The following is a 57,671-nucleotide window of genomic DNA, read 5'->3' as shown; positions in this document are numbered from 1 at the left end:
ACAGCATTCATATAGATAACGACGGCGATGCTGTTGAAGATATTACATTTGCGTTTAACTTTAAAAGCATGCTTCCTAATGATAACCAAGGTGTGCAATTAACTGTTGGACCTGAAGGTAATCAACGCACCGTGTCTGTACCGCTTAAAAATGTAGGCGGTGTATCTGCCGGTGATGACAGCGCTGCAAATTTTAGCGAATCATACACAATGAGCATGATTAGCGGCGCGCAGCGTACTGGCGAAACAACGGTATTAAACAACACTGCATCAAACTCAAGCACATTTTCTAAACCGCTTGATTATGTCGGCAATAAAACATTTGGCTCAATGAGCGATTACCAAACTTATGCTGACCAATTTGTGTATCAGGTTTCAATTCCTAACTGTGAAAGCATGGCACAAGTTTTTGTAGGACAACGTAAAGACCCATTTGTAGTTAACCTAGGTAAAACATTTGATTTAGTTAACTATGTACCTGTAGAAGGCGATAGCGCCCCTGGTGCTGGTGACGGCGGTGGTTTTCCAGGTGGTATAACGCAATCAGCCGATAATGACGACCTTGCAGATAAAAACGTAACATCAATCGCTATCGAAATACCTAAAAGCTGTATTGTCGGTGAAGGTAACAAAGTAATTGGTGCATGGACAACAGCAAGCTTACCTCAAGCACGTGTATTAAACCCAAATGCTAAATTTGCTAATAATGCGGTAAACGGTGGTGCATTAACTCAGGTTTCACGACTAGGTAGCCCGCTTGTAAATGAGCTGGTAATTGGTATTAAAGACAAAGACACATTTTCTACTGCGCACCCTAAAGACGATGCACAATTTTTAGATTATGTATCTCACCCAGCACTACCAGAGTTATTAAATATTTTGTTTAAAGATGCTGTTAATACCACTCTTGGCGCAAACTTAGAAACTCTGGCACCCACTAACTTCCCGCGTACTGATTTAATCACTGCATTTTTAACGGGTTTTGCAGGCGTTAATCAACAAGCAACAGTAACACCTTCAGAAATGCTACGTTTAAATACAGACATTGCAGCAACAGCGCAAGCTGATCAATCTGCATTTGGTGTAGCGGGTAATGATTTAGCCGGCTTCCCAAATGGTCGTCGCCCGGGTGATGATGTGGTTGATATTGCACTTCGTGTTGTGATGGGTCGTTTATGTCATCCTATTCCTGTAAATGGTGAAGACACTGATTTAGGACTCTGTGTACCAGAGGATGCTAATACAGGCACAGTGCCATTTACTGACGGTGCACCTATTGATGCAACAATGATGGATTCATCATTCCCATACCTTGCAACACCGCTTGCTGGCTCTAAATAAGGAGTAAAATAATGCGTAATTTAAAAACTACCCATATTTGTGTTCTCCTCAGTGCATTAACATTGGGAGCATGTAGTAGCGATGATGATAAAAAACAGCCTACACCGGTTGTAAACACAGCGCCTACCGCAAGTGATGCAATGCTAACTACACAAACTGAGGTAAGCATTACCGATATGCTTAGCGCAACCGACAATGATGGCGATTCACTGACTTACTCGTTAACAAGTGAGCCAACTCTCGGAACTGTTACCGTTAATAGCGATGGTAACTTTACCTATACACCGAATAAAGAAGCGACAGGTTCAGATAGTTTTATGTTTGGTGTAAGTGATGGCGTTAATTCGCAAGTAACTGCAACAGTAAACATTACAATTGACGCACTACAAGTCGACTTTGCTCAATTTGCAACCGATGCATTTAATCAAGCCCCAAATGCAGAGCCATTAACAGTTAACGGTCGGGTGTTTACAAACACAGATACCGATGTTGATGGATTAATTTCAACAAACGGTAACTAACCAAGTAATTAAGCTGACAGGCCATGGATGGCTTTTTTCAAAGGATATTTATAATGTATTTATCAATTTTTAAGTCCGTCGCATTTATTACTTTATGCCTAACACCCCTTGCGTTAAGCGCTGCGCTTTTTACCCCAAAAGATGATGCAGTTATTGCTAAAAGTAATTCAACGCTTAGTGCTTCCCTCTCTGTTGACGAAATAAATACATTAGTCACTAACAGCCAATATGCCGGCCAAACAGAGCGCTTACAGGGGCTACTTAAAACCCGTTTAGCCCAGCTATATAAACAAACACCCTCATCTCAAATTGGTTACTTATATGCTCGCGTTTTACAAAAAGAGCACCTTTTTGACGAAGCTATTGATATTGCTAACAACGTTTTGATTGCCGAGCCAAAACATAGTAATAGCCATTTATTGCTAGCCAATATATTTATGACTCAAGGTAAGTTTGCACAAGCAAAAAAACACTGCGTCGCCTTAATTGGGCAAGTAAGCACTATTACTGCTAGCACCTGTGTACTCGATGTACAAAGCCAACATGAAAGCGTTTTAGACAGCTACCAAGCATTAGTAAAAATTATAAATAATAATCAAACTAGCCTAGCTACAAACCATGTTTTAAGTGAAATGAGCTACCGTTTAAACAACTACAAACAAGCTTTGTCTCACTTACAAAGTGTAGATTTAGTTCAAGCCCCTGTGAGCCTTATTGTTTTATGGGCCGATATTCAAATTGCTCTAAATCAACCGCAACAAGTATTAAATACATTAAGCGTACTGCTTCCTGATAAAAGTAATTTAGAGGATGCTATTTTGCTAAGACTTTCAATCGCAGAAAAAAAACTAAATAAACGCGATAAAAAATGGCAAAATACAATGGCGCAAAGAGTTACACTACGAGAGCTTCGTAAAGATTCTTTTCATGCAAGTGACTTAGCTAAATATTACCTTGATGTACAACCAAATCGCGAAAAAGCACTTTACTGGGCTCATATTAATTGGCAACAGGCTAAAATGAGCACCGATGAGCAATTACTTATTCAAGCAAAAGCGATGCAACGAGACACACTATGAAAACGCCTTATCTATTTATACTCACTTTAATGCTGTGTATTTTCTCAACTTACAGCTTTGCCCATCAACTAAGTACAAGTTATATAACCTTAAATAGCGAGAACAATAACGACACCAACAAAAACCAATACACGGGTACCTGGCAAATTAATATAGCCGACTTAGAGCACGCAGTGCCTCTGGATTTAGATAAAAACGGGCAAATTTCGTGGGCAGAAATAAAAGCAAAACGCAGCTCAATTAATAACTTCATTGAAGAAAATTTAAATATCACGCAAAACGCGCAAATATGCCCTTTAAAAAGTGAAGGAATCTATCAGCTAGATAATCATTTTAACCAACCTTATTTAGTCATTCCGCTGCTGTTTAGCTGTGATGACAATAAAGTAATCTCCCTTTCCTATTCCGCTTTTTTTAAAACCGATGCCAATCATAAGTCCATCGTAAATATAAACGGTGTATCTCGTGTATTTAATATCAACGAGGCACAACAAACGTTCAGCTTTGAGCAAACAAGTTATTTAAGTACGTTTAATCAATACGTGTATCAGGGTGTTTTACATATTTGGATTGGTATTGATCATATTTTATTTTTAATCGCCCTGTTACTTACCTGTGTTTTAAAGCGCAGCGATAAAGCATGGCAAGGTATTAGCTCTAAAAAACAAATTATTAAACACACAGCATGGATAGTAACCGCGTTTACACTTGCGCACTCTATTACGCTTACCGCAACAGCTATGAGCTTAGTCTCACCAAATAGCCGCTGGGTAGAGCTTGGAATTGCTATATCGGTTTTATTTGCAGCATTAAATAATGTGTGGCCGTTGGTACTTCGTTTAGGTTGGCTTACTTTTGCTTTTGGTTTACTGCACGGGATGGGATTTGCGAGCGTACTTGGCGAGCTTGGCTTGTCGAGCGACTATCAACTGCTTAGCATTTTAGCGTTTAATTTAGGCGTCGAAATCGGACAACTTAGTATCTTACTAGTAGCCTTACCAATACTCATTTATGTGCGACACTACACTTGGTATAAAAAGTGGTTAATGCCAATGGGCTCCGTTGCTATCGCAATCATTGCACTTCAGTGGTCAATCGAGCGCTTTTAAATAGACTAAAATAAAAAAGCTAGCCAAAATATTGGCTAGCTTACTTTTGGTTATTTATTTTGAGCGTTACTGCGCTTTATCAAATGGCATCAGTAATGTTTTCATCGCAGGGCGAAGCGCTATGAGTACCGTTTCTTCGGTGAGCTCAGGGTAGAGTAACTTTCTGAGTAATAACCCCGCCATCATCGAAAAAATAACGTTAATTCGGCTTTCAAGTTCAAGCTCATCAATGTCTTTGAGCGCACTTCGCTCGCTTGTTAAAAGCTGTCTCATGCGCCCTCTTGCTTGAATATCGGTTTCACGCAAGAGAGTTGCTACTTTAATATTTCGACCTGCTTCTGCCATCATGTCTAAATCAATAACACACGAGCCTGTGTCCATGTGCCTTTGCACACCAATATTTAAGCCATCTAAAAGAGCCGCTAAAACATCACCAGGGTGATCTTCAAACTTTTGAAAGATGGAGAACATTTCTTCCATGTCTTTTTCAATAATGCTTTCTATAATGGCTTCTTTACTTTCAAAGTAATTATAAATATGGCCTGCACTCATCCCTGCCGTTTTAGATATTTCAGCCATACCTGCACCGTGATAACCTTTTCGGCGAAAACACTCTGCAGCAGCTGTTAATATTTGCTCACGCCTAGCCAGTGCTATCGCGGGATCTGTTTGCCTTTTTGCTTTAGGCTTCATGTTCAACTCCACTACCAAGTCATAAACCCAGTAAAGCAAGAGCTATAAATAGTCTCGCCATGTAAATATGTAATGCGGCTTTAAAAGCCGAAAATATTATTTCTCTACCTGAGCTGTTTCACTGGTTACGTTCCATCCGCCACCAAGCGCTTTGTACAAGTTAATTTGGCTTGCAAGATACGCTTGCTGACCCGAAATTAACTGTTGCTGTGCGCCGTACCATGTACGCTGAGCATCAAGTACTTGCAAGTAGCTATCTGCGCCTTTTTCGTAACGCATTTTTGATAAATCAAACGTGATTTGTCGGCTACTTATAAGCATATCAAGGGCACTTAATTGCTCTTGGTAACCTTCTCTATCAGCAAGTGCATCGGCAACTTCGCGAAACGCATTTTGAATTTTTTGCTGATAAGTAGCCACTGCAATTTCTTGATCAGCTTTTGCTACATCAAGATTTGCTTGGTTACGTCCCATATTAAAAATAGGTAAGCTAATTGACGGCACAAAACTCCATGTACCTGAGCCTGAATCAAACAAGCCACTTAAATCACTTGAAGCAGACCCGGCATTGGCTGTTAAGCTAATACTTGGATAAAACGCCGCACGTGCAATACCAATATTGGCATTTGCAGCAAGCATTAAATGCTCAGCGGCTTTAATATCAGGGCGCTGCGATAACAGGTCAGACGGTAAACCGACCGGCACTTCTGGCATGCTGATCAAGTTAGTCAGGTCTTTACCAGGCAGTAAATCAGCTGAAACAGATTTACCCACTAATAAATCTAAGGCACTTTTATCACGCTTTAACAAACGTTTGTACGTTGCTATGTCTACTTTTGCTGTAGCAACTGTACTTCTAAGCTGCTCAAGGGTAATTGAAGAAGTCGCACCTAAATCAAAGCTTTTTTGCGTAAGCGATAATGATTCTTGCTGAGAGGTGAGCGTTTCTTTTGCAAGCTCTAGCAGTTGTAAGTCCGTCGCGTAACTAAGCCACGCATTTGCCAACTCTGAAATTAAAGACACCTGCGTACTGTATTGGCTAAGCTCTGTAGAGTATAAATTTTGGAGTGCTTGCGCTGATTGATTGCGTACTTTGCCCCAAATATCTAACTCGTAAGACGTAATGCCCACTGTTGCACTGTATTGCGAGCTAATAGCTGCATCGCCAGTACCCGACAAATCAGCCGGTAAACGCTGGCGCGTACCAGAAGCATTTAAATCAAGCGACGGATACAAAGCAGAGTCTTCAATTTGATACAAACCACGCACACGCTGCACATTAAGCACTGCAATTTGCATGTCTTTATTATGCTCAAGGCTTTGCGTAATTAAGGTTTGTAGTTTTTCATCATTAAAAAACTGCTGCCAATTTAATTGCTGCGCAGCGTTTTGCTCAGTACCTGATGCATAAGCATCAGATACTGGTAGAGCAAGGTCTTTTTGCTCTGGCGCTAATTGACAACCACTTAGCACCAATAAAGTAATTGCACTTAGGCTGAATGTTTTAATGCTCATTCTGCGCTCTCCTTTGTTGTCTCGTTAGTTTTACCAGGGAATACACGGCGAACTAACACAAAGAACAACGGTACAAATACAACAACTAATATTGATGATGCGAGTGTGCCACCAATAATCGAAATACCTAACGCATTTTGCGCACCAGAACCCGCACTTGAGGCTATTGCAAGTGGTAAAACACCACAAATAAAGGCCATCGAAGTCATAAGTATTGGACGTAATCGTAAGCGTACAGCTGCAATAGCCGCATCAACTAAGCCAAGCCCATCATCCATTTTATGAATCGCAAACTCTACAATTAATATCGCATTTTTAGATGCCAAACCAATGGTGGTCAGCAAGCCTACCTGCAAGTAAATATCGTTAGATAAGCCACCGCCTAGCGCTGCCATAATTGCACCAAATATACCCAGTGGCACAATCATCATTACCGCAAACGGTACCGACCAACTTTCATAAAGTGCAGCTAAACATAAAAATACAAACAACAGCGATAAGCCATATAGTAAAGGTGCTTGACCACTACTTGAGCGCTCTTGGAATGAAATACCGGTCCACTCAGACGAAATACCATTAGGCAGCTGTTTAACTAAACGCTCCATTTCGTCCATTGCTTGGCCTGTACTGTAGCCCGGCGCTGCACTACCTTGAATTTCCATTGCTGAAAAACCATTGTAACGCTCTAAACGTGGCGAACCATACGTCCAGTAGGCACTAGCAAACGCTGAAAACGGCACCATATCGCCATTATCATTGCGCACATACCACTTATTTAGATCCTCAGGCACCATGCGCGATTGTGCATCACCTTGCATATACACTTTTTTAACTCGACCACGGTCAATAAAGTCATTCACATAACTACTACCCCATGCTGTCGAAAGTGTACTGTTAATATCGTTTTGCGACACGCCAAGCGCTTCGGCTTTTGCCAAATCTATATCAAGTTGTAGTTCTGGCATATCTTCTTGTCCATTTGGACGTACGCCCGCTAAAATTGGACTTTGGCTTGCTAAACCTAATAACTGATTTCGTGCCGCCAAAAGTGCGTCATGGCCAAGGCCTACACGGTCTTGTAAAAAGATATTAAAACCATTAGCAGTACCCAGTTCAACAATTGCAGGTGGCGGGAATGCAAACACAAACGCTTCTTTTATCGTTGAAAAGTACCCCATCGCTTTACCTGCAACACCTTGAACAGATAACTCGTCACGTTGACGCTCATCCCAATGTTTAAGGTTAACAAAGGCAATTGCTGAGTTTTGGCCAGAGCCTGCAAAACTAAAACCAGTAACGGTAAAAATACCATTCACAGCTTCAGATTGATCGTTTAAAAAGTGATTTTCTACCTTTTTAACAACCTCAAGCGTTTGCTGTGTTGTAGAGCCTGCTGGCAGTGAAACTTGGTTAAACAAAATACCTTGGTCTTCGTCAGGTAAAAATGCCGTTGGCAAGCTTGAGAATACATAAACCATACCGCCCACAATCACACCATAAATAAGTAAGTAGCGTTTAGAGTGCGTAAGCATACGGCCTACAAAGCTTTGTGCACCTGAATTTGTTTTATCAAAACCACGGTTAAAGCCTGTAAAAAATCGGCCAAATAACGTCTCATTGTTATGTACATGGCTTGGTTTTAAAAGCGTTGCACACAATGCAGGCGTTAAAATAAGAGCAACTAAAACAGATAACCCCATCGCCGATACCAGTGTTATAGAAAACTGACGATAAATAATACCGGTAGAGCCACTAAAGAATGCCATTGGGATAAATACCGCAGAAAGCACCATGGCAATACCTACCAGCGCGCCTTTAATTTCATCCATAGATTTACGCGTAGCTTCAAGTGCCGAGAGTTTTTCCTCGGTCATTAAGCGCTCAACGTTTTCTACAACAACGATTGCGTCATCTACCAATAAGCCTATGGCAAGTACCATCGCAAACATCGTTAGCGTATTTATTGAATAACCAAAGGTGTACAAAATACCAAACGTACCTAGTAAAACCACTGGCACTGCTATTGTTGGTATAAGTGTTGCCCTAAAGTTTTGTAGGAACAAATACATAACTACAAAAACAAGTACAACAGCTTCAATTAAGGTATGAATAACTTTTTCGATAGATAACGATACAAACGGCGTTGTGTCGTAAGGTATAACAGCATCTAACCCTTCAGGGAAAAACGGTTTTAGCTCTTCAATTGCTTTTTTAACTCCAGCGGCAGTATCAAGTGCGTTAGCACCACTGGCTAATTTAATACCTAATCCTGATGCAGGTTGCCCATCGTAACGAGCAACAACGCGGTAGCTTTCACCGCCAAGCTCTACTCTAGCAACGTCCTCTAGACGTACAAAAGAGCCATCTGGATTGGTTTTAACTAATATTTGTTCAAATTGCTCTGGCGTTTGTAATCGACTTTGCGCCGTTACTGTTGCATTAAGTTGCTGACCATCAACGGCAGGCATACCGCCAAGTTGACCGGCAGATACTTGCGCATTTTGCGCACTAATTGATGCACTAATATCAGCAGGTGTCAGCTTATAATTTTGTAACTTTGAAGGGTCTAACCAAATACGCATCGCGTACTGAGAACCAAACAGCTGCACTTCACCTACGCCTTCAACACGCGAGACAATATCTTGCACGTTTGATGAAACATAATCGCCAATATCAATATTGGTCATGCTGCCATCTTTAGACACAAAAGCATAAACCATTAAAAAGTTACGCGCTGACTTTGCAACTACAACACCTTGCCTTTGAACTGCTTCTGGTAATAGTGGAGTCGCTGTCGCTAGTTTATTTTGCACTTGAACTTGTGCAATATCAGGGTCTGTTTCAGCGCTAAACGAAAGTGTAAGCGTAGCAGAACCACTCGACTCAGACGTAGATGACATATAAAGCAGGCCATCAAGTCCTTTCATTTTTTGCTCAATAACTTGCGTTACCGTATCTTCAAGTGTACGTGCAGATGCACCAGGGTACGTTGCAGTAATACTCACTGCAGGTGGTGCAATTGAAGGATACTGCGAAATAGGTAAACTCCTAATCGCCAAAATACCTGCAAGCATCACTACAATAGCGAGTACCCAAGCAAATATCGGTCTATCGATAAAAAATCGTGACATTAAAACTCTCCGTTATTGCGCTTGATCGGCTTTAGCAGACGATTGAATTTCAGATGGATTCACTGGTGCACCAGGGCGGATTTTTTGTAAACCTTCAACTATTAACTTATCGCCATCCATTAAGCCATCAGTAACAAGCCAATCAGAACCAATCGTTCTATCTACTTTTAATACGCGGCTTTCTACTGTGTTGTCTTTACTGACAACCATTGCTGTTGGTTCGCCTTTTGAGTTGCGGCTAACACCACGTTGCGGAGCTAAAATAGCACCCGTCTTAACACCTTCCACAATAGAAGCTCGGGCATACATGCCTGGTAGTAATAATTTTTCTGGGTTTGAAAATTTAGCACGTAGTATTACTGAGCCAGTACTTGGATCAACTGTCACTTCAGAAAACTGCAATGTGCCTTTATGAGGATAAATAGAGCCATCTTCCATAATAAGTTCAACGTCAGTTTGGCTAGTCGAATCAACACTTAGAGCACCTGATGATATTGCTTTTTTAAGTTTGGTAAGCTCATTACTTGATTGTGTTAAATCGATATAAATTGGATCTAACTGAGTCACTGTAGCAAGTGCAGTACTTTGGTTAGCACTAACTAATGCACCTACAGTTACGCTTGATTTACTAATTTGACCACTAATTGGTGACGACACATGGCTATAATCAAGGTTAATTTGCGCCGATTTCAACTGCGCTTTAGCCGTTAATAATTCTGCTTTTGCTTGTTTATATGCAGCATCTGCTTCATCAAAGTCTTGCTGACTTACCGCTTTTATTTTTAAAAGCTCGCTAAAACGAGATGCTTTAGCTTTACTACTTGAAATACTCGCCTGAGCACGTGCAACACTTGCTTCACTTGCTGCTAAGTCTGCTTCAAATGTCGCAGGATCTATTTGATACAGAGCCTGGCCTTGTTTAACCTCTTTACCTTCTACAAATAAACGAGATTGCACAATACCACTTACTTGTGGGCGAATTTCAGCAATTTGAAATGCACTGATACGACCAGGAAGTTCTTTTTTGAGAGTAAGCGCTTGGCTTTTTAATGTAAGTACACCCACTGGTACAGCTTTAGGAGCTGAAGCTTGTGACTGCTCAGCAGCCTGATCGCAACCAGTTAAAGCAACAGAACCGACGAGGGCTGACAATACAAATAAAGCGATGCGGGAACGCTGCATGTTAAATACCTTTTAGTTTAGAGTGAACGATCATTCTAAATTAAAACGCGCTGATAATGAATCTTAATTAGAAGAAATTTACACAAACTTACACTCCTCAGTACAATATACGTCTTAGGTTGCATTTAATGTTAATTAGATGAAAATAGAATCAAGACTGTATGAAAATAAAACAACTTAACATATTGAAATAATCTCTTATTTTAGAAACGAAGTTTTTAACAGACACAAAAAAGCCAAGCAAATACAGCTTGGCTATTTATATAAAAACTAAAGCGCACCTTATTTTAAAGGATATTAGCACTCTGCGGGTTAATAACCCTTGAAACTAACAACTGCTCTACCCTAATTCCTTCTACATCAACAACTTCAAACTTAAAGCCTGAAAAAGTTAAATGCTCCGCGCGTTTAGGTATTCGCTTCATATTGTAAATTAAAAAGCCAGCGACCGTTTCATAGTGCATCTGATCAGGAAATTCTTCTATATCAAGTACTTTTGCTAAATCGGTAATTGGGGTTAAGCCATCTACAAGCCATGAATTTTTATCGCGTTCTATGATTAATTCGTCGCCTTGATGAGTGATTAAATCACCCATAAACCCTTTCATTAAATCTTTTACCGTTACAATACCCACCGAAAGCGCATATTCGTTTACGACAACAGCAAATGGTTTTGCTGCACTTTTAAACGCATTTAAAGCTTCAGATAAGCTTAATGTTTCGGGTAAGTAAAAAACATCTTTATCAATGAGATCATCGTTTATATTGGCAGCTTCGCCCTTTAGTACTTGTCGTAAAATATCTTTAGATTCAACAGAGCCATGCAACTTATCTAAATTTCCTGACACCACTAAAAAGTGGTTATGAGGATGGTCAATAATTTTAGTCGCAATATCATGGCTAGATTCGTTTAAATCAAAATATACAATTTGGTCGCGTGGCGTCATTACGCTTGATAAAAATCGCGCTTCTAGGTCAAACACATTGCCAATGAGTTCATATTCTTGCTTTTGCAAACTACCGTATGCAGCACCTGCTTCCATCATGGCAACAATGTCCTCTGTTGTCACATTGTCTTCTCGCTCAGCGGGTACTTTAAATAAGCGCAACACAAAGTTAGTGACACCATTAAAAAACATTACCAGCGGGGTTAATGCAAAGGTAACCCAGCGCATTATTGTAACCACTCTAACAGCGACCGCTTCAGGCATGATCATCGCTAAACGCTTTGGCATTAAATCGGCGAATAATATAAATAAGGATGTAATAGTAAAAAACGAGAATAAAAAGCTAATTTTTTCTAAATGCGCACCTTGATAAAACAATACCAACACACTTTCAACATAAGGCGATAAGGCCTGCTCGCCCACAATACCACCCAATATCGCTATCGCGTTGAGTGCTATTTGGATCATGGCAAAAAAAGCCCCTGGATTTTCTTGTAGCTTTAGTACCGCTGCTGCCTTTATATTCCCTTCATCTGCCATTACTCGCAGTTTTATTTTACGCGACGCTGCAATTGCTATTTCTGACATAGCAAACAACGCACTGATCAAGATCAATAAGCTAATCCCGATTAAATCACCCATTTAACGCTCCAAAAAGTTAGTGCTTTTTTAAACAAAAAGCAGCTGGATTATAATCGGTTTTTAAAATGCGGCAATTTATATTTATAAAATATATTAAAGTAATTTAATTTCATGAGGTTACATTGATTAAACTGTTTTTTAAACTGTTTAATTGCCTTTAAAGGCGACTTTTAATTGAACAACTAAGGCCGGATCCATATTTATATTACAAGCAAAAAATAATGGAGATTGGGCTGTATTTAGATTTAGTAATGGCTCGAGTAGCTCAAGCCTAGGCTCAGTTTTTATTCGATAGCTAAATTGCTTTTTGCTAAGAACAACAAAATCAAGAATATCGTGACGAGTGCTTATGAGTTTATCTATTTTATCTAGGCTATCGATGAGTAATAAATGCTTGTTCTCACTAAAGCCCCTCTCAAGCAAATAGTGATGACTAAAATTATCACGCAGTACTGCTATTTTATATTTTTTAGCATCATTGAGAGTATTTAACTTTATACCTCTGGACTTTAGACCATAAATGGCAGAATCAAAGCTTTCCAGTTCACCTACCCAGTTAAACTTACTTTCTCTATTAGGTAATCGAACAATTGAAAATATACAGGTGTTTTTATCGCGTAGCGCTGCATTGTAAGATATGGCCCAACTATGCGCCAACATAGTGTATTTTATATCAGTACCTTCTAGCGCTTTATGAACTTTCTCGACAGAGCGGCCAACGAGTTTATTATCTTCATTGAGATACTGAAAATCCGGAAATACTTCCGTTACTATTGTGATTTCAGTTGCATCAACTTTAATACAGCTAATGAACAATAAAAAGATCAATAATTTCATTTAGCAAGGCCTCAACTAACTCATTATAAGTATTTAATAAATATAGCTGAGGCTTTATGAACTGCTAGTTTTTAGTCATGTAATGCACACTTATACGCTGATAGTGCTAGTATTTATAGCTCATACAGCTTACTTGTTCATCACACTAATTAAAAAGGCTGAAATTTTAGCGCCTTCTCTAAGTGTCGTTTCAGAGCTTGATTGGCCAACTAAAGAGCTGTCGGTAAATGGCGCTATTTCCATCATATCAGCACCCGTAATCGGAAACTCATCCGCAATGGCTGATAAAATATCAAGCGCATGCTGTGGTGTTAAACCATTATGTTCTGGCGTGCCTGTGGCAGATGCAAACTCTGCATCAAGCGCATCAATATCAAAGCTTACGTATACTTCATCAACGTTATCAGCTTTTAATTGTGCAATAGCGTCGGCAGCAACCGCTGCTGCGCCGCGCTCAATGATTTCATGTGCCCAATGTTGCTTAACGCCAAAGGTACTTTCCCAGTGCGCTTTAGGCTTGCCACTTGAGCGTATACCAAATTGTATTAAATGATGTGGTGCTGGTAAAAATTCTAAAATATGTGTACACCACGAGCCAAAACATAAATCTATGCCTAAGCGCTCAACGAGTAAATCTGTATGCGCGTCAAAGTGAATAATAGCGGTACGCTTACCTTGCTCACGTTTTGCTTTTAAGTACGCTTTGGTAAGTGGGTAACTAATTGAGTGATCGCCACCAATACCAAATATCCCTTTATCTTTAAATGTCGCGTAAAAGCTGTCGCATACATCCTCAGTGATTGATAACGGACTTACGTAATAGTCGTTATCTTCATTACCGTATAGGGCTTTTTGGCAATTAGAAATGGTTGCATCATTTAGGTATTTATCATGAAGTAAATGTGGGATTACACGTACATCGCCTAAATCAAACGAGTGACACTGCGGTTGCTGATCAATTAAAGCTGAGCGCACAAACAGTGGCCCCCAGTTTGCACCGCGTAAAATACCACCGCCACAGTCTGAGCTAATACCTAACATAACGGCTTTATGCGGAGAATTTGGTAATTCATTTAAAGACTCGCGCCACAAATTATCAACGTTTTCAGTTTGCCCGTATAGCTTATTACGCAGTGCGGCTTTGCGCTCCTTTGCAGTATTTACTGTGTATACGCCATCACCAGGTGCGCACAAACAGTGCTCAACTTTGTTTTTAAATGCTTCAAATTGTGTGCTCATAATAAACTCCTTCGATTTTTATTCTGTACGTAGCTAATTACTTTTGATTAGTTATGCAAAATCACCAAAAGTGCCTAAACTTCAAATAAATTCCACTTTGCTAAATAAGTCTGTACCTAATATAAATAAACACGTTATCTTTTACGTGCTTAATAAAAATTTAAGCCATTGAATTAATTTAATATTAATGAACATTTACCATAAACTATTTAATTGTAGTTACGCGCTTGGTTGATACTTATTATGTCTGCTTGAACATGTCAACAGCACAACAAGCCTACGTATATAAGCACTTGATTGAATATTCATAGTTGATGAATAAATCAAATTAATCCTTAAAATTATTAAGACTTAATTGGAGGAGTTAAGATAAAACGGACAATCGTCCTGTACTTGATAAACGTTTCTAGCAATGATGCTAGATTGACACAATTTATTATAAAAAGGCTTAGCTATGGAAAAGGTATTTCACTTAGGACTATGTATTGACGATCTTAAAGGTGCAAAACTTGCGATTGTACCGGGCGATCCAGATCGTGCTGCACGCATTTCACAATTCCTAGACAACCCAACCTGCCTTGCTCAAACTCGTGAGTTTCATGTTTACTTAGGTCAACTAAACGGCCATTCGGTGGTTGTTTGTTCTACGGGTATTGGTGGTCCATCTACGTCGATTGCAGTAGAAGAATTAGCACAACTTGGCGTGCGTAAATTTTTACGTATTGGTACAACAGGTGCGATTCAGCCACATATCAACGAAGGCGAAATTTTAATTAGCCAAGCGTCTGTACGTTTAGACGGTGCAAGCCAGCATTTTGCTCCTCTTAGCTACCCTGCTGTGTCTGACTTTTATGCAACACAAGCTATGGTACAAGCATGTAAAAACTTAAATATCGATTTTCATATTGGTATTACTGCATCAAGCGATACATTTTATCCAGGACAAGAGCGTTACGATACGCATTCTGGTTACGTTCCTAAATCACTACAAGGTAGCTGCGAAGAGTGGCAAAAACTGGGCGTGATGAACTACGAAATGGAATCAGCAACATTATTTACTATGTGTGCAGCCCTTGGTTTACAAGCAGCATGTGTTGCCGGCGTACTTGTTAATCGTACTCGCCAAGAAATACCAAATGTTGACCATGGTGAAATTGAGCGTAAATCTGTAGCGGTAGTATTAGAAGCGGCTAAAGTATTACTTGATTAATACCAAGTAAACTTAATAGATAAAATTGTAAAGCACAGCTCTGGCTGTGCTTTATTGTTTTTAAGAGGTTATTTTAGCTGAGCGCTAATTACTTCTATTGCCGGTAGATTTTTAAAACTTGCAAGTACAGCACGTGCTACACCCTCTTGGTTTTCATGGCCTGCGGTTTCTAAAAGTGTAATTGATTTTACTGTACTTTCGTTAAAGCTAAGCCCTGCGATAAATAATTGGCTAAGTGCACTTTGTAGTGGCGACAAGCTTGGGCTGTACGCTGCGTTTTCTGCGTAACTTCCGTAAAAATCACCATTTTCAAATGTACTAATTTTTACTGCACTAAAGTTTTTACTATAGGGTACGTATGCGTTTAATGCTGTACTTGCTAGTTTTTCATCTAGTTGATCATTTGCAAATACGTGCTGGTGAGGCTCTGGATTAAACAAGCTAAACGCGTTACCTAAATCAGTCGGCCCAAACGAGTGCGGCAGTAATTCTGCCAACTTAAAGTGTTGCTCTGGCAATAAAATATCAAACTCTTTCGCATCAGCGAGTTCGTTCATAAACTGGCGGCAATACCCACACGGTGCATCGCTAATCGCTATTTTAACTATTTTTTTAGCACCGTTTAACCATGCGTTATTTATAGCCGATTGCTCTGCATGAACCACTAAACTCAATGCTTGATGATCAAACTCTACATTTGCACCAAAGTAAAAGTTTACCTCATCGTTTTCATCAAGTGCTTTAACAATTGCGCCTACATGAAAATCTGATATCGGCGCAACAGCATACTCAGAAGCCAAAGGTACTAAACCTTGTAATAATGCATCATCAGACACATTGAGTTGTGCGCATAACTGTTTAATATTATTAGAATTTAATATGCCATGTTGTGATTTTAATTGACTACGTAATGACGCTGTTTGCGCTACGTTTAATGTGATGTGAGAATTTGTAAGTGCTGTATCTTGCTGTACAGTAAAAGTTGCTGAAGCCATAACATTTTTTAATTATTCAATGGCTAAGTAGTTTAAAAGGTTAGGATGTTAAATACCAGCCTATTTAACGCAAAAAAAGGGAGCATATCGCGTGCTCCCTTTTAATACCAATAGGTATACCTAACAAAATAAAGTGTTAGCCGGTATTACGCATACCTGCAGCTATACCTGTCATCGTGATCATTAACGCATTATCAATGTCACCTTCGTTGCGTTTTTCCTCTGAGCGAGCACGGCGTAAAAGCTCAACCTGTAGTAAGTTAAGTGGATCGGTGTACGGGTTACGTAAACTAATCGACTCCTTAATCCAAGGTTGTTCGGCTAGTAGGCTTTTTTGCGGGCTAAGTGATTGCACCAAGCTAATGGCTTCTTGAAGCTCTTTACGAAGTGTTACACCCAGTGGTTTGTACATATCTTCCACCAGCGCATTGTCGTAATGCTCACTCAACCAGCAATCGGCTTTACTAAATACCATTTCTAGCATTTCTAAGCGCGATCTAAAGAACGGCCATTGTAAGCTCATTTCGTTTAGGGTTTCTGCGCCGTACTTATTAAGCGCAGCTTTTAAGCCTGTTAACGCACCTAACCATGCTGGAAGCATTAAACGGTTTTGGCTCCAAGCAAAAATCCATGGAATAGCACGTAAACTTTCAACGCCACCATTAGGATTACGTTTTGCAGGGCGAGAGCCAAGCGGTAGCTTAGACAGTTCAAGCTCAGGTGTTGCCATTCTAAAGTAAGGTACAAAGTTTTCATCATGGCGAACTACATTACGGTAGTGCTCACACGACTCCTCACTTATTAGCTTCATTACTTCGCGCCATTCTGGCTTTGGCTCCGGTGGCGGTAGTAAGTTACTTTGTAGAACTGCGCCTGCGTAAATATTTAAGCTTTGCAGTGCTACATCGGGTAAACCAAATTTAAAGCGAATCATCTCGCCTTGCTCGGTTACACGTAAACCACCTTTTAAAGAGCCTGGCGGTTGTGAATGCAGCGCTTGTGCAGCGGGTGCACCACCACGACCTACTGTACCACCACGTCCGTGGAATAAAACAAGCTCAATACCACGTGCATCAGCAAGTTGTACTAGTTTATCCATTGCTTCGTACTGCGCCCAACCTGCTGCCATCATGCCGGCATCTTTAGCTGAATCAGAGTAACCAATCATTACGTTTTGTGTGTTTTTAATGTGCCCGCGATACCAAACATTATCAAGCAATGTGGTAATTACATCACTGCCTGCGTTTAAATCGTCAAGTGTTTCAAAAAGCGGTGCTACTGGTAAATCAAAGCTGCAGCCGCTTTCTTTTAGCAATAGTTGTACCGCTAAAATATCTGACGCTGTGCGCGCCATCGAAATAATATACAAACCAAATGTAGCTTCGTCTTGCTTGGCAATCACATCAAAGGTATCAAGTACTTCTTGTACATCAGGACTTGGTTGCCAATGTTTTGGAATAAGCGGTCTGCGTGAGTTAAGCTCTGCAAGTAAAAATGCTTGTTTGTCTTGCTCTTGCCATTGGTTATAGTCGCCTAAACCTAAGTAACGCGTTAGCTCAGAAAACACATCGCCGTGGCGAGACGAATCTTGGCGCACATCAAGTTTAGCTAAACGCAAACCAAAGCTATTTATACGGTGCAGTAAATCAAGTAATAAGCCATCCGCAACTACTTTCATATTACACTTTAATAACGAGCGATAGCACACTTCAACCGGGTATTTAAGCTGATTAATATCAGTAATTAAGTCTTGTGAATCGCTGCGCTTATTTTTAATTTTAGCACCTAAGTGCGCCACTGTTTCAGCAACCTGATTTTTAAGCTTTTTGATTACCGCTCTGTATGGTTCAAACTCTTGCCCTGCAAGCTCAATAAGCTCATCACTGGCATCTGACATAGATAATTCAGCGCACAACGTTTTTAAATCTTGAATGTATAAGTTAAGTGCCATCCAACGACCATGATCAAGCACCTCTTTTGTTACCTGCGATGTTACAAATGGATTACCATCACGGTCTCCACCCATCCAAGATGTAAACTCAATTGGGCTGTAATCTATCGGTAACTCTAAGCTTAATTGGTCTTTAACATTGGCTGAAAATTCACGTAAAAAACGCGGTACCGCATGCCAAAGGCTATTTTCTATTACGGCATAGCCCCATTTAGCTTCATCAACAGGTGTTGGACGAGAGCGACGAATATCGTCGGTATGCCACGCTTGGCTAATCAGCTGTTCAATACGATTTAAAATATTGTCACGCTCTTGCACTAAGTTATCTTTTCGCTCTAATGATGCAAGGCAGTCACTTAGTTCAACGTGTTTGTTAATAATAGTACGGCGTGTAACCTCGGTTGGGTGAGCGGTCAATACTAAATTTATGTGGAGTTTTGAGAGTGTTTCGGCCAAATGATTACTGTCTAGCTGGCCTTGTTCTGCTTTTGTAGCTAACGTTTTTAATGTTTGAGTGAGAGGGTTTTGTTGACCAAGGCCAACGTCATTAAAACGCGAAACGGTATGAAATTGCTCTGCTACATTAGCAAGGTTTAAAAAATGATTAAATGAACGGGCAACCGGTAAAAGCTCTTCGTCACTAAGCGCATGTAAAACTTCTATAAGCGCTTGTCTGTCGTCTTCGTTACCACTGCGAGATGATTTTGATAAAGCTCGAATTTCTTCTACTTTATCTAAAATCGCTTGACCTTGGGCATCTTTAATTGTTTGTCCTAGTAGTTGCCCTAGTAAATTTACATTACCTCGCAAGGCGGCGTATTGTTCACTCATTTATCAGTCTCCATTTTTTCGTAGGACACTATTAATATCATTATGAAGAGATATTTAATAGATCCATTTGCAATGTCTTGTCGTAAAAAAGTATATATAAAATAATCACAAAGCATTCACATGGTCATTTTTTACGATGGTAACTGTCCTCTTTGTAGCACTGAAATGCAGCAACTAAAGCACGCAGATACTAAAAACCTAATTACGCTTGAAGATCTTAACGCGACCGACTTCAGTGAGCGGTACTCGTATATTGATAGAGACAAAGCAATGACTTACCTACAAGCTCAAAAGCAATCAGGTGAAATGATTTACGGGCTTGATGTAACTTACGAGGCATGGAAAATAGTGGGTAAACACGGCTGGTTGAAAATTTTTCGCTTGCCAATAATTAGCTTTTTCGCTGACTGTGGATATGTGTTATTTGCAAAATACAGACATTCCCTTAGTAAAATTTTAATGCCAAACACAACGTGTTCTAATGGGCAATGCAGTTTAAAAAATAAGGGTAGTAAATGAAAACCATTGTTTTATTTGGCGCTAGTAGTGCGATTGCTAAAGCGTATGTTGAGCACTTAAATAACCATGCATCACAATTTAAAGTTCTGTGTGTCAGCTCAAGTGAATACAGCAGCGCCCCTACACATACTGAGTACTTTAGCACCGACTACAGCGCTCAAAGCCTGGCTATTTTTACCCAGCACTTAAAAGATACTCAAGCTGAATTACATCAAGTTATTATATTCAATGGTAAACTTCATAACACTCAGCACATGCCCGAAAAAAAGTTAGAAGATTTAAACGCTGATTATTTTAACGAGTTACTAAATGCTAATACACTCACGCCGTTACTTTGTTTACAGAGCATATTGCCTCTATTAACCCACAAAACGCAGTGTACTATTACAGCATTAAGTGCGCGCGTAGGTAGCATAAACGACAATGAATTAGGTGGCTGGTATACTTATCGCGCATCTAAAGCGGCGCTTAACATGCTATTTAAAACGGCGGCTATTGAACTTGCTCGTCGTGCTAAAAACACAAAACTCATTTTGTTTCATCCAGGCACTACCGATACCGAACTCTCAAAGCCTTTTCAAAAAAACGTACCTGCAGGTAAGTTATTTACGCCTGAATTTGTAGCTGGGCAGCTTTTTGAATTAACAAACAACAACCCTGATTTAAAACTAAACGGTGAACCTGCTTATTTAGACTGGCAAGGTTCAACCATACCGTGGTAAGGATTTTTAATGCATTTTACTAAAGCGCGAATAGACGCACTTGAAAAACATACCCGTACTCACTTAATCAACTCTCTTTCGGGTTTTAAAAGCGCTAACTTAATTGGTACACAAGACTTACTTGGCAATACTAACTTGTCGATTGTCAGCTCCGTTATTCACCTTGGGGCTAACCCACCGTTAGTTGCAATGATAATGCGTCCTCATAGTGTGCCGCGTCATACGTTTGAAAATATTTTACAAACGGGCACTTACACCATTAATCAAGTGAATAAGTCGATTTATAAACAAGCTCATCAAACCTCAGCCCGTTACGATAAAGACGAATCTGAGTTTGATGCTACAGGCTTAACGCCTGAATACTTAAACGACTTTGCAGCCCCTTTTGTAAAAGAAAGCCGCTTAAAGTACTCGGTTAAATTTGTAGAAAACCAACATTTAGCCATCAATGGAACTGAGCTCGTTATTGGCGAAATTATGGATGTTTTTGTTGATAAAGCCGCGCTGCAAAGCGACGGTTTCCTAGATTTACAAGCAATAGAAACAGTGGCAGTAACTGGGCTTGATAGCTACCACACAAGTAATAAACTCACGCGTTTACCTTACGCTAAAAAATAATATGACCTTTTAAGAGGCTATAAACTACTAGCCTCTTATCGCATAACATTGAATTTTACCTTGGTATTAATCACACTAGTTAAAAATCCAAGGAGAAAAACATGACTACCATCGGTATTGGTACACAATCTAGCGAGCAAGCGTTGGCAAGCTTAAGCAATATGACGCACACGCTAACCCCTATTGCAGCTGACGAACATTTAGAGCGCATAGCCAAGGCGCAAGCGTATATGCTAGCTAACAACATAGATGCAATTTATTTAAACGCTGGCACCAACCTAACCTACTTTACAGGGATGAAATGGTACGCGAGCGAGCGCATGGTTGGCGCGATATTACCCGCCCTTGGTGAAGTACAATATATTGCGCCTTATTTCGAAATTGGTTCACTAAACGGGTTTAAAGTAATAGAGGGGCCTATTCATGGGTGGCAAGAGCACGAAAATCCTTATGCACTTTTTGTCGAAGTACTAAAAAAGTTAAATATTAATGAAAACGCAACCATTGGCATTGATGAAAGCGCACAATTTTTTATATTCGACGGCATTAATAAAGCGCAAACGGGTTTAACACTCATAAACGCACAACCTGTAACGGCGCATTGCCGTATGCATAAATCAATTCACGAGCTTAGCTTAATGCAGCGCGCGATGGATATGACCTTAGCCGTACATCAAGCCACAGCAAGCATGCTTTATGAGGGAATAACCACCACCGAAGTGGAAGCCTTTATTAAACAAGCACATCAAAAAGTAGGCGCGCCAGGTAACTATTTTTGTATTGTTTTATTTGGTGTTGCAACGTCTTTTCCGCACGGGGTTAAAGACGCCCAAGTACTTAAAAAAGGCGATATGGTATTAATTGATACCGGCTGTAAAGTACACGATTACCTATCTGATATTACCCGTACCTATGTATTTGGCGAACCAACAATGCGCCAACGCATGTTTTGGGATCATGAAAAAGCAGCGCAAATGGCGGCATTTAATGCAGCTAAAATCGGTGCTACGTGCGAAGACGTAGACGCGGGCGCACGTACTTATTTAGCGGCGCAAGGGTTAGGTCCGCAGTACCAAACACCGGGTTGCCCGCATCGAACTGGCCACGGCATTGGGCTAGACATTCATGAATGGCCATACTTAGTTGGCGGTGATAAAACCCCACTTGCCCCAGGCATGTGCTTTAGTAACGAGCCAATGTTAGTTATACCTGATGAATTTGGCGTACGTTTAGAAGATCATTTTTACATGACCGACAACGGCCCTCATTGGTTTACACAACCAAGTTATAGTATTGACGACCCATTTGGGCTTAACGCTTAAAACTGAATTCCTTCAAGAGCAGCTGTTTAGTTGCTCTTTTTAGTTTGGTATTGATAAAGCTAAATTAATCCCAATATCCTTTTTTATACTTAGTTATAAGCAATCCTCAAAAGGATAAATATGAAAAACTTTAAAATTGATATCGTTTCAGACGTAATGTGCCCTTGGTGTGTAGTGGGTTATAAAAACCTAGAAACTGCACTAGAGCAACTCAAAGACGAAATGAGCGCAGATATTACGTGGCATCCTTTTGAACTAAATCCAGATATGCCAATTGAAGGTCAGGATTTAAACGAACATTTAATGCAAAAGTACAACCTAACAGAAGAGCAAGGCGACGAAAATCGTAAAAACATGTTCGAAGCAGGTCAACGTGCTGGGTTTACTTTTAATTTTGATGGCAAACGCATCATGATCAACAGCTTTGATTTGCATCGTTTATTAATGTGGGCACGTGAAGAAGGTAAGCAAACCGAGTTAAAACTCGCCTTTTTTGAAGCGCACTTCACTGATTTAAAATACTTAAATCAAGAAGAAGCACTGCTCGACGTTGTTGAAAAAGTAGGTCTTGATAAAGAAACTGCGCGCAGTATCCTACATTCAGACAAATACGTTCAAGACGTACGCCAAGAGCAAGACAACTTTAAACAGATGGGTATTACTTCAGTACCTACATTTATCATAAACGATAAATATGCACTTACTGGCGGACAACCAAGCGACTCATTCATTCAAGCACTAAAACAAATTAGTGAAGAAGAAGCCAAGCAAGACGCTTAGCGAGTAAATTGCTGTTTAACATATATAAGGCTGCGCAATGCAGTCTTTTTCTATATAGCGAAGGTTGCTTCTTTACTTTAAAGAAAACTAAGTACGATAAAGTGCCTTAGTACACTTAAGATTCAACCTGCCTTCTTATGTTTGTGACATAAACATGCGTAAAATAAATATTTTAAACAGCTTTTTAATAACGTAATATCCTCATTCACTTTCGTTATCTGGATGTAAGAATGGACGCTTATACAAAAAGAAAGTTCTACAGAGCTTTGACTCGCTACAATTATTTCCCAAACCAGAAGTCTAATATAGGGGAACTACCACCACTTATTAGCACTAGGCAGTTTACTCCAGAGGTCTGTGAAGCATTAGCAGCACTTAGGGAATCTGACACCCGAGAAAGCAGTGGCTATGATGTAGTGACATATAATGCTACTAGGTATAACAACGCATTCCGTGAACTATCATTGATTCATCCTAAAGCATACGCGTTGCTCGCAAGTCACTTGCACGACCACTGGAATAAGATTCAGCCATTTACCACCAGCGAAAGCAGTATTATAAAACCTGAAGAACATGAAGATGGTCGAATCATGGTAATGAACTATGAAGACCCCATTGAAAAAACCACACGAGCACTAACTGAGAGTTTTGGTAAGCGCTTTCAAGTCAAAGCTGACATATCAAACTGCTTCAATAGTATATATTCACATGCTATCGCATGGGGGCTTGTTGGATTCGACTACGCCAAGACTAATCGCCAACATCACTTGTGGTTCAATCTGGTCGATAAATACCAAAGAAAATGCAAACGTAACGAAACACAAGGTATTCCAATAGGTTCTGCCACTTCAAATATTAGTCTTGAAATCATACTTGGAAAAATAGATTCGGAGCTATTAGAAGCTGGTTATCACTTTCACCGATACGTGGATGATTACAATTGTTACTGTGAAACAAATGAATCCGCACATCAATTTCTATTACTACTTGGACACTTATTAGCAAGATACAAGCTATCTTTGAATATTCAAAAAACTCAGATTATCGAGCAGCCTGCACCAGATCAAGATGCGTGGGTATTAGAATTGCTTGGCAACCTACCTAGTAGATTGAATAAATCCCACGAAGATGAGCCAAAGCTAACAGCTTCTGAAGCTATCACATTCATCAATCATGCAATTCTTGTAAACAAGCAAACACCTGACGGCAGTGTATTGAAATATGCTATTCAGTTGATAGTAAACTTTCTTGATCATCAAGCCCCAGCGACCGTATACAGCTGTGTTCTGAACTTATCTTGGCACTACCCTATTTTAATCCCATACCTTGATAGGTTAATTGAAAAATCCAATATTAAAAGAGGTGACATTGATAATCATCTAAATGCCCTAATTATTGAAAACTGTAAACATCGTCGTTCAGATGGAATCTGTTGGCCTCTCCACATAATGAAAAAATTAGGAATTGCTCCTGCCGATAACACTATAGATGCGATTATAGCGAGTGAAGATTGCGTCAGCTTGACTATTCTGAATTCAATACTTATTGGTAATAAGCAAATTGTTGATTTTGCAGATAAAGTAATTAACTCAAACGACAACTACTTTATTGATACATATTGGCTTTTGCTTTATCAGTTATTCAGAGATGGTGATGTAAAAAATGCTTACACCAATATTAAAATCTTTGATACTCTCTTGGAGTTTGATGTTAATTTCATACCCGGTGAAACACATACTCAAGCAGAACATAAATGTGACGGAATTAATACAGGTTTTGTCTTCGGACCTATTGAAGGCTTATTGGAAAAGATTAAGAAGTAAAACTTTTAGTTTTCCTATTTACCCCATCATAATAACTAACTAGTGTAGTGGTCATCTGATTTTCACTAAAAAGTTTCCAACTTCATTTAAACCCAACAATTCCAAGCTATACATTCAATAAAATTTATAGCTTGATAACTAAAAAGGCTGCAGTGTGCAGCCTTTTTAGTATTTGTCAGCGAGCTTATTAAGTACGATAAAGTACTTTAATTACACGCCAGTCAAATTTAGTTTTAACTAGGAGCGTCTCTAAAATAGCGCCTATAAAGGCTAATTTTCAAACTGATAAAACATTTGGTCGAGCCCAAATTTACCTAGGTCACTGCCTCTTGCCCTAATCGGCAGGATGAATATTTTTTAGCTAAGATTTGAAACTTTTAACACTAACCTAGTTGCGTATAAAAGGCAGTTGAAGTTACTTTTTGACCAACTAGTTCTTTGTGGTATTCAAATGCGCAACTCCAATTTATTTGCTTGTAACCATCACTATCCCCATCTGTAACATATATTTAAATGACAGAGCCCATAGTTAAAATGATAACAATAAAAGTATAAGCTTTTTCATATTCACCTCCTATGTTCACAATAAGAGAAATTCAGCATATAGCTTCTATTAATTTTCGATGGATTTTCTTACAATACTCCCGCACCTTCCAACTTTAGAGACCAAACCATTTTATAACCTATTAAATTGTATAAATTAATACCTGACACTAACCTTTAATGTAAGCCGATATTTCAATAAGCTTTTAACAAAAACCCTCTGCTACTCAAATCTTACCCTCTACGTTTTTATAAAAGCGCTGGCACTATACGTGCATTGTCTATTATGTGTTCTTAATGAGTGTGCTGCGCGCTATTTTATTTCAAATGCCACGTAAATATTACAAGGTGCCATTAAATTCTTTCATACCGCTATACACTCTCACTATTACTAAAGGGCTAATTAATAACGAATTACATATGAGGAGCAAGCATGGCTAAGTCAGCAATATTATACAGAATGGTAACCGATGAGCATATTTGCCCATTTGGACTCAAATCAAAAGATTTACTGAAGCGAAAGGGCTATAAGGTAGATGATAAACCACTGACTTCGCGTGAAGAAACCGATGCATTTCAACAAAAACACAATGTTGATACCACACCCCAAACATTTATCGATAACGAACGCATTGGCGGATATGATGATTTGCGCGCTTACTTTAATAAATCAGAGCCAGGCCAACAAGGTACAACTTATACCCCCGTTACGGCCATTTTTGCTGTCACGTTATTACTTGCCTTTGCATTTAGCTACTCGACTGGCTTTGCACTTTTTTCTATGCATACAGTTATGCTGTTTGTCGCGCTAACAATGGGCGTACTGGCTATTCAAAAATTACGCGACTTATACAGCTTTAGTAATTCTTTTATAACCTATGATTTATTTGCTATGAAAGTAGTTAGGTATGCTTATGTGTATCCATTTTTAGAAGCATTTGTCAGTATAGGCATGATTGCAGGGCTTTCAGCTTATGTTGTTGCACCAATTTCTTTATTTATTGGAGGAGTTGGAGCCGTGTCAGTGATTAAGGCTGTTTACATAGACAAACGAGAGCTTAAGTGTGCCTGCGTTGGCGGTGATAGTAATGTACCGCTGGGGTTTGTCTCTCTGACCGAAAACCTGTTTATGATTGCTGCAGGTATTTGGATGTTGATTAAATAAAAAGACTTAACACTTAAAAGGCTGCAGTGTGCAGCCTATTAAATAATTGTCAGCGAGCTTATTAAGTACGATAAAGCACTTTAATTACATGCCAGCCAAATTTAGTTTTAACTAAGTGAGGCTCTAAAATTGCACCTTTAAATGCAATTTTATCAAACTGAGGGACCATTTGGCCGCGCCTAAACTCACCTAAGTCACCACCTTTTTTACCAGATGGGCATGACGAATACTTTTTAGCTAAGGTTTGAAACTTTGCACCTTTACCTAATTGCTTAATAATATCTTCTGCAATCTCTTTGTGCTTTACCAAAATGTGAAGTGCGTGTGCTGTGTTTGCCATGAAAAAAGCCTTTTATACCGTTAGCTAAAATTAAACGCGGCGATTTTAACACAACCCCATAAACCTGGCATCTACTTATACTGCAGTGTATAACGCCTAATTTATAAATAATGTTTAGCATCCTCTGGGTTGGGAATTCTGCAATACTGATATTTTCCAAATAAGGTATAGCGGTTTAAAGCAACCCTATCGTATAACCAATTATTAAACCTATTTGGCAAAATACTAAATACGTTTGCTAGCTTGTATGGGTAACCTAGCTGCTTAACAACGTTAAAAAAAGCATGACTTTGTGTATACGCGTTACCATTTTCTAGGTAAACCATTGAGGCATATTCAGTTGTTGATAGACCAAAATGCGTTAACAACAGTTCTCCTTTTGGAGATTGCACGCTGCATAATTTAAAAATAGTATTAGTGTCGTGAGCAATAATAAAGTTACACCACGCGCTGCAAAGCTTACATTGCGCATCAAATAATATAATTTTTTGATTTTGCATTATTGTCACTGCATCATCGCTCATAACACTTTCCTTAAATTAAGTACTAAATTACTGCTGCACCGGCTTTTTTTGTAACTTGCGCTGCAAAGTACGTCTGTGCATATTAAGTTGCCTTGCGGTAACCGACACATTGCCATTATTACTGTGTAATACTTGTTGAATATGCTCCCACTCTAAACGCTCTGGCGACATAACCGCATCATCAATAACACTCGATGCCGATGCCACAGGCTCGGTGTTAAGCGCTTTTAATAATGTTGCCATATCAACCGGTTTAGTAAGGTAGTCGTTTGCGCCTAAACGCATTGCCTCTACTGCGGTTGCTATACTTGCAAACCCAGTTAGTAAAACAATATGAGCCTGAGTGAGCAAACTACGCAGCGGCTTTATGAGTACAAGTCCGTTATCGTCACCTAGTTTCATGTCTAATAAAATAAAGTCGGGCAATAGTTTACGCGCGGTAAGTAACGCATCACTTTGGTTATGCGCCACCTCGCAGATAAAGCCTTGTTTAGTTAAGCGCCTTGCCAGTGTGCTGGCTAAATTTATGTCGTCTTCAATTATAAGTAACTTCATAAGGCGTTATTCTCAGTGTTTACAATAGCGAGTTTAACTTTGGCGACAGCGCCGCCATCTGCATGGTTAAACAAGGTAAGTGAGCCATTCAAACGCTCAAAAGTAACATTTGATAAAAGCACAGCAAGCCCCATTCCTTGATCGCTTGGCATAAGTTGCCCGCCCAGCTCTGCTAATTGCGATGATGAAAAGCCAGGGCCAAAATCACGAATTAACAAGTAAACGCATTCACTATGTAAGTTATCTTGCTGCCAACTCAGCTCTAATTGAGTTTGGCCTTGTTTTTGATTAGCGAGCGCGGCGTTCTGCAATAAATTTAAAATAGCAGGCAATAACATGGCATCACTTATCAATGTTGCTGCAATAGGTGGCGTAATCCATTTAATTTGCTGATCAGGGTATTGCAGTAGAAGTGTGTCTGTAATTTGTGTCTGCAGTTGCTTTACGCTGGTATGCTCTTGCGAATTTTTGAGGCGTAGCTGCTCTGAGAGTTTTCTAAAGTCGTTAAGTTGCGTACTACACTGAGTAAGCGGCGCTTGCATGTGCTTAACAATGGGGTTGTTTGGTTGGTCTTCTAATAACTCTTCAAACAATAGCTGTAAATTTGCAATTGGGGTCGCTAGTTGATGGGTTATTTGTGCAGCGGCCCCATCAAGGGTAACAAGCTGTTCATTACGTAATTGTTTTTCACGCACGTTTGCAATAATTTGCTCTCGCTCTTTAAGTGCCCTGCTCATTGCGCCAATCACTAATGCGATTACGCTAGCACTTAAAACAAAATTAACCCACATGCCAATAAAGTGACCACTCATATTCATTTGATGCATGCTGTGATCGGGCATCTTTATCAGTAAAAAACTGTATGCGGCAATGGCTAATACCGCAATATAAGCTAATCCTTTTTCTCGCAACGTAACAGCAGCGATCATTATCGGGAGCAATAACAGTGATACAAATGCATTGGTTGCACCACCGCTTAGAGAGCAAAACCGTTAAAAATAATACATCAGCGGTTAACTGCATCAACATACCCAAAGGTTTAGCGCGGCTTACATTACGATAGGCAAATAGGCTAATAAGCTGAAACACAGCCTCAACGGCAATAACAATCAGTAATGGCAGTAATGCGATTTGATGTTCTAGTAAAAAATAAACGCTAAGCACAGCAATTAATTGCACCGCAATAGCACCGCTTCGCAGCATTAATAGTCGACTAATGGTGGGGTCGGTTTGCATTAACAAGAGGTGATTGCCCAATCAAATGTTTAATAAGGTTATTTTAACGGTTATATGATTTTTAATCATCATCCATCGAAATTGAAAACGGTGCACAAGGCGTTCCTTGATGAAACACCATTTTCCATTGCTCGCCTTGTTTACGCCAAAGCGACATACGCAATGAATAATTAAATTCACTGCGAGCAGAGCGCCTATAAGCTGCTTGATAACTAAGTTGCACTACGTCATCACTTAGCATTCGGCCCTTAAAATGCTGATTATAAAACTGTGGCACAACCTCGGTAGGTAAACGGGTAAGTACTTGGTATTTATTAAATGTAGTGCCATTGGCAGCAATTTCGATAAATTCATCATCGAGCAAAGCATCTAATGCCCGCTCAGATTGGCGAACTTCTGGGTCTAGTAACTGGCGCTCAGCGTCAATCAAATGATTAAACAACGACACTTTTATTTTGCTGCTCATAACCTTCCCTATTGTTTATAAACTTGCCCGGCTTTCATAACAAATTGCACGTTTTTAAGTACGTCGATATTTTTAAGCGGTGAGCCATTTACACTGATAATATCTGCTTGTTTACCAACACTCAAGTCGCCAATGAGTGCGCTTTGCCCCAGCAGTTTAGCTGCATGTATAGTTGCTGACTTAATAGCTTGGGCTTCGCTCATACCATTGTTTACCATTAAACTAAATTCGTTAGCATTGAGCCCATGACGCGACACCCCAGAGTCTGTTCCAAATGCTATATTAACCTTATTTTTCAGTGCAAGTTGAAACGAAGCTTGCATTTTTGGAGTCACTTCACGCACTTTGTCGACTATTGCCGGTGGCATATTTGGATTTGTAAGCACCTCTTCACTTACCGTTGCACCCGCTAAAAGCGTCGGTACTAAATAAGCTCCCGTTTTTTTAAATAACTTTATTGCCTCTTTATCTAGATAAGAGCCATGCTCAATAGAATCTACACCGGCTTTTATGGCCGCTTTTATACCTTGTGTACCGTGTGCATGCGCTGTAACTTTACGCCCCAAGTGATGAGCAGTATCAACAATTGCAATCAGCTCTGCATCTGTAAGTTGTTGGTTAACACCAGCAGCGGTATTACTTAGTACTCCACCCGTGGCAGTAATTTTAATTACATCAGCGCCACTTTTAATTACCTCGCGTACCGCACGGCTACAATCATCCGCGCCATTACATATACCAATCCCGCCTGTAACCGCATCTGTAATATCTTTTCGATAACCGTGCATATCTGCGTGTCCACCGGTAGGCGATATTGTATTACCCGCTGCAAAAATGCGAGGGCCGTTAATATCATTTCGCTCAATAGCACGTTTTAGCGGAAATATAACTTTGTGATCGCTACCTAAATCTCGCACTGATGTAAAACCCGCATCGAGCGTACGTTGTAAATATTTAATTGAGCGCAAAGCATAATCGGCATCATATTCTGTTGCCCAGCGGTGAGGGTTTGCTTTAGCATCTCGCTCAAACGTAACGTGAACATGCATATCAATAAGACCAGGCATTACAAATTGATTTTTAAGATTTATAATATCGGCATCAGGTAGGTTAAGTTCTACTTTTGTGAGGTAGCCGTTTTTAATGGCTGTTATTGTATTATCTGTTATGACTAACGTTTGCTCTGTTTTTACTTTTTGATCCTCGGATGCAAGTAAACTGCCCGCATAAATAATTTTATGCTGTTGAGCAAAAGCCCCATTTGCTATTAATGCCAGCGTTATTGCAGTGAATGTTGTTATTAGTGTTGTTTTCATACTTGCTCCTTTTTTATACTAGCATTACCTTAAATAACCTGTAATTGCGAATATTTACGACACAAAGCATGCTATAAACTAGTCTTGAAAGCCGTTTTTTGGTATAACTCACCCATTAGTAATACATGTCAGACCACCTTAAGAGAACATACTATGCCTTACGCACATATCACTGGTTGGGGTAAATGCATTCCACCAGCAAGCATTAGCAACGATGAAATTAGTGAAATAGTTGATACCACCGACGAGTGGATAACCTCGCGTACAGGCATTAAATCTCGCCGTGTGAGCCATGTAAGTACCGCCGAGCTGGCAACCGTTGCAGCTAAGCATGCTATTGCGTGCGCAGGCGTTGATCCTAAAGATATTGATTTAGTAATATTAGCAACCTGTACACCTTCTACTGTTGTGGCAAATACCGCCTCACAAGTGCAAAAAAACATTGGTGCAACAGGCGCTGCCGCAATGGATACAAACGCGGCATGTTCGGGCTTTTTATATGCATTGCAAGCTGCTACAGCACAAATTCAAGCGGGTATGATCAAAAAAGCAGTGGTCATTGCCGCTGAGCGTATGACCTGGTACGTAAACTGGGCACGTCGCGATAGCGCTGTTTTATTTGGCGATGGCGCAGGTGCAGTAGTACTTGAAGCGGCAGATACGCCAGCTGGTTTACTAGCAACCAAAACTGGTTGTGACAGTGAAGACCGCGATATTTTACACATCACTAACTTTGGTAGTGATTTAAATAAATATGAGTCAATTGGTCCATCTGATTTATTATTTGAAGGTCGTGAAATTTTCAAACGTGCTGTTAAAGGCATGAGCGAAGCGTGCGACGATGTACTTAAACAAGCCGATTTGAGCCTTGATGACATTAATGTACTCGTTCCACACCAAGCTAACTTACGTATTATTCAGGCTATTCAGCATCGTTTAAAAGTACCTGACGAAAAAGTAATGGTTAACATTGGTGAGTATGGTAATACCTCTGCTGCTACGATTGCTATTGCGTTATGTGAAGCCGTTGAGCAAGGGTTAATTAAACCGCATTCAAACATTATGTCTGCTGCATTTGGTGCAGGCCTTACCTGGGCTGCAAGTTACATAAAATGGGGCGAACGCGTAACGCCTATTAGTGTAAGCGATGCCGCTTTACCGCCATGTGATAAAACCGGTTTAGAACTTGTAGCACCGGCCGTTAAAGCATGTAAAGAAGCGCAGCCAAGCTAACACAACATGTAGTAAGCAACATATAAAACGCACTTCATTAAGTGCGTTTTTGCTTTTTAAGGAATTAAATTTGAAACTTTTAGGTATTCACCACGCTGCCATTATTTGCAGTGACTATGCACGTTCTAAACACTTTTATAGCAATGTACTTAAACTTAACGTTATTAATGAGCACTTTAGAGCTGATCGTAATTCATATAAATTAGATTTAGCCATGCCCGATGGTAGCCAAATAGAGCTATTTTCGTTTGATGGATCGCCCGCAAGACCAAGCTATCCCGAAGCACAAGGCTTAAGACATTTAGCTTTTAAGGTAGCGGATGTACAGATTGCAAAAACGTATTTAGAGTCGTGCGAAGTAAACGTTGAGGATATTAGAGTGGATGAAATAACCGGCAAAAAGTTTACCTTTTTTGCCGATCCAGATAACTTGCCACTTGAGCTTTATGAGGTTTAAAACTCATAAGCTCAAGTTCTTACTATTGAATCAAAAACTTATTTATTAAAACGGTTTTGTAAGTAAGTAAACACCGCGCGAATACCTAACGCTTCACCACCTGTTGGACGACCTGGTAATGCACGTAAGTTCCATGCCATTACATCAAAGTGTACCCATGGTGTTGTTGGTTCAACAAATTCTTTTAAGTAAAGCGCCGCAGTAATAGCACCACCAAATGGTGTGCTTGCACAGTTTGCCATATCGGCTACATCGCTTTTTAGTAAGTTTTTGTATTGCTCAAACAACGGAAGCTGCCAAACAGGGTCATATACACTTAAACCTGCATCAATAATACCGTTTGCTACATCGCGCTCTGTTGAGAAAAAGCCCGGAAGCTCCGTGCCTAACGCAACACGACATGCACCCGTGAGGGTAGCAAAATCAATAATTAGCTCAGGATTATCGTTTTGTGCTTCGCTTAATGCATCACACAATACTAAGCGCCCTTCTGCGTCTGTATTATCAATTTCGACCATAATGCCTTTGCGTGTTTTAACAACATCGCCAGGGCGAAATGCATTGCGCGATACTGCATTTTCAACAGCGGGTACAAGCACTCGTAATCTAATTGGTAAGTTAGCTGCCATAATAAGCTGTGCTAGTGCAATTACGTGCGCCGCGCCGCCCATGTCTTTTTTCATGTTACGCATGCCAGAACTTGGTTTTAAATCAAGTCCACCTGAGTCAAAACATACGCCCTTACCTACTAGTGTAATTAATGGAGCATCTGTTGCACCCCATTTTAAATCGAGTAAACGCGGTTTGTTTTCGCTTGCACGACCCACCATATGAATAGTCGGGTAGTTTTGCTCTAGTAACTCATCACCAATCCACTGTGAAAATTCGCCATTGTAAGTTGCAGCTAAATCTTCCATTACTTGCGATAAATGTTGCGGCATCATATCTACCGCTGGGGTGTTTACTAAATCACGTGCAAGTGTAATGGCATCAGCTTGTTGGCTAATACGGTCAAACAACGCTTTATCGCTAATGACTAATTGCGCTTTTGCTGTTGGTTTTTCTTTATATTCACTAAATTCGTAACCACCAAGCACAAACCCTAAAGCAACTTGCTCTACAAAAGCGCTCTCGCCTTGAATTTGATAAGTACCAGTAGGAAGTGTATTTGCTAAATTACCCGCAGCCCAAAAATCATCGCTACTTTGCATTAAACAAAATACCTGGCTTAACTCGCCCGTTTTAGCATCAGGGATTAAAGCAACACCTTGCTTTTCAAAACCTGTATTAGTTAACCAATTTTGTATAAATGCAGGCTGCTGTGCTTGCCAGTCAGATAATTCGTTTTTAAGAATAAAAGATAAAGGAATACCAGAAGATGTATGACGTAGTAATGCACTCATTAAAAAGCTCATATAATATAAAAATGGTACTTAAGAGCATATCAATAAGCGCACCTAAAAGGTATCGCTAATTTGAAGGGATTTTAGTTACTTTTTTAAGCTGTTTTTGGATTCTTGCTTTTGATTTTCTTGATCTATTTTAGCATCAAGTTCTTTAATAGATTTGTTTATATTAAACGAGCTTGGCAGTACATCAACTCCCACTAAACTCCCTAATTTAACAACTAAAGGAATTGTAAGCGGAGCAAAAGGTAATACAGCAAACACACCGAGCCCTAGCCCTTTTAGAATATCAACAAACTGTTCATTAGCGCGTTTTAACTCCTCTTTACTTGTTTGGCCTTGGGTATAGCGCCTATAAATAGAGAGCATTTCTTTGGTTTCTTGTTTTTCTTGAGCAAGTGCGATTTTAAGCGCCACCATAGCACGACGAAAACGCAGCTGTTGGCGTTTCTTACTAATTTTAACTACCCGCCAAGGCGCACGGTGAATAACTTTATATAATCGCATAGCTTTTATTTTCACACAGCGGCGCAGGTTCACAAAGAATAATTTACTTGCTACGGCCTTTCACTTACTCTTATTGCACCAAATTAGTATTAAATACATACAATAATGCAAAATTTATCAAGTCAAATACCGCAAAAGCCTGAAAAACCAAAATCTGATGAATGCTGTGGCGGCGGTAGTTGCTGCCCCTGTGTGTGGGATGAATATAAAGAAAAATTAGTGGCTTGGCGCTGCATACAAAACATTAAAAAACACAAGAAAGAAACAAATAAATAACATTTTAATATTTCCAACGCATTAAAATTCCTCTTAACAACCCTATTTGCACTTATTTAGTTCATTTCCACTTCACTTTGCACCACTGTTGCATTTTTTATTAAATTGAACCTTTTTGTTATCAAACGGTTAATTAACAATTGCTCTCCTCGTTTTTTACCTATAGTCTGTAGATAGGACTTCACAAAAAGTAAGCTTAATTGATTAGGCTTTTGAGCTAAACCCTCAAACTTATGTGAAACAAAAATTAAGTAAAAAATAAATGATGTGAAATTAGCATCAAAAATAAGAATTATTCTAACTGGGGAAAATTAGAATGAAATTAAAAAATAATGCGCTAAACCAAGCAATCAAATTTGCTTTAGCTACAACCACTGCAGGGTTGTTTTTTTCAGGTACTGCTGTTGCAGCAGACGAGCAACAACAAACTAAAGTAAACAAAAACGTAGAGAAAATTGCCGTAGTAGGTACGCGTTCAGCTCCACGTTCAATCGGTGATTCACCGGTGCCAATCGATATCATTGGTGGCGAAGAGCTTGAAAAGTCGGGCAACACTGACATGCTTGAACTTTTAAAAGGTGCCGTGCCATCTTTTAACGTACATCAAAACCCTATTAGCGATGCAGCCTCTCTTGTTCGCCCAGCTAACTTACGTGGTTTACCATCAGACAGCACATTAGTTCTTTTAAACGGCAAACGTCGTCATCGTGCTTCTGTAATTGCGTTTTTAGGCGGTGGTATTAATGATGGTGCCCAAGGTGCAGATATTTCAGTAATTCCAAGCATTGCTATTAAACAAGTAGAAGTACTTCGTGATGGCGCAGCCGCACAGTATGGTTCTGATGCAATTGCCGGTGTAATGAACTTCCAGTTAAAAGACGCTTCAGAAGGCGGTAAATTAGAAATTCGCCATGGTCAATTTTATGAAGGCGATGGGGATACAACACAAGTGTCGGGTAACGTGGGTTTACCTTTTACCGACAATGGCTTTGCTAATTTAAGTTTTCAATACAAAACAGCAGATGCAACAAGCCGCTCAGTTCAGCGTGCCGATGCTGCAGCTCTTTCAGCTGCCGGTGTTCCTGATGTATCTTCGCTAGCACAAGTATGGGGCGCACCAGAAGTTGATGACGATATTACAATTTTTGGTAACGTGGGTTTAGAGCTCACTAACGATTCTGAATTTTACATGTTTGGTAACTACTCTGAACGTGATGTACGTGGTGGCTTTTACTACCGTAACCCACAAACGCGTTCTGGTGTTTATTCAAATGATGGTGGCGAAACTCTGCTTGTTGCAGATTTAACACCTGATATGAGCGCTAACTGTCCTACTATTGCAATAACAGATGGCAACGTACTAGATGATCCAGCTTACATAAATGGTGTAGCGAACAACCCAGATTGTTTTGCATTTAACGAATCGCTTCCAGGTGGTTTTACACCTAACTTTGGCGGCAACATTACTGATACTTCTTTAACTATCGGTACTAAAGGGCGATTCACTGGTGGTTTCTTAAAAGATACTTACTATGACTTAAGCGGTACTGTGGGCTTAAATGAATCACGTTACTTTATTTACGATACAGTTAATGCCTCTTTAGGTGCAGATACACCACGTGATTTCAGCCCAGGTAAATATGAGCAACTAGAGAAAAACTTTAACTTTGATTTATCAAAGGGTGTCGACTTTGGTTTAGCTTATGATGTAAATATTGCCGGTGGTTTTGAATGGCACGAAGAAACATTCACTATCATTTCTGGTGATGAAGCATCTTACACTGCAGGCCCTTTAACAGAACAAGGTTTTGGTATTGGCTCTAACGGCTTCCCTGGTTTTAAACCATCACAAGCAGGTGAGTTTTCTCGTCGTAACTATGCAGCATATGTTGATGTTGAAGCACCGTTTACTGAAGATTTCCTAATGGGCGTGGCGCTTCGCTTTGAAGACTACGACAGCTTTGGTACTACAACTAACTACAAAGTAATGGCTCAATACCATTTAACTGAAGATTTAAATATTCGTGGCTCTGTAAGTAGCGGTTTCCGTGCACCTACAGTTGGTCAAGCTAACGTAAGTAACGTACAAACAAGCTTAGATAGCGGCGTATTACAAGATTCAGCGCTTCTTCCACCAACAAACCCAATTGCAGTGCAATTAGGTGGTACAGAGCTTGAGCCGGAAGAATCGCAAAGCTATACGCTTGGTGCTGTATACACAATCGGCGAGTTATTTTTAACGCTTGATTACTACAATATTCAAGTAGATGACCGTATTAGTCAATCAGATAAAATCAACTTAAGCCAAGCAGATAAAGATACACTTACAGCGGCTGGAGTTCCTAATGTACAAGGTCTTGCTCAAGTAAGCTTTTTTACAAATGACTTTGATACAACAACACAAGGTATCGATTTAGTTGCCAACTATACAGCTGAACTAATGGGCGGTAGCTCTACATTTAGCCTTGCTTATAACTGGAATGATACTGAAGTAACTCAATTTAGTGAGATTACAGGTGCGTTTAAGGTTAAGCGCTTAGAAGAAGACTTACCGAATCATCGTGCAACGTTCACATTATCTCAGCAGTGGGAATCAGTTTCTGCATTTGCTCGTGCAAACTACTACGGCGAATACCAAGGTGTTCACGTTGATTATGATGCAACAGCTAAAACAGCAGATGCTGCCGTCACTATTGATGCTGAAGTTACTTACTTCTTAAATGAATCAGTTAGCTTCTCTGTAGGCGCTCAAAACTTGTTTGACCAAGATGCTGAAAAACTTGATTTTGCAGATGCAACGGGAATTCCTAATAACAACTGGGGTGGTCAATACTATGAAACATCTCCGTTTGGTATTAACGGTGGCTTTTACTACGCGAAAGCAACATATACTTTCTAAACTATTTTCATGAAGAACCAAAGGCGAAATGTTAAAGACATTTCGCCTTTTTAATTTTATAGTTAATAAAAATAATAATGAACAATACCAATTGCATTGAATAAGTGTTCTATTATAGCGCTCAGAAAATAGCGTAATAACAAGGCGAAAATTATGATATATAGTTGCTCTATATGAATAATTTTTAACGCAGTGAGTACGCTATTTAATGCGATAGAAAGATTGTTTTTTTAATAAAATTGGTATAACTATGCTACTTAATAAAGCTAACCAACTACTGCAACAAAATAAACTCAAAGAAGCTGAGTTTCATTTTAAAACGCTATTAAATAGTAACCCTGAAAATGGTGAAGCTTTATTTGGCTTAGGCAGAATTGCCTTACGACTAGAACGCTATGACTCTGCTGTATACTTACTCCAAAAAGCATGTGAGCGAATGCCTCATATGCTTGAACCATTACATGCACTAGCAGATGCGTTTAACGGTGTTAATTCGCCAAACGATGCGTTAACTGTTCTCGAATATGCAAAAAAGTTAGCGAGTCATAACCCAGAACCCCACTACTACTTAGCCCAACACTACTTAACATATGGCGAATTAGATAAAGCCCATACAACGTTTGCCCAAGCTCTCAGTATTGGCACCTACCCAGTAACAGCCTATATTTTATTTGAACTTGTACAGTTAGGCCGCTTTAATAAAGAGCATAATTATGTAAGTAATTTACACCACTTATTAACTCAAACGAGCAATTTACGTTTAAAAATGGTGTGTTACTACGCATTAGCAAACAGTTACGATGCACTTGAAGATACCGAGCAAGCATTTAATTACTTTATATTGGCGAATAAATTACAAAAAAAATTAAGTGAATTTAACACTAAAGATTTAATCCCTTTTTACGATGAAATAATAAAATACAACACCGAGGAATTTATTGCCTCTGCCGATGAAAAGTTTACAGGTAATATTACGCCTGTTTTTATCATTGGCATGCCTCGTAGTGGCTCTACCCTCCTGGAGCAAATGTTGGCAAGCCATAGTCAGTTTTCGAGCCTAGGAGAGAGTACAAGTATTAGTAATAACGCAGTTGCTTTTATTGAACAAAAAACGGGAGTTGCTTACCCGCAATGTTTAGCGCATTTAACGCCTGACCTAATAAAAAAAGCCCGCGAACTGTATATCACAACTTTAAAAACAGCATCGCCCATCAGACCTTTTATAATAAATAAACTGCCTAGTAATTATCAATCGCTAGGACTTATATATAGGCTGTTTCCTAATGCTAAATTTATAAACTTAAGTCGTGATTTTAATGCCACCGCATTTTCTATCTTCACTAATTACTTTGCTGAAAACGAGCCTTATTTTTGCTCACTATCTGAGTTTAAGCTTTATCATAAGTTGTATGAAAAAATGATGAGGCATTGGCACTCCTTTAAAGATATGCCAATTTATGATGTCAGTTACGAAGATTTAGTGAGTAACCCAAAAGAGCAGCTAACGCAGTTACTTGGTTTTTTAAACTGTCATTTTGAAGAGCGCTGCTTAGCGTTTTATAAACAAAAAACACCGGTAACCACGTTGAGTAAACATGCTATTCGCCAACCTATTAATAACGCCGCAATCGCTAAGTGGGAGCGTTACAAAACACCGCTTTTAAAGTTACTTGATGAGAATTAATTAGGGCCTGTTTATCTTTCGAGGTTAAATTTGCAGTAGGCTGTTTGGTATTTAGGCAAGGCAGAGCCTATGTAGTGTGGTTGTTCCCCATAAATAGGCGATAACGCAGCATAAAGACCAAACATCCACTGCCCTTCGGGTTCTTTCTAGGGACGATTAACTCTTTGTTGCCTACATGGATGTAGGTAAGGGGCGTGAGCAGGACGCGGAAGCTTTGCTCGGTTTTTACTTATTCTTACATGGATGTAAGCCAGTAGAATAAAGCAGGAGCAGTTATCGAGCCCACTAGGTTACAAACTTCGCGCCGCGATTAAATCGCCCCTAGATTGAACAAATTTTAATCCTGAAAGGTCAACAGGCCCTTACGGACGTGCTTTAAACCAATTAAGTAAATCTTTAAATTGATCATCACGCGCACTTGGGTGGGTAAGCATATTAATATGATCGTAATCAAAATTATGCCCGTGTTTACGACCGTAAATTCGCATTTGTTGAATGCCAGGCCCAGATTCGTCCATAAATTTTTGAATATCGATTGGTTGAGCTAGTGCTTTGTCTTTTACCGCAGCAATATGAAGCGTTGGCGGTAAATGCAGGCTGTTTAGCGCTTTTGCATAATCAAAATTATCATCAGAATCTATCCATGGCTTCTTTTTAGCCCATTGCATACTTTGATAATGCGACTTTTGAGTTTCGTTATCGCTTCCCCACTTATAGCCCTTAGCATTTAAATAACCATGTTTTTTAGCAAGTAAAGGCGCCATAAAATACCAAATTAAATTGGCTTGTAATAGTTTTTGAGGATGATTATTAAATAAAGAACGCTTAGAGCCAAAATACACACACGCTTTTACATCATTAATATATTGAGGGAAACGTGCAAACGCGCTGTTCATTAATACTCCGCCCCAAGAGTGAGCAACCCAGTAGTCAGGCTTCTTGCCTTCAATCAACTCTATTTGCTTAATAAACGCTGGAATATCTTCTAAAATGGCTTCAGTTTGCCCGTACTTAGCGTCACTTGAAATAACCGGTTTACTATCACCTCGGCCACGTAAATCGGCCACATAACATCTATATCCATGCTCAGCCAAAAAAGGGGCAAGTCCTTTATTTGAATGGGTATAAAAAATTTTACCGTTTTCTACAGCTCCATGCATAAAAAATACGACAGGCCCTTGCTGATTTTCATCGCTAATACGGCGTAAATGAAGTGTTTGTTGATCAGCTAAATTAATAATTATTGATTGCTGAGAAATCGCCACAGTTATTCCTTTTTATTATTTTCAACTCATCCTACCAGCAATATTAAATATACCAAAGGAAATGTCTGCACTTTACTCATCAGCATTTGTTACAATCATCACATCATATCTGTTGTTAAAATGAAGCCATGAAAGAAAATAAAGCACGTTCAAAATTACACCCTCGTAACCTACATAAAAATGGGTACGACTTCGATTTATTAACAACAGAGCACCCTGCTCTACTGCCCTTTGTTATAACAACACCTGCAGCTACTAAAAGCATTGATTTTAGTGATAACAAAGCCGTTAAAACATTAAATCAAGCTCTTTTAAAAGCACATTATAATATTGATTTTTGGGATATTCCCGAGCACAACTTATGTCCACCTATACCTGGGCGTGTTGACTACATTCATTACTTAGCCGACTTATTAAGTGATGATAATCAACAACAAATACCTTTAGGTAAGCAAATTAAAGTACTTGATATTGGTACTGGCGCTAATTTAGTTTACCCGCTTACTGGTACAAGTGAATATAAGTGGCATTTTACAGGGACTGATATTGATGCAACCTCAGTAAAAATAGCAAAGCAAATTGCTCAGTTTAATGGTTTAAAAATAACCCTAAAACAACAAAAAAACGCATCACATATTTTTAAAGGCGTTATAAATCAAAAGGATTTATTCCATTTAACACTTTGTAATCCTCCGTTTCATGCCAGTGAAGAAGAAGCGACTAAAGGTAGTGAACGTAAATGGAAAAACTTAGGCAAAACACCAAGTAACGCGCTTAACTTTGGTGGCCATAATAATGAATTATGGTGCGAAGGCGGTGAAGTACAGTTTATCTCTAATATGATTAAAGAAAGCGAAGACTTTGCAGAGCAAGTACTGTGGTTTACGTCGTTAGTATCCAAAAAAGATAATATTGCAGCCCTTGAAGAAGTATTAAAAGCCCACCCGATAGCACAATATAAAATAGTTGATATGGCACAAGGTCAAAAAATTAGCCGCTTTATTGCATGGAGCTACTTTGATAAAGAAACCCGCGAGCAAATTTGTAGCGAGCTTGATTAATACTAATTTTATTAAAAACAATAAAAAGGATAAGGCAATCATGATAGATTTTCGCTCTGATACAGTTACAAAACCAACAAAAGAAATGCGCGATATTATGTACAGCGCACCGGTTGGTGATGATGTATATGGTGATGATGAAAGCGTTAACCAACTAGAAGCTTATGCGTGTAAGCGTTTTAACTTTGAAGCCGCACTTTATTGTAGCTCAGGTACACAAGCCAACTTACTTGCAATAATGGCGCATTGTGAGCGAGGTGACGAATACATTTGTGGCCAAAATGCGCATAACTATAAGTTTGAGGGCGGCGGTGCAGCTGTTTTAGGGTCTGTGCAACCACAGCCTATCGAAAACGATGCTGATGGCAGTATGCCTTTTAGTAAAATATCGGCGGCTATAAAACCAGACGATTGCCATTTTGCAAAAACGCGATTGCTTAGTTTAGAAAATACCATTGGCGGAAAGGTGCTGCCTCTTGAGTACTTAGCCCAAGCTCGTGACTTTGTTAACACACATAATCTAGCGCTGCACTTAGACGGCGCACGAGCATTTAATGCCGCAGTTGAGCTAAATGTTGATATCACTGAAATTACAAAACACTTTGATTCAGTTTCTATTTGTTTATCTAAAGGCTTGGGAGCGCCCGTAGGCTCTTTATTAATAGGCTCACCAGCACTTATTAATAAAGCAAGACGATGGAGAAAAGTACTTGGTGGCGGTATGCGCCAAGCCGGAATGCTTGCAGCCGCTGGGCAGTTTGCACTTGAGCACAATATAGAGCGCTTAAAAGACGATCATGCAAATGCACGTTATTTGGCTCAACAATTAAGTGAAATCAGTGGCTTTACTGTCGATATGAGTAACACCACTAATATGGTCTACGCAACATACACTAACAGTATAAATATTGAAGAGATTGCTGAGGCACTTAAACAACAAGGTATATTATTTAGCCCAAGCAAGCAGCTTAGGCTAGTAACGCATTTAGATATTACGCGCGAAGATATTGATACATTTTTAAATGCTTTGTCGGCCCATATTTAACGCGGCTTTATAATGTTTGCGGCATACCGAAACATATCGGTCATTGCCGCCAATTTCTACTTGGTTACCATCGGCTATTGCTTCACCATTTTCATCGGTACGAAGTACATGGTTAGCTTTACGCCCGCAGTGGCATACAGTTTTAAGCTCAACTAACTTATCAGCCCACGCAAGTAAGTATTGCGACCCTATAAATAGCTCGCCTCTAAAGTCATTACGCAGGCCATAACACAATACCGGTATACCAAGCTCATCAACCACATCGGTTAATTGCATTACTTGTTCTTTTGATAAAAATTGACACTCGTCAACTAATACACAATGGCGCTTTTTATCATTGTTGAGTGATTGAATAAGATCAAAAACATCTTTGCTAGCATCAAATACATGCGCATCAGCTTGCAAGCCAATACGAGACGATACTTTACCCACGCCTTGTCTATCATCAATGGCCGCAGTAAGGATGACAGGTTCCATGCCACGTTCTTTATAGTTAAATGCAGATTGTAATAACGTGGTTGATTTACCTGCGTTCATTGCAGAGTAGTAAAAGTATAATTGAGCCATTGCGGTGCCATTTTATAAAAAGTGCGCTTATGCTACCTTAATATTAAATTAATACCAATTTACAAACGCGAATTTTATTTTGTCAGGGCCTGTGACCTTTCAGGATTGTAATTTGTTCTATCTAGGGGGGATTTAATCGCGGCGCGAGATTTGTAACCTAGTGAGCTAAATAAAAACCGAGCAACAAAGAGTAAATCCCTACTAGGACAAACCCAGGGGCAGCCCGTGTTTGGCATTTATAATGCGTTATCGTTTATTTATGGGGACTAACCACACTACATAGGCTCCGCCTAGCCTAAAAACCAAACACGCTGCTGCAAATTTAACCTCGAAAGATAAACAGGCCCTTTTATTTAAGTGTTTGTAAGTATTTAATATACACAGGTGCACTTTCAAATTTTGATAACCATTGCCACATTTCCAAGCTTAGAGTGCTATTTTCTTCGTAGAATTTTTTTGAAAAAATAAGGTAACCATGGCTGGTTTCGTACGGTGGGTAAATAGGTTTAACATTTTTACTTTTATAAGGGTAACTCGACACTTTTAAGCCATCTACTTGGCATAGATCGACACTCGCCTGCACCACGCCCTTATCTAGCAACTCAAAAGCTTTGCTTTTAGAGAACGTATTATGAATAAAAAATGGTTCTTCTTTTAACGCGCTATTTAGCCCATAGCCATTAGGAATAGCTATCGTAAATGCTTTATTTTGAAATACTTCGCGAGTCTCCCATTCTTTATGAAATTTATAACGCCCTATAAGGCAGCTACCAAATTCACTTACTGCATACTCTTCTTGTAACTTACCTTGTTCATCAACAGGGTAAACAGCAACATTTTCTCGTCCTGTGCGGTAACTTGCAATAACAGCATTCACTCGATTAAATTCTAAATCGTTTAAGCATCTACGCCATGGCTTTCGAACAAATTTAATCTCAACACCATCAATCGCTTTATCTAATAAGCTTAAAACCTCCACTGAGGCCTCAGGTTGATCAATAGGTATAGCCTTATCAACACCTAAAAATAGTGGTGCTGCGTTTTTATCTTCATAACAAAAAAGTAATTCTTTGGCCGTAACGCCATCGCAAAACACAATACACTTCAAAACAAAAATATAAAGTAACGTTCTAATTTTCATAGTGATTTTTATTTATAAACTAAATCTACAGTGTAGTATGTAGTACTAAACATACAAAATATTCGTTAAATTAATTTACATTAATCCTTCGTGTTTCAGCAACCATAGTTTTCTATCAAGCCCACCTGCATAACCCGTTAACTTTGCATTTGCGCCAATAATTCGGTGACAAGGCACTATAATACTAATCGGGTTTTTACCATTAGCAGCACCTACCGCCCTCACTGCTTTTGGGTTATTGAGTTGGCTTGCAATATAACCGTATGTTTGCGACTGCCCAAAAGGTACCGTTAATAATGCTTGCCATACACTGTGCTGAAATACCGTACCGCTTGTATCAAGTGGTACATCAAAAGTAGTGCGACTTTTTGCAAAGTACTCGTTTAACTGCGCAGCGCAAATAAGCACCGCCTTGTTAGTAACTTGCTCAAATGGCGTATGAGGGTGTTCAACTGGTGGATAAAACCCAACGTAACTCACGCCTTTCTCGGTCGCTTGAATAATTATGTCGTCTATAGGGCTCGAAATTGATGTTTGAATGATCATTATAATTGCTGCCAAAGTTGAAAAGTTAAGTAAGAGCGAAAAGGAGCGCTGTTAGCAGGTACGAAAGGGTTTGCCGCCGCTTGAGCTTTTTTAACACCTAAGTCGCCATCAAGTAATATATCGGGCTGGCTTTGCCCTCGCAACTTTGCATAATTTACCGTCCAAGGACCAATTCCCTTTAAATTAAGCCATTCGTCTAAATCGTCATTTTCAGGATTTAGTGCACAAAACTGGGCTAAGTTGTGTAGCGCATTTTTGCGTGCTTGTGGCATTTTAAAAAATGCAAAATCACTATTAGCAACAATTTTAGCTGTAGGAAAATAAACGGGATCGCCCTCTTTTTCGCCTAATTCATCAACTAACTTTGTTACTAAATTATGCGCCGCAGTAACACTCACTTGTTGTCCGAGTACCGCCCTTATACCGGCTTCAAAACTTGACCAAATCCCTGGAAGCCTGAGCCCTTCACACACTGTAAACGCATTGTTTATATTGGCGCTTAAATGCGTTTGAATTAAATTAATATCGGCATCTAAATCAAGCACACGGCGTATATTATTTATAACAGGTTGTAAGTACACCGTATTGTCTATATTGATAGATACACTAAAGTGGTTTTTACTCGCTATAAATTCAGCGGTAAAACTTCCTTTGTATTCCTCACTTGCAAAAGTACGTCCGTAGCTCGTTTGTGTTATCCACTCCATTGGTTTTATCAAGCGCCTTTGTAAAAAGCCCTGCAAAGCAGGCCAATTATAAGGCGGCCTAAATGGCAGGGTTAAAGTGAGTGTTGACGTTGGTTTTTTATCGCCACTGCGCAGCTTCGAGGGAGCTATATTTAACTGCTGTAAAAATGCATCATTAAAGCGCCTAATGCTTTTAAAACCTGCGGAAAACGCTATTTCGGTAAGGGGTAAATGTGTTTCTTGAATCAGCTTTTTAGCAAAGTGACATTGGTTAAATAATCGATATTGCGTAATCGACACGCCAAAATACTGCTTAAACAACTGTCTTAAATAACGACTACTTACACCTAAACGAGCTGCTAATTTTTCGCAGTCGTGCTCGTCATTTTGATCTATTAACTGTTTTGCTCTAAGTGCAGTCGTTTTTGTACCCTGCCATGCTGCGCTGCCAGGGGCACTATCGGGCCTGCAACGAATACAGGGTCTAAAACCATCTTGCGCCGCATTATGGGCAAACTGATAATAAGCAACGTTTTTTTCGTGAGCCGTTGGCGCAGGGCAAATAGGTCTGCAATAAATACCGGTACTTTTTACCGCTACGTAAAAAAGCCCGTCAAAACGAGGATCGCGGCTCTGACGTGCTTTTTGCCAATGTAAAATGTCCATAAGCGACTCTGTAAAATAACCTTATAGAGCCTAGCTTATACAAAAAAACTCACATTACTAGCCATATTCGGCATTCAACCAATAGCCAATAAATAACGCCTTTGTACTTCTTGCCAATTAATTACATTATAAAATGCAGCAATATATTCAGGGCGTTTGTTTTGATACTTCAAGTAATAAGCATGTTCCCATACATCAAGTCCCAAAATAGGGATATTTCCCTGCATTAAAGGACTATCTTGATTAGCGCTATTTTCTACAATCAACTTTTCATCCGGCGTTACAGATAACCACGCCCAACCACTACCAAATTGGCTAATTGCTGCGGCTGTAAATTGGTCTTTAAATTTATCAAAACTGCCTAGTTGCTCATTAATAACCTGAGCCACAATACCTTCAGGTTCACCTCCTCCTTGTGGACTCATTACTTGCCAAAATAAGCTGTGATTAAAATGCCCTCCTACATGCTCTTGTACTGCTTTTTGCAAATTACTAGGCAGGCTGTTTATTCCCTTAAGTAATTTTTCAGCATTTACGTTTTCATATACGGTATCTGCTAAAGCAGCATTGGCTTTATTGATATACGTTTGATGATGCAATGTGTGGTGAATATGCATCGTTTTGCTGTCTAAATGAGGCTCAAGCGCATCATATTCATAATCAAGTGCTGGCAATGTAAACGCCATAAATTACTCCTTTATTTTAATGTAGCAGGCTGTTTGTTGAGTCTTTAGAGCATAAGTAAAAATTCACTTGCTCTATTAGCTCAGGTAAAAAATGATAGCGTCTTGCAAATGATACAAGTTCAGAGGAAGTTTTAATGTAATGGTGCTTACTCACTTTTTGTATATCGTAATGAGTATGCTTAATTAATGAAGAGAGTGTTAAATGTACTTCGCATAGCCATTTGCATGCATTTTCAGGCTGTTGCATAGCTATATAGGTATCAGCTAAATTATGTGACGCAACAACAAGTGCGGGTATACAGTGCTCAATAGCATGAATGACAGTGTTATTAATCTGAGCATATAAAAATTGCTGAAGAAGATGATCTGCAAGTGTTTTAGCTAATAAGTATTTATCGCGGGCTTCGAGAAGTGCACCTTGTTCAAATGCATAATTACCTTGCATTATATTCGACTGCCAAGGGCTTAATGCTTGATCAAGATAAAGTAAATCTGAGTGGGGTTGTTTTTGACTTGAGATCATATAATCATCTGCACGTTTATTTATGAGTGTGTATTTAACTTACACACCCACAAAACTAAATGCAAATGATTTTCATTAACTATTTAGCGAAGTCTAATAATTCCTGCCCTGTTAAGCGATATATAATCCATTCGTTTTGTGGCTTTGCACCAATGCTATTGTAAAAATCGATAGCGGGTTTATTCCAATCAAGCACTACCCATTCAAAACGACCACAGTCATTACTAATGGCCTTATTAGCTAAGTGTTTCATAATGGCTTTACCTGCGCCATTGCCACGGCTATCTGGGCTTACGTATAAATCTTCAAGGTATAGGCCATTTTTACCTAACCAGGTAGAGTAATTATAAAAATATACCGCAAAACCAATTGGCTCATCACCTTCTAAACAAATTATGCTGTGCGCAGTTGCACCTTCACTAAACAGAGTATCTAATATTGCCTGCTCGTCTGTTTTTACTGCATCAGGTTCTTTTTCATATATGGCAAGTTCGGTAATAAAGTGCAAAATTGTTTTTGCGTCACTTGGTTTTGCATCACGTATTATAACGGGTTGGCTCATTGTATTTTTACCTTAAATATACTGCTCTAATTTATCTTTTAAAATATCTAATTGAATAGGTTTACTCAAGTAATCATCCATTCCAGCTGTAATACAACGCTCTTTATCGGAGTCCATTGCATTGGCGGTGATAGCAATAATTCTAATATTTTTGTGTTGTTCACCCGCTAATCCTTTGCGAATAGCCGCGGTTGAAGCAAAACCATCCATAACAGGCATTTGGCAATCCATAAGTACTAGCTCAAAGAACCCTGAATCGTGAGCTTTTAATATATCAATTGCCAGTTGACCATTCCCGGCAATCGTAACATCACAATTAAGCTTTTTGAGCATTAATTTAGCCACCTGTTGGTTAATGGGATTATCTTCTACCAATAATATTTGGGAAGACTCCTGTACCTTTTCTTTTTTGAGTGACGAAATATAACCTGACGTAACGAGTGGAAGCACTTCTCCTGCTCCATTACTCGTAATAACAGACAGTGCAGAAATTAAATCGGCGGTGGTTACTGGTTTAGGGAAATATGCCTGAAAACCAGCATCCGAATAGCGCTGAGCGCCTTCCATACCAGCAATACTAGTCATCATTACAAGTGGCATTGATTTATAATGTTCATGTGCTTTTAATGCTTTACAAAGCTCTATGCCATCCATTCCTGGCATTTGCATATCAAGCACTGCAATATCATACATGCAATTTTCGCTTTTATATTGCTGCGCACACATATCAAGTGCTTGGTGTGCGTCACAAGCCAGAACAACTTTCGCGCCCCAGTGTTCAAGCTGCTGTAAAATTACTATTCTATTTGTTTCGTTATCATCAACAACTAAAACAGTTAATTCTTCCATATTAATATTAGGAATATAACGCTCTTTTTGATCTCCCGGTGTTAGCATTATAGAGGCAGTAAAGGTGCTTCCTTTACCTGCTTCGCTAGTGACAGAAATAGCTCCTCCCATTAACTCGCAAAGTTGTTTACAGATGGCAAGCCCTAAGCCACTGCCCCCGTACTCACGCGTTGTTGATGCATCTACTTGAGAAAACGGAGTAAATAATTGCTGTTGTTTGTCTTGACTTATTCCTATGCCTGAGTCTTTTACACTTACAACAAATTCTAAACCTTGAACCACTTTATTAATTTTCGCACTTACCACAACCTCGCCTTTAGCCGTAAACTTAACGGCGTTACTCAGTAAATTAGTAAGCACTTGGCGAATTCGCCCGGGGTCACCACATAATTGCGAAGGCTCCAAGGCTAACAAATCTAAAATTATTTCAATGCCTTTGTCTTGAGCTGTAAATGCTTGCGCGGCAGCAACTTCGCCAATTAAATCTCGTCCATTAAAGTTAATTTCTTCAAGTTCGATTTTACCAGCCTCGGCTTTAGAAAAATCTAAAATATCGTTAATCACGGCTAATAGAGAATGTGCGCTTGTTTTGGCAATGTCTACTTTTGTCTCTATTGGCTTAGGTAATGATTCTAATTGAACAAGCTCTAGCATACCGAGCACACCATTCATTGGCGTTCTTATTTCGTGGCTCATAGTTGCTAAGAATTGACTCTTAGCAAGCGCTGCATCTTCAGCTTTAACAAGCGCTACTTTTAACTCCTCACTAATTACTTTGCGCTGCTGAGAAATTAAAGTACTTCCCACTAAAGTAGCTAATGATCGAAGATACGTTTCTTCGCTTTGCGTCCAATTGTGGTGCTCGTCTACCGTTTCAGCACACAAAATACCTAAATTACCATCGCCAGTTGCTATCACTGCATCAAGCATCGATTTAATATTTAGTGGTTTTGCATACGCTTCTATAAAATCAGCAGTTGCTGGGTGCGTATAAACATCATCAATAGCTACTAAGTTTTGCTTATAAATGGCGTTGTAATATGCAGGGTAGTCTTTAGCAGTTAAAACAGCATTTGTATCTACAAAACCTTGCCCTTTAATGTATAAACTATGACATGTCATCACATCCCGTTTATCGTTAAAAATCCATACCGAAGCGCGAGCAATATCTAGCACTTCACACATAGATTTAACTGCTAACTTTTTAACTTGTTCTACATTACTGTTTTGTACTTCAGGGGCAACAGTAAGTGCGGCTAAATTTTTGTTATACCTGTTTGTTTTTTCGCTTTCGAGTTCAAGTCGCTTATGCGCATCAATACTTTGAAACGAGCCAAAAACACGTACGCATTTTCCATCTCTAAGCTCTGCTTGACCCATTGATTTAACCCAACGCTCCTGCCCCGAATAAGTTAAAATAATAAGCTCAACACTCCAACTTTCACCCAAAGTCACAGCGCATTCAAACAAGGTACTTATAGTGTCTCGGTGTATTCCTGGTTTATAAAAATCAATTGCGGTATCTATGCTAGGCTCATAACCCTCTGGTACCTCATGAATAACTTTAACTTCATCAGACCAATAAAGCGTATGCGCCTCTAAGTCAATTTCCCATGCGCCAATCTGACCTTGCTTACTCATTGATTCGAGTAAATTTTGCTGACGATTTATTTCTAATTGAGTGTTGTAACGATCCGTAATATCTAAAATAAACCCATCTAAATACAATATGTTGCCATCATCTGCGTAAATCGCTTGGCCTTTTTCGTTTACCCAATGCAAGGAACCATCGCGAGCTGTAATTCTATACTCAACAGACCATGGTTGCTTGGCGCCGACACAGCTTAATATTTCAGCTTTTATTTTTTTAGAATCGTCTTTGCATATTAAATCAAAAAAGTTAATGGCTTCGCTATGTATCAACTCATCAGGCGAATAGCCTGTTATTTCACTCGCTTGGTCGCTCATATAAAGCATGCTTAATTTGTCATCAAATTTACATCGATAAATAATGCCCGGTATATTTGATACTAAAGATGCAAACCTATCTCGACTTCCTTGCAATTCATGCTGTGTAGATTTTTGATCAGATATGTCTAAATGCGTACCTATCATACGTTTTGGAGAGCCATCGGTATTCCACTCAACTATTTTTGCAGTATCGAGAACCCAAATCCAATCTCCATTTTTATGCTTCATGCGGGCTTCGCTAACATAATAGTCAGTCTCGCCGGCAAAATACGCTTGAAGTTTTCTCTCCGATATAGCTAAATCATCAGGGTGAGCAAATGTATACCAAGTATCTATAGTGCATGGTTCAAGCTCGCTGAGTTTGTAACCTATAATCTCGGCCCAGCGATTATTAAATGTCACTTTTTTAGAATCGATATACCAATCCCAAATACCCACGGCTGTTGAGTCAATCACTAGTTGTAACTGTGTTTTGTGCTGTTCAAGCTCCAACTCTTGTAATTTAAGTGCTGAAATGTCAGTACGAATAGCAATATAGTTTTGTGGTTTACCGTTTTCATCTAAAAATGGCACGATGGTCGTATCTACCCAATAAAAATCACCATTTTTAGCTTTGTTACATATTTGCCCGTTCCATATGTCGCCATGTTTAAGCGTTTTATACATATTTTTAAAAAATTCTTTTTCGTGTTTTCCCGAATTTAAAAGGCGATGGTTTTCGCCTATTAATTCATGCTCATCAAAACCACTAATCTCACAAAATTTCTTATTTACAAAAGTAATAGTGCCATGCAAATCGGTTACAGCAACAATTGCATGTTCATCTAATGCGCTTTTTTGTTCAGCTAATTGTTTTAATGCAATTTGAAGTGCCGAACGTTGTTTTTGTAATATACTTTGTTGCTCTGCTTTTACGTCCACTAACTTACGTAAGCCTAATGAAAGCTGATTAAACTCTATACTGTCGTTTATTATTGGAACTTTAACCAAATCGCCTTTTGTAATATTTTCAACAATTTTAGCTAAGTTAATTAAAGGCTGAGAAAGCCGGCGACCAAACCACCAAGACAGCGTTAATATAAGCAATAACGCCCCCGTATTAGTCAATACAGCAAGCTGCTTATAATAATTGGCGCCTTGTAGTGCGACTTCTTTTGGTTTTGATACGAGTAGCTGCCAGCCAGATTCATTTAAAAACTCTAATGAATTAATATACCCATATAAAGTGACTTCATTCTTATCACTATAAGTAAAAACACGTTGTGTTGGTGATCCGTTTTGAGAGAAAAATAGTGGTTGGGTATCGTCTGAATTATTACTTTTTTGAATTTTATTTTTGTACATAACATAAAATGTTATGTCTTTATTAGCAGCGTGTATTTTACTTAAATTATTTAATAAGCCGTTTAAATTTATATCTGCGATCAATATTGTTTGTAACTTATTTTCATCATTTAATACCGGCAAGCCAATAATATGATAGTCGCGCCCTGAGGCAGTCATTGACTGAAACTGAATCTTGCCTGTATTTTTAATACCTGTGCGTATGTCGTCAAAGCGCTGCTCTTTAATAACATCAAAAAAAGGTGATAAAGGTCGTGAGTTAACAAGGTTTATATCTATAAGCTCTACATGATTAACGAAGTCGTACTGCTCAACAAATTGATTTATTAATTTTTGTTTTTTAGCAGAGCTAATATCAAGTTGTGACCTAAGCAAATATAAATCTTTAACATGGTCTGCAAACCAAATATCAGCAAATTGCTTGCCTATATTATTAAGCTCGTTAAGTTCGGTGTCTGCATTTTGTTTAAGGGTGCGATTTACGTGTTCAAGACTAAACCACGTAAGTATACAAAGTGGCACTAAAGCTATAATTATAAAGGTTATAATTAACTTACTTCGAACAGATTGTCCTTTACCTGTTAATTCACCAAAGTTTAAACCTTTGTCCATGCTTAATACCCAGCAGCTTTTAATCATTTAATATTACTTACATTAATGCACTAAATATATAAAGACGCAAGTTTTGAGCCGTAAACTCCTTAAAAACTCGACATTTAGCGCGACAAACTTAAATTCACGCATTTAATAAAATACGCCTTTATCATTAACTTAAAATTACGTTCATGTACGCGACAACTTCTGTAGCTGTTTTAAACCACCCATGATATAAGCAATATTCAGTCAATGTATTTGAAGGGATTATGGCAATGGCGCACGATCATTCACATAGTCATGTAGACGAAAACCAAAGTAATAAGCAGCTCACCGTTGCAGTTTTTATTAATGTATTACTAACCATAGCCCAAGTTATTGGTGGGTTATTTTCGGGCAGTTTGTCACTTATAGCAGATGCACTTCACAACTTAAGTGATGCCGCCGCTATATTTATAGCCTTGATTGCACGAAAAATCGGTAATAAACCAGCTGATGACACACATCACTTTGGCTATAAACGCGCTGAAATACTCGCCACTCTTTTTAATAGCAGTACACTAATAATAATTGGTGTGTATTTAATTTTTGAATCAATTTCGAGTTATTTAAACCCTCAACCAATTAATGGTTGGATAGTTGTGTGGGTGGCCGCAATAGCGTTAGTGATTGATTTAGCAACAGCGTATTTAACCTATCGAGCTGGTGCAAATCACAGTATAAATATAAAAGCAGCCTTCATTCATAACGTATCAGATGCAATGGCATCTATTGTGGTCATCATTGCTGGCACCTTAATTATTTTATATCAATGGTATATTGTTGATTTAATCGCCACTGTACTTATTTCTATGTATGTAATTTATCATGGCATTTTACTTTTAAAACAAAGCTGCAAAGTTTTAATGCAAGCAGCGCCTGACAACATCGACACACACGCAATATCGGATGCTATTAGTAGTAAATTTAATATCGAATCGGTAACCAGTATTAAGCTTTGGCAATTAGACGATAAAGAAAGCTACTGCGAGCTTATTATTAGCACTCAGCAAGCAATTAATTTGCAAGCCATAAAAATATTCTTACACGATAATTATAATATCGAAAATTGCATAATAGAAATCCAACCAAATACACAACTATTTAATTGAAAACAGCTCGTATTATCATTTACAATATTACTATTAACTCATAATGAGATACCGTTTTTGAAAATTTGGTTACGTAGGATTCATTTAGGCCTTGCCCTTATTAGCGGACTATTTTTATTAATAGTGAGCTTAACCGGTGCTGTTATGATTTATGCAAAAGACATTCAGCACTTAATAGAACCCGCAAAATGGCAAGTAACACCACAAGCTACTTTTATGCATTACGATGAGCTTATACAAAATGTACAAACTCAAACTAAGCAAAAAATTACTTTTTTTATGCCAGAGCAAGCACCGGACGCCGCATGGCAGTTTAGGTTAGCTAATAAACACTACGCTAGTGTTAATCCCTATTCAGGGAGTGTACTAAACGTCTATGAATCAACCGATACTATTTATGGGTTTGCCCAAGGCTTACATCGCTGGCTGTTGTTTGAAAACAGTAAGGGTGAAAAAACCTTTCGAAATTGGATGTCGGTATGTGCATTGCTACTTTTAATAAATGTATTACTGGGCTTTTATTTATGGGTAAAACCAAAAAATAGAGTTAAACGTTTAGCTATAAAACCAAAAGCCAAATTTAGAGTGCTCATGTATCAATTACATACAGTGCTTGGTGTTTACTTTTTTATACCCCTTATGCTTATTGCCTTTACTGGCATGGCATTTAACTGGAAAACACAAACTCAATCTGTATTAGAATTTGTAACGTTTAACAAAGTAGAGCAAAGACCTAAAGCGCCAAAAATAATCCCTCTTTCTCAAGCTGTTTTAAATTATAACGAAGCAATAAAAAATGCCGAGAGCGTATTCCCTGATGGCAAAACATATAGAATTTACTTGCCTAAAAAAGCGGACGAAGCAATTGCACTGAGAATGCAAAACCCTGGCGAAAGTCATGCTTACAGCTGGGTTTGGACTAACCCATTTACTAGTAAAGTATTAAACTCATTTGACGCAAGTAAAACCAACTTCACAACACAAGCATGGAACTTTAAGTATAAATTTCACATTGGTGATTTTGCAGGTCCTATAGTGCAGTTTTTATGGTTATTAATCGCTCTATCACTCGCATTTTTTATTGTAAGCGGTGTGTATTTTTGGTTAAAACGCCACAAATGGAAATAAATCTCATTAACACTTGCGTCATTAGTTGATAATAATTACCATTACGCAACTTATTATCAACTAAGACCCTCCCATGTTAAAAACTTCGCTTTGCCTTATTGCTGTTGCAATAAGTACTAACACGTTAGCAAATGAAAATAATAAAAATGAATACACTTCTGATCAGTTAGAGCATGTGATTGTATCTGGCAGCCGAATATCAGAAAGCATTGACGAAGTACCAGCCTCAATTACCGTTATTAATCAGCAACAAATACAGCAGCATTTAAAAGTAAGCTCAGAGCTGGGGAGTTTACTCGCGCAAATGGTTCCAGGCCTTGCACCTAACACTGGCAGCTCAAGTAATTCAGGACAAACACTGCGTGGTCGCGCGCCATTAATAATGATTGATGGCGTACCGCAATCAACCCCTCTTCGTAATGGTTCATTAGGTGTAAAAACGTTAGACGCAAGCGCAATAGCGCGCATTGAAGTCATAAAAGGAGCAACCTCTATTTATGGTAATGGTGCCTCAGGTGGCATTATTAACTACATAACAAAACAAGCGCGTAGTGATGGTAAACCGGAAGGCGAAATAAGTATTTCAAGTCGCTTTAGCACTGTTAAGTTAGCAGAAAGTGGCGGCGGTAGAATATCAGCAGCAGTAAACGGTAAACTTGATAAATTAAGCTATCTACTAACAGCAAGCTATGAAGAAAACGGCGTACAACGCGATGCACAGGGCGATATTTTAGGCTTGCAATATGGTTTATCTGATTCTGAAACTCAAAACTACTTTACAAAGTTAAGTTACGATTTTGACGACGAAAAACAACTTCAGTTTAGCTACAACTTTTACAGCTCACAACAAAAAACAGACTTAGGCGATGTGACTGGCGATGGCAATATAGGGGAAAAAACATACGCTATACACGTCCCTTTAGAGCTTCAAAAACAAGGTAAACCGCAAGGCCCTGAAGGCAACGAGAATATAACCCTAAAATATGTTGATTACGCGCTGTTTGAAAACACACAAATGACCCTCGATCTATATAAACAAAATATAGAAAACGTGTTCTTTTTCTCAACCGCTTTAGCCAATCTTGATGAAGGTTACAGCGGTGGTCAATCGGTTATTAAATCAGATAAACAAGGTGCACGAGCCACGTTTAATAGCCAGTTTGATTTTGAAAATGTAACAGCCACCCTAATCTACGGCATTGATGCCTTAAACGATAAAACATCGCAACCTTTAGTAGATGGCCGAGTGTGGGTGCCAGAAATGGACATGGAAAGTATTGCCGGCTTTTTACAAACAAAATGGGTAATAAACGATGATATTATCCTAAAAGCAGGCGTAAGAAACGAAAGCATCGATTTGAGCGTAAGTGATTATCAAACATTAAAGCTGTGCAGAACCGAATCACAATGCTCAGTGCCATTGAGTGTGCGTGGCGACAGTATTAATTACGACGCGACAACCTATAACGCTGGTATAAAATACAATTTAACAGAGGCGTTTAGTCCATTTTTTAGTTACTCACAGGGCTCTGACATTTCTGATATTGGTCGCCTACTTCGCTCTGCGACCGTTGAAGATATTGCGCTTATTCAAACCCAAGCTTCAATAATCGATAATTACGAAGTTGGTTTTACCTCACAGTTTGAAAACGTGCGTTTTGAATTTGCACTTTACAGAAGTACCTCAGAGCTTGGTACAAGTAGTGAATATAATGAAGTAACAGGTGTTTACGAACCCGTGCGTGCACCACAAGAAATATGGGGTTACGAAGGACTAGTTAACTACACTATTACCCAAGACCTTAAATTAAGTACTACTTACAGCTATGTTGAAGGTAAAAACACCGAGACAGATGACTATTTAGGCGCAAGCCAAATTAGCCCACCTAAAGCAACAGCTAATGTAACATGGCAAACAAATGACGAACTATCACTTGCAATGAGCTTTTTATACGTAGGCGACAGAAAGCGCTTTGATAAAAACGCACAAGGCCAATACTCCGGCGATCAGGGCCCTGTTAGTAGCTACAACACATTTAACTTAAGTGGCCAATACAATGTTAACGCCAAGTGGAGTGGCTATTTTGGAATAGAAAACCTTTTCAATAGTGATTACTACCCAGCCCGCGCACAAGCATATACTTACGGTGGGTACAACATTAAAGGATTAGGCACAACTGCAACATTGGGTGCTACATACCAATTTTAACAAATAAACACACACTATAGGCATGCCCTGCATGCCTATATGCTTAACCTGATGTAATGGTCTC

General features: G+C 39.1%; 47 protein-coding genes and 2 pseudogenes (1 of these 49 running past the window's edge). 22 read left to right on the top strand and 27 right to left on the bottom strand.

Going from position 1 to position 57,671, the window contains the following annotated elements; genetic code table 11:
- The 4 genes in view from GQR39_RS14045 to GQR39_RS14030 are tightly spaced (at most 53 nt apart) and all read left to right on the top strand, a layout consistent with a single transcriptional unit that may run on beyond the window.
- Positions 1-1,340, top strand: the 3' portion of a protein-coding gene (locus tag GQR39_RS14045; protein WP_165735915.1) for a DUF4331 domain-containing protein. Its footprint begins 253 nt before the window's first position; the window shows 1,340 of its 1,593 coding nt (coding positions 254-1,593); its start codon lies beyond the left edge, outside the window; it ends in the stop codon at positions 1,338-1,340.
- Between the two features lie 11 nt (positions 1,341-1,351).
- Positions 1,352-1,861, top strand: a complete 510-nt coding sequence (locus tag GQR39_RS14040) for an Ig-like domain-containing protein (RefSeq protein ID WP_165735914.1) — start codon at positions 1,352-1,354, stop codon at positions 1,859-1,861.
- Between the two features lie 53 nt (positions 1,862-1,914).
- Positions 1,915-2,940 (top strand): hypothetical protein, encoded by a 1,026-nt coding sequence (locus GQR39_RS14035; RefSeq protein WP_165735913.1) that lies wholly within the window; start codon positions 1,915-1,917, stop codon positions 2,938-2,940.
- Positions 2,937-4,049: a HupE/UreJ family protein gene (locus GQR39_RS14030; protein WP_121953592.1), complete on the top strand. Its 1,113-nt coding sequence runs from the start codon at positions 2,937-2,939 to the stop codon at positions 4,047-4,049. The genes GQR39_RS14035 and GQR39_RS14030 overlap by 4 nt, the downstream gene beginning before the upstream one ends.
- A gap of 66 nt (positions 4,050-4,115) precedes the next feature.
- Here the strand turns inward: GQR39_RS14030 and GQR39_RS14025 are convergent, their stop codons facing one another.
- From GQR39_RS14025 to GQR39_RS13995, 7 genes are all read right to left on the bottom strand, one after another.
- Complete coding sequence (locus tag GQR39_RS14025; RefSeq protein ID WP_121953593.1) at positions 4,116-4,742, bottom strand: TetR/AcrR family transcriptional regulator; 627 nt, start codon at positions 4,740-4,742, stop codon at positions 4,116-4,118.
- 96 nt (positions 4,743-4,838) lie between these two features.
- Positions 4,839-6,257 (bottom strand): efflux transporter outer membrane subunit, encoded by a 1,419-nt coding sequence (locus tag GQR39_RS14020; protein WP_165735912.1) that lies wholly within the window; start codon positions 6,255-6,257, stop codon positions 4,839-4,841.
- Positions 6,254-9,388, bottom strand: a complete 3,135-nt coding sequence (locus GQR39_RS14015) for an efflux RND transporter permease subunit (RefSeq protein ID WP_165735911.1) — start codon at positions 9,386-9,388, stop codon at positions 6,254-6,256. Before GQR39_RS14015 ends, GQR39_RS14020 begins: the two co-directional genes overlap by 4 nt.
- Positions 9,389-9,400: 12 nt before the next feature.
- On the bottom strand, positions 9,401-10,570 hold the full coding sequence (locus GQR39_RS14010) for an efflux RND transporter periplasmic adaptor subunit (protein WP_165735910.1): 1,170 nt from the start codon (positions 10,568-10,570) through the stop codon (positions 9,401-9,403).
- A gap of 287 nt (positions 10,571-10,857) precedes the next feature.
- Complete coding sequence (locus tag GQR39_RS14005; RefSeq protein ID WP_007582388.1) at positions 10,858-12,159, bottom strand: hemolysin family protein; 1,302 nt, start codon at positions 12,157-12,159, stop codon at positions 10,858-10,860.
- Between the two features lie 147 nt (positions 12,160-12,306).
- Positions 12,307-12,996, bottom strand: coding sequence for an amino acid ABC transporter substrate-binding protein (locus GQR39_RS14000; protein WP_165735909.1), 690 nt, complete (start codon positions 12,994-12,996; stop codon positions 12,307-12,309).
- Positions 12,997-13,125: 129 nt separating this feature from the next.
- Positions 13,126-14,235: an arginase family protein gene (locus GQR39_RS13995; RefSeq protein ID WP_165735908.1), complete on the bottom strand. Its 1,110-nt coding sequence runs from the start codon at positions 14,233-14,235 to the stop codon at positions 13,126-13,128.
- Positions 14,236-14,689: 454 nt separating this feature from the next.
- Here GQR39_RS13995 and udp point away from each other — a divergent pair, with 454 nt between their 5' ends.
- The gene (gene udp / locus GQR39_RS13990; protein ID WP_007582384.1) at positions 14,690-15,445 is read left to right on the top strand and encodes a uridine phosphorylase; all 756 of its coding nucleotides are present in this window, start codon (positions 14,690-14,692) and stop codon (positions 15,443-15,445) included.
- 68 nt (positions 15,446-15,513) lie between these two features.
- Here udp and cdd read toward each other — a convergent pair whose 3' ends face one another.
- Both cdd and ppc read right to left on the bottom strand, forming a co-directional pair.
- Positions 15,514-16,440, bottom strand: a complete 927-nt coding sequence (gene cdd, locus GQR39_RS13985; RefSeq protein ID WP_165735907.1) for a cytidine deaminase — start codon at positions 16,438-16,440, stop codon at positions 15,514-15,516.
- 136 nt (positions 16,441-16,576) lie between these two features.
- Positions 16,577-19,222 carry a phosphoenolpyruvate carboxylase gene (gene ppc / locus GQR39_RS13980; RefSeq protein ID WP_165735906.1) on the bottom strand — a complete coding sequence of 882 codons (2,646 nt, stop codon included), beginning with the start codon at positions 19,220-19,222 and terminating at the stop codon, positions 16,577-16,579.
- Between the two features lie 120 nt (positions 19,223-19,342).
- On the opposite strand from ppc, the gene GQR39_RS13975 reads away from it, so the two are divergent.
- From GQR39_RS13975 to drt4, 6 genes are all read left to right on the top strand, one after another.
- Positions 19,343-19,741 (top strand): DUF393 domain-containing protein, encoded by a 399-nt coding sequence (locus tag GQR39_RS13975; protein ID WP_165735905.1) that lies wholly within the window; start codon positions 19,343-19,345, stop codon positions 19,739-19,741.
- Complete coding sequence (locus GQR39_RS13970) at positions 19,738-20,463, top strand: SDR family oxidoreductase (RefSeq protein WP_165735904.1); 726 nt, start codon at positions 19,738-19,740, stop codon at positions 20,461-20,463. Before GQR39_RS13975 ends, GQR39_RS13970 begins: the two co-directional genes overlap by 4 nt.
- Before the next feature lie 9 nt (positions 20,464-20,472).
- Entirely contained in the window at positions 20,473-21,081 is a 609-nt protein-coding gene (locus GQR39_RS13965; protein ID WP_024605704.1) for a flavin reductase, read from the top strand.
- A gap of 101 nt (positions 21,082-21,182) precedes the next feature.
- Positions 21,183-22,403, top strand: coding sequence for a Xaa-Pro peptidase family protein (locus GQR39_RS13960; protein WP_165735903.1), 1,221 nt, complete (start codon positions 21,183-21,185; stop codon positions 22,401-22,403).
- Positions 22,404-22,523: 120 nt separating this feature from the next.
- Positions 22,524-23,183, top strand: coding sequence for a DsbA family oxidoreductase (locus GQR39_RS13955; RefSeq protein WP_165735902.1), 660 nt, complete (start codon positions 22,524-22,526; stop codon positions 23,181-23,183).
- A gap of 230 nt (positions 23,184-23,413) precedes the next feature.
- Positions 23,414-25,006, top strand: coding sequence for an antiviral reverse transcriptase Drt4 (drt4, locus tag GQR39_RS13950; protein WP_165735901.1), 1,593 nt, complete (start codon positions 23,414-23,416; stop codon positions 25,004-25,006).
- A gap of 187 nt (positions 25,007-25,193) precedes the next feature.
- Here the strand turns inward: drt4 and GQR39_RS20315 are convergent.
- Positions 25,194-25,383 (bottom strand): annotated as a pseudogene (locus GQR39_RS20315) (peptidylprolyl isomerase); the annotation flags it as partial.
- A 599-nt stretch (positions 25,384-25,982) separates the two neighbouring features.
- Between GQR39_RS20315 and GQR39_RS13945 the strand changes: the two are divergent.
- Entirely contained in the window at positions 25,983-26,714 is a 732-nt protein-coding gene (locus GQR39_RS13945; protein ID WP_165735900.1) for a MauE/DoxX family redox-associated membrane protein, read from the top strand.
- Between the two features lie 61 nt (positions 26,715-26,775).
- Here the strand turns inward: GQR39_RS13945 and GQR39_RS13940 are convergent, their stop codons facing one another.
- The 6 genes and pseudogenes from GQR39_RS13940 to GQR39_RS13915 all read right to left on the bottom strand — a co-directional run bounded on the left by GQR39_RS13940 (position 26,776) and on the right by GQR39_RS13915 (position 31,151).
- Complete coding sequence (locus tag GQR39_RS13940) at positions 26,776-27,054, bottom strand: peptidylprolyl isomerase (protein ID WP_002959014.1); 279 nt, start codon at positions 27,052-27,054, stop codon at positions 26,776-26,778.
- Positions 27,055-27,155: 101 nt separating this feature from the next.
- Positions 27,156-27,578: a DCC1-like thiol-disulfide oxidoreductase family protein gene (locus GQR39_RS13935; RefSeq protein WP_165735899.1), complete on the bottom strand. Its 423-nt coding sequence runs from the start codon at positions 27,576-27,578 to the stop codon at positions 27,156-27,158.
- Between the two features lie 27 nt (positions 27,579-27,605).
- On the bottom strand, positions 27,606-28,133 hold the full coding sequence (locus GQR39_RS13930; protein ID WP_165735898.1) for a response regulator: 528 nt from the start codon (positions 28,131-28,133) through the stop codon (positions 27,606-27,608).
- Positions 28,130-29,369, bottom strand: a pseudogene (locus tag GQR39_RS13925) (ATP-binding protein). Before GQR39_RS13925 ends, GQR39_RS13930 begins: the two are co-directional and overlap by 4 nt.
- A gap of 61 nt (positions 29,370-29,430) precedes the next feature.
- On the bottom strand, positions 29,431-29,835 hold the full coding sequence (locus GQR39_RS13920; RefSeq protein ID WP_165735897.1) for a DUF4440 domain-containing protein: 405 nt from the start codon (positions 29,833-29,835) through the stop codon (positions 29,431-29,433).
- 8 nt (positions 29,836-29,843) lie between these two features.
- Positions 29,844-31,151 (bottom strand): amidohydrolase family protein, encoded by a 1,308-nt coding sequence (locus tag GQR39_RS13915; RefSeq protein WP_165735896.1) that lies wholly within the window; start codon positions 31,149-31,151, stop codon positions 29,844-29,846.
- Between the two features lie 153 nt (positions 31,152-31,304).
- Here GQR39_RS13915 and GQR39_RS13910 point away from each other — a divergent pair, with 153 nt between their 5' ends.
- Positions 31,305-32,384: a ketoacyl-ACP synthase III gene (locus GQR39_RS13910; protein ID WP_165735895.1), complete on the top strand. Its 1,080-nt coding sequence runs from the start codon at positions 31,305-31,307 to the stop codon at positions 32,382-32,384.
- 70 nt (positions 32,385-32,454) lie between these two features.
- On the top strand, positions 32,455-32,841 hold the full coding sequence (locus GQR39_RS13905) for a VOC family protein (protein WP_121953611.1): 387 nt from the start codon (positions 32,455-32,457) through the stop codon (positions 32,839-32,841).
- A gap of 38 nt (positions 32,842-32,879) precedes the next feature.
- Here GQR39_RS13905 and GQR39_RS13900 read toward each other — a convergent pair whose 3' ends face one another.
- Together GQR39_RS13900 and GQR39_RS13895 are read right to left on the bottom strand one after the other, a co-directional pair.
- Entirely contained in the window at positions 32,880-34,244 is a 1,365-nt protein-coding gene (locus GQR39_RS13900; protein ID WP_165735894.1) for a leucyl aminopeptidase family protein, read from the bottom strand.
- Between the two features lie 87 nt (positions 34,245-34,331).
- Positions 34,332-34,754 carry a hypothetical protein gene (locus tag GQR39_RS13895; protein ID WP_024600540.1) on the bottom strand — a complete coding sequence of 141 codons (423 nt, stop codon included), beginning with the start codon at positions 34,752-34,754 and terminating at the stop codon, positions 34,332-34,334.
- Positions 34,755-34,859: 105 nt separating this feature from the next.
- Between GQR39_RS13895 and GQR39_RS13890 the strand changes: the two genes are divergently transcribed.
- From GQR39_RS13890 to GQR39_RS13880, 3 genes are all read left to right on the top strand, one after another.
- Complete coding sequence (locus GQR39_RS13890) at positions 34,860-35,030, top strand: oxidoreductase-like domain-containing protein (RefSeq protein WP_076915784.1); 171 nt, start codon at positions 34,860-34,862, stop codon at positions 35,028-35,030.
- A 316-nt stretch (positions 35,031-35,346) separates the two neighbouring features.
- The gene (locus GQR39_RS13885) at positions 35,347-37,929 is read left to right on the top strand and encodes a TonB-dependent receptor (RefSeq protein WP_076925741.1); all 2,583 of its coding nucleotides are present in this window, start codon (positions 35,347-35,349) and stop codon (positions 37,927-37,929) included.
- Positions 37,930-38,179: 250 nt separating this feature from the next.
- Positions 38,180-39,613: a sulfotransferase gene (locus tag GQR39_RS13880; RefSeq protein ID WP_165735893.1), complete on the top strand. Its 1,434-nt coding sequence runs from the start codon at positions 38,180-38,182 to the stop codon at positions 39,611-39,613.
- A gap of 362 nt (positions 39,614-39,975) precedes the next feature.
- Here GQR39_RS13880 and GQR39_RS13875 read toward each other — a convergent pair whose 3' ends face one another.
- Positions 39,976-40,878: an alpha/beta fold hydrolase gene (locus tag GQR39_RS13875; protein WP_165735892.1), complete on the bottom strand. Its 903-nt coding sequence runs from the start codon at positions 40,876-40,878 to the stop codon at positions 39,976-39,978.
- A gap of 128 nt (positions 40,879-41,006) precedes the next feature.
- Here GQR39_RS13875 and rlmF point away from each other — a divergent pair, with 128 nt between their 5' ends.
- Positions 41,007-41,939, top strand: coding sequence for a 23S rRNA (adenine(1618)-N(6))-methyltransferase RlmF (gene rlmF, locus GQR39_RS13870; protein ID WP_165735891.1), 933 nt, complete (start codon positions 41,007-41,009; stop codon positions 41,937-41,939).
- A gap of 40 nt (positions 41,940-41,979) precedes the next feature.
- The gene (ltaE, locus tag GQR39_RS13865; RefSeq protein WP_165735890.1) at positions 41,980-42,984 is read left to right on the top strand and encodes a low-specificity L-threonine aldolase; all 1,005 of its coding nucleotides are present in this window, start codon (positions 41,980-41,982) and stop codon (positions 42,982-42,984) included.
- Here the strand turns inward: ltaE and GQR39_RS13860 are convergent.
- From GQR39_RS13860 to GQR39_RS13825, 8 genes are all read right to left on the bottom strand, one after another.
- Positions 42,958-43,551 (bottom strand): thymidine kinase, encoded by a 594-nt coding sequence (locus GQR39_RS13860; RefSeq protein WP_007582344.1) that lies wholly within the window; start codon positions 43,549-43,551, stop codon positions 42,958-42,960. The two genes, ltaE and GQR39_RS13860, sit on opposite strands and share 27 nt — an antisense overlap.
- Before the next feature lie 349 nt (positions 43,552-43,900).
- Positions 43,901-44,692 carry an amino acid ABC transporter substrate-binding protein gene (locus GQR39_RS13855; RefSeq protein WP_165735889.1) on the bottom strand — a complete coding sequence of 264 codons (792 nt, stop codon included), beginning with the start codon at positions 44,690-44,692 and terminating at the stop codon, positions 43,901-43,903.
- A 75-nt stretch (positions 44,693-44,767) separates the two neighbouring features.
- Entirely contained in the window at positions 44,768-45,238 is a 471-nt protein-coding gene (locus GQR39_RS13850; protein WP_165735888.1) for a methylated-DNA--[protein]-cysteine S-methyltransferase, read from the bottom strand.
- The gene (locus GQR39_RS13845; RefSeq protein ID WP_165735887.1) at positions 45,238-46,590 is read right to left on the bottom strand and encodes an AlkA N-terminal domain-containing protein; all 1,353 of its coding nucleotides are present in this window, start codon (positions 46,588-46,590) and stop codon (positions 45,238-45,240) included. Before GQR39_RS13845 ends, GQR39_RS13850 begins: the two co-directional genes overlap by 1 nt.
- A gap of 74 nt (positions 46,591-46,664) precedes the next feature.
- Positions 46,665-47,276 carry a superoxide dismutase gene (locus GQR39_RS13840; RefSeq protein ID WP_165735886.1) on the bottom strand — a complete coding sequence of 204 codons (612 nt, stop codon included), beginning with the start codon at positions 47,274-47,276 and terminating at the stop codon, positions 46,665-46,667.
- Between the two features lie 16 nt (positions 47,277-47,292).
- Positions 47,293-47,799, bottom strand: a complete 507-nt coding sequence (locus tag GQR39_RS13835) for a hypothetical protein (RefSeq protein WP_165735885.1) — start codon at positions 47,797-47,799, stop codon at positions 47,293-47,295.
- A gap of 79 nt (positions 47,800-47,878) precedes the next feature.
- Complete coding sequence (locus GQR39_RS13830) at positions 47,879-48,361, bottom strand: GNAT family N-acetyltransferase (protein ID WP_024608844.1); 483 nt, start codon at positions 48,359-48,361, stop codon at positions 47,879-47,881.
- Positions 48,362-48,373: 12 nt separating this feature from the next.
- Positions 48,374-53,137 (bottom strand): PAS domain-containing protein, encoded by a 4,764-nt coding sequence (locus GQR39_RS13825; protein WP_165735884.1) that lies wholly within the window; start codon positions 53,135-53,137, stop codon positions 48,374-48,376.
- Positions 53,138-53,394: 257 nt separating this feature from the next.
- Between GQR39_RS13825 and GQR39_RS13820 the strand changes: the two genes are divergently transcribed.
- From GQR39_RS13820 to GQR39_RS13810, 3 genes are all read left to right on the top strand, one after another.
- A complete protein-coding gene (locus GQR39_RS13820; protein WP_024600553.1) occupies positions 53,395-54,270 on the top strand; it encodes a cation diffusion facilitator family transporter in 876 nt (291 codons plus the stop codon).
- 57 nt (positions 54,271-54,327) lie between these two features.
- Positions 54,328-55,398 (top strand): PepSY-associated TM helix domain-containing protein, encoded by a 1,071-nt coding sequence (locus GQR39_RS13815; RefSeq protein ID WP_165735883.1) that lies wholly within the window; start codon positions 54,328-54,330, stop codon positions 55,396-55,398.
- A gap of 73 nt (positions 55,399-55,471) precedes the next feature.
- Positions 55,472-57,607 carry a TonB-dependent receptor gene (locus GQR39_RS13810; protein WP_165735882.1) on the top strand — a complete coding sequence of 712 codons (2,136 nt, stop codon included), beginning with the start codon at positions 55,472-55,474 and terminating at the stop codon, positions 57,605-57,607.
- Positions 57,608-57,671 lie beyond the last annotated feature (64 nt).

This window comes from Pseudoalteromonas sp. C8, assembly GCF_011378685.1.
GTDB lineage: Bacteria > Pseudomonadota > Gammaproteobacteria > Enterobacterales > Alteromonadaceae > Pseudoalteromonas > Pseudoalteromonas arctica.
The sequence above is the reverse complement of the archived record's forward strand: the minus strand, read 5'-3'. Positions and strand labels throughout refer to the sequence as shown.

What these genes read in the sequence shown, in the direction of transcription:
- GQR39_RS13955 (WP_165735902.1), top strand. Translation starts at nt 22,524, where the DNA reads ATGAAAAACTTTAAAATTGATATCGTTTCAGACGTAATGTGCCCTTGG.
- GQR39_RS13940 (WP_002959014.1), bottom strand. Translation starts at nt 27,054, where the DNA reads ATGGCAAACACAGCACACGCACTTCACATTTTGGTAAAGCACAAAGAG.
- GQR39_RS13845 (WP_165735887.1), bottom strand. Translation starts at nt 46,590, where the DNA reads ATGGACATTTTACATTGGCAAAAAGCACGTCAGAGCCGCGATCCTCGT.
- GQR39_RS14035 (WP_165735913.1), top strand. Translation starts at nt 1,915, where the DNA reads ATGTATTTATCAATTTTTAAGTCCGTCGCATTTATTACTTTATGCCTA.
- GQR39_RS13895 (WP_024600540.1), bottom strand. Translation starts at nt 34,754, where the DNA reads ATGCGATTATATAAAGTTATTCACCGTGCGCCTTGGCGGGTAGTTAAA.
- GQR39_RS13830 (WP_024608844.1), bottom strand. Translation starts at nt 48,361, where the DNA reads ATGAGCCAACCCGTTATAATACGTGATGCAAAACCAAGTGACGCAAAA.
- GQR39_RS13920 (WP_165735897.1), bottom strand. Translation starts at nt 29,835, where the DNA reads ATGAGCAGCAAAATAAAAGTGTCGTTGTTTAATCATTTGATTGACGCT.
- GQR39_RS13810 (WP_165735882.1), top strand. Translation starts at nt 55,472, where the DNA reads ATGTTAAAAACTTCGCTTTGCCTTATTGCTGTTGCAATAAGTACTAAC.
- cdd (WP_165735907.1), bottom strand. Translation starts at nt 16,440, where the DNA reads ATGGCTTCAGCAACTTTTACTGTACAGCAAGATACAGCACTTACAAAT.
- GQR39_RS13850 (WP_165735888.1), bottom strand. Translation starts at nt 45,238, where the DNA reads ATGATCATTCAAACATCAATTTCGAGCCCTATAGACGACATAATTATT.
- GQR39_RS13855 (WP_165735889.1), bottom strand. Translation starts at nt 44,692, where the DNA reads ATGAAAATTAGAACGTTACTTTATATTTTTGTTTTGAAGTGTATTGTG.
- GQR39_RS14025 (WP_121953593.1), bottom strand. Translation starts at nt 4,742, where the DNA reads ATGAAGCCTAAAGCAAAAAGGCAAACAGATCCCGCGATAGCACTGGCT.
- GQR39_RS13945 (WP_165735900.1), top strand. Translation starts at nt 25,983, where the DNA reads ATGGCTAAGTCAGCAATATTATACAGAATGGTAACCGATGAGCATATT.
- GQR39_RS13900 (WP_165735894.1), bottom strand. Translation starts at nt 34,244, where the DNA reads ATGAGTGCATTACTACGTCATACATCTTCTGGTATTCCTTTATCTTTT.
- GQR39_RS14020 (WP_165735912.1), bottom strand. Translation starts at nt 6,257, where the DNA reads ATGAGCATTAAAACATTCAGCCTAAGTGCAATTACTTTATTGGTGCTA.
- GQR39_RS13835 (WP_165735885.1), bottom strand. Translation starts at nt 47,799, where the DNA reads ATGATCTCAAGTCAAAAACAACCCCACTCAGATTTACTTTATCTTGAT.
- GQR39_RS13885 (WP_076925741.1), top strand. Translation starts at nt 35,347, where the DNA reads ATGAAATTAAAAAATAATGCGCTAAACCAAGCAATCAAATTTGCTTTA.
- drt4 (WP_165735901.1), top strand. Translation starts at nt 23,414, where the DNA reads ATGGACGCTTATACAAAAAGAAAGTTCTACAGAGCTTTGACTCGCTAC.
- ltaE (WP_165735890.1), top strand. Translation starts at nt 41,980, where the DNA reads ATGATAGATTTTCGCTCTGATACAGTTACAAAACCAACAAAAGAAATG.
- ppc (WP_165735906.1), bottom strand. Translation starts at nt 19,222, where the DNA reads ATGAGTGAACAATACGCCGCCTTGCGAGGTAATGTAAATTTACTAGGG.
- GQR39_RS13825 (WP_165735884.1), bottom strand. Translation starts at nt 53,137, where the DNA reads ATGGACAAAGGTTTAAACTTTGGTGAATTAACAGGTAAAGGACAATCT.
- GQR39_RS13880 (WP_165735893.1), top strand. Translation starts at nt 38,180, where the DNA reads ATGCTACTTAATAAAGCTAACCAACTACTGCAACAAAATAAACTCAAA.
- GQR39_RS13995 (WP_165735908.1), bottom strand. Translation starts at nt 14,235, where the DNA reads ATGAGCACACAATTTGAAGCATTTAAAAACAAAGTTGAGCACTGTTTG.
- GQR39_RS13890 (WP_076915784.1), top strand. Translation starts at nt 34,860, where the DNA reads ATGCAAAATTTATCAAGTCAAATACCGCAAAAGCCTGAAAAACCAAAA.
- GQR39_RS14000 (WP_165735909.1), bottom strand. Translation starts at nt 12,996, where the DNA reads ATGAAATTATTGATCTTTTTATTGTTCATTAGCTGTATTAAAGTTGAT.
- GQR39_RS13935 (WP_165735899.1), bottom strand. Translation starts at nt 27,578, where the DNA reads ATGAGCGATGATGCAGTGACAATAATGCAAAATCAAAAAATTATATTA.
- GQR39_RS13820 (WP_024600553.1), top strand. Translation starts at nt 53,395, where the DNA reads ATGGCGCACGATCATTCACATAGTCATGTAGACGAAAACCAAAGTAAT.
- GQR39_RS14005 (WP_007582388.1), bottom strand. Translation starts at nt 12,159, where the DNA reads ATGGGTGATTTAATCGGGATTAGCTTATTGATCTTGATCAGTGCGTTG.
- GQR39_RS14015 (WP_165735911.1), bottom strand. Translation starts at nt 9,388, where the DNA reads ATGTCACGATTTTTTATCGATAGACCGATATTTGCTTGGGTACTCGCT.
- GQR39_RS13970 (WP_165735904.1), top strand. Translation starts at nt 19,738, where the DNA reads ATGAAAACCATTGTTTTATTTGGCGCTAGTAGTGCGATTGCTAAAGCG.
- GQR39_RS14030 (WP_121953592.1), top strand. Translation starts at nt 2,937, where the DNA reads ATGAAAACGCCTTATCTATTTATACTCACTTTAATGCTGTGTATTTTC.
- GQR39_RS13930 (WP_165735898.1), bottom strand. Translation starts at nt 28,133, where the DNA reads ATGAAGTTACTTATAATTGAAGACGACATAAATTTAGCCAGCACACTG.
- GQR39_RS13960 (WP_165735903.1), top strand. Translation starts at nt 21,183, where the DNA reads ATGACTACCATCGGTATTGGTACACAATCTAGCGAGCAAGCGTTGGCA.
- GQR39_RS13975 (WP_165735905.1), top strand. Translation starts at nt 19,343, where the DNA reads ATGGTCATTTTTTACGATGGTAACTGTCCTCTTTGTAGCACTGAAATG.
- GQR39_RS13965 (WP_024605704.1), top strand. Translation starts at nt 20,473, where the DNA reads ATGCATTTTACTAAAGCGCGAATAGACGCACTTGAAAAACATACCCGT.
- udp (WP_007582384.1), top strand. Translation starts at nt 14,690, where the DNA reads ATGGAAAAGGTATTTCACTTAGGACTATGTATTGACGATCTTAAAGGT.
- GQR39_RS13840 (WP_165735886.1), bottom strand. Translation starts at nt 47,276, where the DNA reads ATGGCGTTTACATTGCCAGCACTTGATTATGAATATGATGCGCTTGAG.
- rlmF (WP_165735891.1), top strand. Translation starts at nt 41,007, where the DNA reads ATGAAAGAAAATAAAGCACGTTCAAAATTACACCCTCGTAACCTACAT.
- GQR39_RS14010 (WP_165735910.1), bottom strand. Translation starts at nt 10,570, where the DNA reads ATGCAGCGTTCCCGCATCGCTTTATTTGTATTGTCAGCCCTCGTCGGT.
- GQR39_RS13860 (WP_007582344.1), bottom strand. Translation starts at nt 43,551, where the DNA reads ATGGCTCAATTATACTTTTACTACTCTGCAATGAACGCAGGTAAATCA.
- GQR39_RS14040 (WP_165735914.1), top strand. Translation starts at nt 1,352, where the DNA reads ATGCGTAATTTAAAAACTACCCATATTTGTGTTCTCCTCAGTGCATTA.
- GQR39_RS13915 (WP_165735896.1), bottom strand. Translation starts at nt 31,151, where the DNA reads ATGAAAACAACACTAATAACAACATTCACTGCAATAACGCTGGCATTA.
- GQR39_RS13910 (WP_165735895.1), top strand. Translation starts at nt 31,305, where the DNA reads ATGCCTTACGCACATATCACTGGTTGGGGTAAATGCATTCCACCAGCA.